Raw genomic sequence first — 57671 nt, forward strand, 5'->3', positions numbered from 1 at the left:
TTCCAGTCGCATTACTTGGTCCGTTATTTCCCACTTCAATCTGATAGCTGATCACGTTTCCGGCAACTGCATTTGAAGGACCGGTCTTTGTAATAACAACTCCCGAAGTACTCGTCACATTTGAATTTACCGTTGAGTTACTACCTGTGCCATTCGGCTCTGCAGGCGTAGCAGTTCCGGTATTGCTAATTGTTCCGGTTGCGCCTGGATTTACCGTTCCGGTGATGGTTACCGTTACTGTGTTTCCTGTCCCCGCAGGGATATTCGCTTTAAGGTTTACCGCATTACCGGTACCTGTTGCACCCGTAGTCACCAATGCAGCGCCTGCAACTGCAGTGCTCCAGCTTACATTGGTTAAAGCTGCAGGTACCGCGTCAGTAATATCTGCATTAACCGCATTACTGCTTCCGGTATTGGTAATTGTTAAGGTATAAGTAGCAACATTACCCGCTGTAACATTTGCAGCACCCAACTTCGTAATGAGCAATACCGGTTTGACCTGAGTCGCGTTGACATCAGTAGCGGTATTGTTTGCCGGTACCGGGTCCGTAATTCCGGCAGGAGCAGTTACCGTAACTGTATTCGTTAGAGGCGTCGTCACTGCAGCACCTACGGTACCTGCAATGGTCAGCGTTGTGCTTTGTCCGTTGGCAAGTGTAAGCCCGGTCCAGTTTCCATTGGCACTGGTATAGGTACCATTGGCCGCCGTATAGCTTGTCGCAGTGAAACCTGCAGGCAACACATCCACCACCTTAACGACATCCGTAGTCAATAAGCTACTTGGGCCATTATTTTTAAGTGTGACCGTATAAGTCAACGCGGCACCCGCAGTTAGCGGATTCGGCGTAGAAATTTTTGTCACCTCAAAATCGATCACCCGGTTCACATTGGTGATGACGTTTGCAGTATTGTTTCCGGGAACAAAATCAGTGATTCCCGGAGGATTAGTTACCGTTACGGTATTGGTCATTGCACTGGTTACATTTCCGGCCACCGTACCTGCTATAGTTAAGGTAGTACTTTGTCCGGTAGTCAGCGTTAAGCCTGTCCAGTCCCCTGTACCGCTGGTATAAGTGCCCTGTGCAGGGGTATAACTTGTCGCCGTGAATCCTGCAGGCAGGTTATCCACCACTTTAATGACATCAGCTGCCAACATCGGGCTTGGCCCATTGTTGGTTAGCGTAATGGTATAGGTTAATGCCTGACCGGCATTAACCGTAGTTGGATTCGAAGTTTTAAGTAGTCCCAGGTCATAGGAACGGTCGATCATTACGCTATAATCTTCGACTTCTCCATCAGTCATGGCTCCTCCCGTTGTTGCCGTAGAAATAGGATCCGTCGTCAGACGTAAACGTGCATAGGTCAGTCCGGCACTCAGATTTGCCAAACCGGTCCAGTTCAATACGACTGAAGTTGCATTGTTGGGTACACTGACCAGCAGCCCCTCTGAAGCTTCAAAGGTGCCGTTTTTATTAAAATCAACCCAGGCTGCCATTCTCGCGGCAATACCTGTAGTATTAATAACCGGAACAGTCATGCTGTAGCTCGTTGAAGCTGCCGTAAGTACCGGCAGTGTCGTAAAAGCATCTTCATCCAGCCCATCACCATTTGTGCCATTGGCATTCGCTCCGGCTGCAACAGACTGACCATCAAGCTCCCCATCTGTGGTTGCACCGATCCGGAGTCTGTTGTCCAGGGCATGTCTTGGCCCGTTGTCAATCAGCCGGGTTCCATAACTATTTGGCGCGTCGCCAAAATCAAGCGGTAAAATTTGTAAAGTATAATCTTCGACTTCTCCGTTACTGATGACAGATTCCGGAGTCGCGGTATTGAGTACCAATGCGATGGTATTGGAAATTCTGAAACGGGCATAGGTCTGCCCCGCCACCAGTCCGGATAAACCATTCCAGGTTAAAGTCGCCGTTGTCGCTCCGTTCGGCACACTCACCTGTACCCCTTCAGCAGCTTCAAAAGTCCCGTTTCTGTTGAAATCTATCCAGCCGACCAGGTTTACCGGAAGCCCTGTTGTGTTTCCTACAGCAACATTCAGACTATAGGTAGTTGCATTGACACGAAGTCTGGGGAAACTTGCCACTCCATCCTCATCATTTTCTCCGTTCAGGTTATCGGCATCTGCATTTGTACCTAAAGCAGTGAAAGCTGCCGGGTCAAAATCCCCCGCTATTGTTCCCAGTTTTGGGGTTGGAGGTTTGGTCACTGTTCCCGGAACAATCTGTTCAGGATTTGCAATGGATACGGTATTATTCAGAGCTGGTGTAGGATTACCTCCCCCTGTAATGGTAGGGGTAAGGGTATGAACAGGCGAACCATAAGTCAATGGTGCATCCGATTTCTCTGTATAGGTCATCAGTCCCAATGCCATAGCGGTAAGCCCGCCTGCCTGAATGGAACAATTGATGGTTAAAGGATTTAAAAGACTTGTTCCCGGCTTATCTGTGTATAAAAGCGCGGCATTCTCACTACAATTTAAGCGGACAGTTTTATCCAGATTACTGAAAATAATGGATCTTGGTGAATTGTTGTTGGTAACGATCCTTTCCAGTAATTTCCAGTCACTTCCATCAGTACTTCCCTGAGTAAACTCCACAGAGGAATCGTCCTCCGCATTCCCAAAAACCAGTCCGATGTCTGCCGGACTGGTACCTGTGGTCGCATAGGTACGGATCCGGAAGGTCGCATCTGCTCCATCGGGTATGGTGGTAATCGCATTTACCAATGTATTATTGGTAGAGGTCCCTCCAATATTGTACAAGCGATCCAGGCGGTCGCCTTGCCATGAACCGGACCGGTAAGGCCTTAACCTTGCCCCTGCTCCACCTGATGAAAAGACAACATTGTCGATAATTGCCGTAACCACCGTTCCGTTAACCGTAAATGTAAAGGTCTTAGTTTGTCCGGCAGCAAGATCCAGTCCTGTAAAGTTCAGCCAGTAAATATTGTTCTTATAGAGTCCTGTTCCACCTGTAGCCTGAACCTGAGCTGAGACCTGAGTTGAAAATGAAACCGTAAAAAACAAAATACATAAGGCATAAAATATCCGTCTCTGGCTTTTAGCAAACGAGCTTATTGTATCATATAAAGAAATAGCTGAATTCAGTATTTGCTTTGCGTAGAAGTTTTTTTTCATAAGCTACAGTTAGAGGGTAAAGGGTTGGAAAATGGCCATAGATCGGGTAGTGACCAGAAGATAAATCGGGAAAGTTTTCTCAAAAAAAGAAGATAAACGTGATCGGGCAGCAGAAACTGCTGAGAGAGGTATAGGTGTACTCATATTAGGTAGATATGGTATATAATAAATAAAGGTTTTCAGCGTTACCAAGGATAACTCTTTTATTGCCTTTACAATCCACGTTCCACCTTTACAGGAACTTCAACCCGCCAATTTAAGGCAATAGTTTCCTCATCATATTGTCAATATACAAATTTCTGTACATTTTGTTGTGCATTAACATCTACGTAATTAAATCAGAAAAAGTTTTCAATAAAATTTTACACCAAACACTTTAAGTTAATTATCAGCAAATTGCGACACAATGGCTCAATTTAATACTTTAAAGACGCATTTTGAATTTCTCCCATAAAAAAACAGGCAAGAAAATAAATTATTTTCTTGCCTGTTTTTAGGGATAAAAAAAATCTTAAACTCCTGGCTCAGCAGCAGGTTTAGGCTCCCTTGGTCCTCTTTTATAGATCACCAGTCCATTTAAAAAATTTCTTAAGATCTGGTCACCGCAAGGTTTAAAATTCGGATGGTCATCGCTCCTGAAAAAGGAACCAAGCTCGCTTTTGGTGATCTTAAAGTTCACCAATTCCATAATTTTAATGATGTCATCATTTGTCAATTCCAGCGCCACGCGCAGTTTTTTAAAAATATCGTTATTGCTCATTTTTTTGAACTTTATGTATTAAATTCAGATCAGTCATTAATTTCCAGCGACTTACATCGCGATCTCAATTTTAACCTTTTTATTTTTGATCTTTTCATTGGCTAAAGTACCAAGAACACGACCTACCATATTCCTTTTTATCGCCACATAAGAAGCCTGGTCTTTCACTTCGATCAAGCCTACATCTTCCTTTTGCAAGCCTCCTTTTTTCAATAGCAAACCGACAATATCAATTTTATTGACTTTATCCTTTTTGCCCGCAGCAATGTAAAGTGTCTGCCATGGACTGTCTTTAGGCAAAGCAAAATTTCCCTTTAGGTTTTCCGTTTCAATATCGCCCTTCAGGAAAGGATATTTTTCATCGTCAGCAATCACCAGATAAGCGGTTCCCTTTGCATTCATACGGGCTGTACGTCCGTTACGGTGCAGAAACGCATCTTCGGTATAAGGCAATTGGTAATGAATAATGTATTCTACTTCCGGAATGTCCAGTCCACGCGAAGCAAGATCTGTAGTGATCAGGATCCTGATGCTTCCATTTCTGAATTTCAGCAAAGCACGTTCCCGCTCGTCCTGCTCCATACCACCATGAAAAATGTCATGTGCCAGGTCTTTATCAATCAGCAGGTCACTGATCCTGTCTACTGTTTCCCGGTGGTTACAGAAAATAAGGGTTGTTTTATTGCCAATCTTGCAGATCAGTTGAAACAAGGTATCCAGTTTATCTTCCGCTGTAGTGAATACTTTTTTAAGTTTCAGATCCGGCGCTACTTTCACATCCTTCAAAAAGTCGATCTCCACTGCTTTCTTAACTCCGGTAAACGCGGGGATTTCTTCCATAGCTGTAGCTGAAGTCAGAATCCTTTGCTTTAAAGAGAGTAATTTAGAAATGATATAGGACATATCTTCCTGGAAACCAAATTCCAGTGCTTTATCAAACTCGTCCAGTACCAGAGTATGGATTGGTGATTCATCAAAGTTTTCATGACGCAAATGGTAAGCAATCCTTCCCGGTGTACCGATGAGTACTGCAGGTGGTTGCTCAAAGTTGTTTCGTTCCGTTCTCACAGGGTGACCTCCATAACAGCAGTTCACCTTAAAACCTGTCCCCATCTGTTTGAATACCTGTTCAATCTGTAAAGCAAGTTCACGCGAGGGAACAAGGATGAGGGCCTGAACGCCCTTAGTATCTGCATTGAGGTTCTTCAACAGCGGAAATAAAAACCCTAAAGTTTTTCCCGATCCTGTAGGTGCCAATAATACGACATCACTCCCTTTTCCGGTCGCTACAAGCGATGCCTGCTGCATCTCGTTCAAAGAAGTAATTTTTAATTTCTCCAGTATCTTTTCTACCATAATGGCACAAAGATAAGGCTTAAAATTTCAAATACTTCTTCCTCAAGTGTTTCATCGAGCTATTTAATTTCACATCCAGGTTCATCAGCATATTTCCACGTTTAGAAATCCAGCTGTTCATTTTACGGTTGACCTTCTTTATCGGCATATATACCTGCTCGTCCAATACCTCCCTGTAATCATAAGGAGCCCTGCTTTGTTGAAGTAAATAAAACTCATTTAATAATTCGCTCTTCATAATGCTTATATTTAGGTTAACAAACTGATCCTTATATTATTGAACGGAAATCCGAAAAGAATTAGTATAACAAAAGAAACCAGAAAAAGGTTTAACACTCAAAAAAGGCCTTTCCAACTCAAATTCGCAGGAACAGACATGCAATCTGTTGAAAATTAAGGATTTGTTAGCAATTAAACAATAAATAATTAACCGCTTTTTAATTTAATCAACTTATTTTTAGGAAACCTGAATACGGGTTGTTCACCATAACACCAATAACGTATGAACTGGAAGAAATTTAGCGGCGAGGTGATCCACTCGTCAATTTTAGAAGAAGTAGAACAAGCCATCATCAGGGAAACTGAAAAAGGGTTCCATCTCAAGGTCTGTATCGGTACAGACTCACAGGTAAAAGGTCCTGTAACTGATTTTGCCACTGTTATCGTTCTGTTAAGAGAACACCACGGCGGCTTCATGTACATTCATCAGGAAAAAACCCTTCAGAAGATGAGCATTAAGGAAAGAATGCTGGTAGAAGTACAGAAATCCATTGAGACCGCCTATTCTGTTTGCGACCTGCTGGACCTGTACGATGTAGATCTGGAGGTACATGCCGACATTAACACCAATCCGATGTTTAAATCTAACAAAGCTTTAAACGAGGCAATGGGTTATATCTTAAGCATGGGCTTTATTTTTAAAGCAAAACCTGAAGCTTTTGCCAGTTCTACCTGCGCGGATAAAATGGTACATTAACTACCATTTTTGATTTTTTGTATCAACGGAAGGAACAGCTTTAGCTGTAGGGGGATTTATTGCGCTCTCCAGCATCCCTTTCTTAAAACGCTCCGCAAAAAGCCTAGCCTCTCTGGCTGTCGCTTTTGAATAAGCAGTCCACTCTCCTGCATTTAATTTTCCCGGTTTGTTTTCCAATGGAATCGCAACCGTTGTTTCCGGCACAAAACTACCATACCGGTCTCTTTGATAAGAAATAAAACTAAAATCAGTCAGCCAAAAGCGGTATTTACCTTCTTTAAAATCCACATATAAGTGATATCCTACTTCTCCTGAAGGCCGGCTAAGTACAAAAGCTGTTTTATTAATCACCATCTTTCCCCTGGACATCCAAAGGCTGTCCTGAGGAGCGGTTTTCAGTTTTAATTCCTTTGAGCTGCTGAAAAATTTTGCAGCACGCTCCTTCAGCGTTACTGCAGGAACATCTTTCTGTACTACAACTTCATAATAAATAAACTTCCCTCTTTCATCAAAAGGCAATTCTGCATCCTGTGCAAATCCGGCAACGGTACAGAACATTAAAACAACAAACCATCCTCTTTTCATAGCAATACCTTTATGAAGGAAAACTGCCTGACGGGGGTATCAAAATACTCCTTCAGACAGCTCCTTTTTGTAAATTAACAGAGACTAAAAAGCATATACCACCGCCAATGCAAACTGAGATGCATTTTTTGAAGGGTTAAGGTTTTTTTTCTTAAACATATCCGAAGAAGAACCATTGTCAAACCTTACCTCCGGAATGAAGGTCAGGCCACCGGCTTTCACATTTCCCGAAAGAGTTACCGCAGCTACATGTTTATCCGACTCTTCTGCCACACCTTTCCAGTTGAAATATTCTCCTCTCAATCCCAAAGAGAAAGCGGAGGTAAAAGCATTTTGCACATAAAGTGCCGCTCCGCTATAACCGCCACCATCATTAGTAACAGAATAATCAGCCGCATTTAAGCCTAATTTCACCTTTTCCGTAACCTGGTAAGAAGTAGTCAGATCCAGAACCGTTCCGGTGCCTACCGCTCCCGCAGATTTTCCCGATAGTACATTCAGATAAGCAGTCCAGCCTTCCACAGGACTTACCGTCAGCTGGGCACCGATATGCGACACCCCATTCAAATCCTTGTACACATTCCAATCGTTAAACAAACCGACCATCAGGCTTACCTTATTGGAGAAAGCATAAGCTCCTTTAATCCCCGCATTCTGAAAAGGTCCGTTGGTAAACAAATAAGAAGTAGAATAATTGAAATTTCCTGTCGGCGCGATGACTTCATAACCGATAAAGGTCCCCATATATCCTGCAGTCACCGTAAATTTATCTGTAAAAGCATAGGAAGCATATAAGTTTTGAATATGAAAAGAGTTGTCGTCGGTACCATCTCCATTTAGCAATGATCCATACTGTCCGCGTGGTCCAAAAGACAGTTCTCCTACGAATGAAGCTTTACCTGTTGTTTTCTTTAAAGCCAGATCAATCATCCCCAGGGAGATGGAATTCTGGTCGTTGGCAAAACTGGTTCCGATATTAGGGACCTTGGCAAAATCGTATTTATAATAGGTATCTACAGAACCTGAGATCTGTAAAGGGGCAGCTTCCTGAGCATAAGAAAAAGAGGCAACAGATAAAGAGGCAGTGGTAAATATTGATTTTAATTTCATGGTCTGGTTGGTTTGGTTGGTTTAGGTTGTGATGAAAATCAAATAAATATGGTCGTAGGCATCCTCAGAACATTAAGTGGTCGGCTCATGTTCTATTTCCATTCCGGTACTGGCAACAATCAAAGTACCCTGGAAGTATTTTTCATTATGTTGACTGGCGTCAAGGCCTTCTTCCTCTTCTTCAGAAGTTACACGGATCGGCTGGATCAAATTGATGAACTTGAAGATCACAAATGAAACCACAAAACTAAAGGCGATTACGATTAATACTCCTTTTAATTGGGTAAAGAAAAATGCCGGATTGCCATAAAAAAGGCCATCTACACCAGCAGCATTCACTGTTTTAGTTGCGAATACCCCAGTCAGTAACATCCCTACAATACCACCTACACCATGACAAGGAAAAACATCCAAGGTATCATCCAGGCTGGTTTTAGACTTCCAAACCACGGCAAGGTTAGAAATCACTGCTGCAGCCGCTCCAATGAATATGCTGGAAGGGATACTGACAAAACCGGCACCAGGTGTAATGGCTACAAGACCTACAACTGCACCGATACAAAAACCAAGTACAGAAGGTTTTTTACCACGGGCAACATCAAAGAACATCCATGATAAACCCGCCGCACCTGCAGCAATATTAGTCGTTGCAAAAGCTGATACCGCCAGGCTGTTCGCTCCCAATGCAGAACCTGCATTAAAGCCAAACCATCCGAACCACAACAATCCTGTACCGATCAATACATAAGGAATATTGGCAGGAGGAATTTCCTGATGGTCCTGATGACTTCTCCTTCTTTTCAACACCAATGCACCCGCTAAGGCAGCCATACCTGCAGAGATGTGTACTACTGTACCTCCGGCAAAATCAAGCACGCCCATTTTAAACAGGATACCATCCGGATGCCATGTCCAGTGCGCCAAAGGCGAATACACAAACAAAGCAAACAATACGATAAATAAGATATAGGAAGTAAAACGGATCCGCTCTGCAACCGCACCAACTACCAGACCTGGCGTAATGATGGCAAACATCAATTGAAATAACGCAAATAAGGTCAATGGAATGGTAGGCGCCAGGCTCCATGAAGGACCTGAGTTTACGCCATGAAAGAACAAAAAGGTCAATGGATTTCCAATAAGTCCGTGAATACTTTCACCGAAAGCAAGACTGAAACTTACCGTTACCCATAAAACGCTGATCACTCCTGCAGCGACCACACTTTTTATCATGGTAGAGATCACATTTTTGCGATGAACCATGCCTCCGTAGAAAAAAGCGAGACCTGGAGTCATCAAAAATACAAGCGCAGTGGCAACAAGAATGAATGCGATGTCAGATGCGTTGTATTTACCCTCATCAAAGTTCGGAAGAAGGGGTGTAAATAGGGCTAAAATTGCAATTATTGATAAAACTACAAAAGGACCCACCTGTTTTAATAAAATTTTGGCCATAATTATTAGATTTTACTAGTTTATAACTGATTATCGTTGATTATTTATATAAAATTAGGAAATAAATCCATTTTCATCAAATAAAAACACAACAAAATCACGAAATCGTTATATTAATACCAATAAAACAACATTATAAATGAAAAATACCAAACAAAATATGCGTTTTTTATAAAAAAATCATAAAATACAGGGCTAAAAGGATATTTATAATGAAATATTAAAAATAAACAGGACTTAAAACTAAAAAAGAAACAAAAATCACCTGAAATTCAAAAAATGGAGAAGAAAAAATCTGAAAGCAGCAAATAACGTATCTTTACAAACATCATGAAGCCTTATCATTTAAATTTTAGTCAGCAACTGCCAATTTCCTTAACGGAAGCATGGGATTTCTTCTCTTCGCCATTAAACCTGGCTAAAATTACACCGGAAGACATGGCTTTTGAAGTCACTTCAGACCTGAGACAACTGGAAAAAATGTATGCCGGGATGATCATTACCTATAAGGTATCGCCGATCGCCGGCATTAAACTCAACTGGATGACAGAAATCACTCAGGTAAAGCCCCAGGAATATTTTATAGATGAACAACGCTTCGGTCCTTATCAGTTATGGCATCACCAGCATCATTTTAAAGCCATTGAAGGTGGGGTAGAAATGAATGACATTTTAACCTATGGCTTACCTATGGGCTTTTTTGGAAGAATAGCCAATAACCTATATGTAGCAAACAAGCTCCAGCAGATCTTTAACTACAGAAGAAAGAAAGTAATTGAGTTATTTGGTGATTATCCGGCAACAGGAACATAAGCCGATCCCTGAACTATTCCTCTTTTCTCGATTTCCTTATCGATATACGTCTGAATGGCAGATTTATTCAATCCCCAGTTAGGTGCGATCAATAAATCCCAATCTGAAATTCCGAATAAACGTTGAATCACAATATCAGGTCTCAACAATGGAATCAATTTACATAGTAAATCAGTATACTCTTCAAGAGAGAACAATTTGAAAGGTTCTTTTTTATACTTTACCCCCATGATTGATCCTTCCACAATGTGAAGGTGGTGGAATTTCACGAATTTAATCTTAGGGAATCTGTTGATTTCATGGATATACCCCAGCATCATTTCTTCTGTTTCCCATGGAAAACCAAAGATGGTGTGCACACATAAATCCAGTTTAGAATTGTCCAGTAATTTTACCGCCTCAACAAATTCTCCATGACTACAGCCACGGTTGATCTGATTGAGGGTATCATCATAGATAGATTCCATTCCCATCTCCAGGTCGACATCAAAACGGTCAGTATAACTTTCCAGTAAGGCTACTTTTTCCGCATCAATACAATCCGGACGGGTACCTACTGAAAAACCTACCACATCTTCCGTATTGATGGAAAGGGCTTCGTCGTACATCATCTTTAGATAATGTACCGGCGCATAGGTATTGGTATTGGGCTGAAAATAAACGATAAACTTATCGGCCTTATAAAAACCTTTTCCTCTCTCCATTCCCTGCTCCAATTGCTCGCGAATGGTCGGTAACTTCCGGGAAAGCTCGGGTGTAAAAGAATCTACGTTACAATAAGTACATCCCCCATAGCCTTTACTGCCATCACGGTTAGGACAAGTGAAGCCACCATCAACGATTACTTTGAATACACGCTGCCCCTTATACTTCTCCTTCAAGTGCGTTCCGTAATTATTATATCCTTTTATACCTAAGTCCAGTAGAGTTCCCAATTGCTTCTATTTTTTCACAAAAGTACAGCTTTTATTTTTGTTACACTTTATAGGTGATGAACTTCTCGTAGCTTTTCCCGTTTAAAAGGAAGATGAAAGTCACCTGATAACCTGCAAATCCATAGGTTCGCAGGTAAATAGAAATGGGCTCATTGAGCCTGTCTATAAATTTCTCGCAGTAATGCTCAAAATTATGATCAATAAATTTATACTGATATTGAGGGTTAAAATAATTCAGATTAATACGTAAAGTGGGGCCATTCATGACAATAAGCCGACTATAATCCGACATCGCACGCATAATGTGGCGATTCGCACGTACCCAGTTTGCCATATTTTTATTAAAATGCGGCTGATCAATTTCTACAAATTCCTGCACATCCATAACAGCGCAATATTAATAGTATTCTTTATAAGAAGAAAAATAATTTTACATTTCTTTATTTGTCGACACGCATCGCTTCTATCTCACTCATATACTGAGAGAAAGCCTGCAGGTAACTGAGGGATAAATGTTCCGGCCGACTAATAAAAGTCTTAAAATCCTCCAGATCATTGACCGTAAAACCCATTCTTACAAACAATTCCTTGTCCTGCTCCCAATCTTTAAGGTTCACTTTCTTCCCACCGATCTTCCGATACATCGACAATCCGTAGGAAAAGTCCTTATACTCTGCGGTTTTCCTGAAATCTGAGAAGAAGTTGACAATGGTGCGGTAAGTTGCCGGTTTTCCAGCTCTGACTTCCTGCAACATCAATACGCCCAGCATCGGTCCTTTTAAAAAGGCACTATCTACAGGATCGAAATTCCCGCAGCGTTTTAAGATCTCAATATCCCGCTTTAAAGCCAGATCCTGCTCTCCGGATTTATGTTTTACAAAATAGGGCTCCTGATCAAGGACCTTTTCACAGTCTTCCACTACCTGGGCGAAACCGGAGAAACCCATGAAAACCAATGCTAAAAATATCCCTGTTCTTTTCATCCCTTTTTTTTGCAAAGGTAATAAACAGTATCACAATATATTGAAATACAATACTAGCCTCCCTGCTTATGGAGCGCCAACATCTCGCTGTCTATCATATTTCCCAGTGATTCCAAAGGCAATTCCCTGCAATCGGGCAAACGGTACAACAACTTCCATTTTCCAGAGCTGGACTTATACACCTCATAAAGGCAACCACTCACTTCAATCTTAAACAAGTCTACTCCTTCCACCAATTGCTGGACATCATAAACTTTCGTATTCGTTTTTATACACAATCTTTTCATTAATATCCTTGCCTGATAAAGAACATTCATTAACACTCCACAGCCGCTAATTGCTTAACACTTTCAATCTTATTGAAAGTTTATTAACAATTACTACGAAAATGTAAATATAAGCAGTCAGTTATAAACCAACAATTAATAAATAAAATTAAATCCAGGTGCTTACTGAACATCATAGCAACTAAAAAACTGTTTAGTCGCTATCAAACCTTGTAAAAGAAAATTAAAAGAGATTTTCTCTGTTAGAAATATGATATATTTGTGCCATTAAAATCGCTTTATAAATCATCTATTCTGATAGTGACGCCCTTCATCACTACTCCCGCTATCATCTCTACATGATGGCTCATAAATCACTATGTATTTTTTTATAAAGCAAATATGATCGAAATATCCATACAGGATTTTTATACCCAAAGTTCGGAAGAAACCAGACTTCAAAGCGGACTTGGACCATTCGAATTCTTACGAAACAAAGACCTCATCAGCAGGCATCTCCCAAAAATTCAAGCAACTATCGCTGACATTGGAGGAGGAACAGGCCATTACGCCAGTTGGCTCTCTGCATTAGGACATCAGGTTATTCTTGTAGATCCTATAGAAAAACACCTGCAACAAGCTCAGAAAAGAGCGCAAAAATCCAAAAGAAGCTTCCGCTGTATCCATGGGGAAGCGCGAAGATTGCCTATAGAATCTAATTCTGTAGATGTGGTGATACTACACGGTCCACTCTATCACCTCCAGGAACAGCAGGAGCGCATCGCTGCGTTGAAAGAAGCAGGACGAATTTTAAGGCCTGGTGGTATTGTGATCGGCTTCGCCATTACTCATGCTGCCTTTACACTCGCCGCCCTTCAAAATGGAATAATCCATCAACCAGAGGTATTTAACATGTGTCAGCAGCAACTCAGCAGCGGAAACCATCACCCACCTGCTGAGTTTCCAGGGATGCTGGCACAAGCCTATTTTCATAAACCGGCAGCGCTTTCAATGGAATTTGAAAAGGCAGGATTTAAATCTTCCGGCATTACCGCGGTGGAGGGCATTGCCTGGCTGGACAATAATTTTTTTGAAGCCTGGGCGATGCCAGAAAAAAGAGAGCGGTTGCTAAAACTTACCCAGCTTATCGAATCAGATCCGGATTTACTCTCTCTTAGTCCTCATATCATGATTGTTGCTGAAATAGATTACGGTTTGTAAGACCCAGGCTGATCAAAATATCGCAAACAAAATGCTCATCAACAATGCATTTGTTTGCGATGATTATTGACACTACCTAAATGCTTCCGAAACCCATTGTAATTGCGCCTCCATTCTATTCATCAATAAGTGGGTTAATGGATCCTGATTGGTCCAGGAGACCTATTTACGGCTTAAGAAGGACCATTCGAAAGTCCAGGAATCTGATCGGAAAATGGAACTCCTTTCAAAAAGAACCAAAACACAAAACATCGCCTTTTTCCAGGCTTTATGTCCATTCAAAAGCATGATTTAAAATTATTTTCAAATAACTATTGCGCAATCAAATGATTGCACTTATATTTGCAACCATATAGTTGCATAATGAAAACAAGAAGAGACGTATTCCAGGCCATAGCAGATCCAACCCGCCGGCAAATTATCGAAAGAATTGCCCAGGGAGCGATGAACCTGAACACCATAGCAGAAACTTTTAACAGTAGTAGACAGGCAATTTCCAAACACATTCAGATCCTTACAGAATGCGGCCTGGTGGTCATCACTCAAAAAGGAAGGGAACGCTATTGTGAAGCCCAGCTTGGAAAGCTGAACGAAGTATCCGACTGGTTAGAACAGTCCAGAAAACAATGGATTAACAAGTTTGAAAAACTAGATCACTATTTAAATGAAATAAAAACCAAAGACCATGGAACAAAATAAGAAAGAGAAAGAATTGCTCATCAGCCACCTTTTCAACGCTTCTCCAGAATTGGTATTCAAAGCATGGACAGATCCTGAGCAATTGAAACATTGGTATGCCCCGGATGGATGTACCATTGAATTTAAATCAATAAACGTAAAAGAAGGGGGCAGTTTTCATTCCTGCATTCATGATCCCATTCATGGAGACTGCTGGATTATGGGAACCTACCAGGAAGTTATTGTTCCCGAAAAATTGGTCTTCTCTATGGTACTAACCAATGAAGAAGGTCATTCCCTCCGGTCTGTAGAAGCTGGAAAGCCGGAAGACTGGCCGGAAGAGATCCTGACCACCGTTACGTTTAAACCCGTTGGAAATCAAACGACCGTTTCTTTACATCAAACTGTTGCCGAAGCAACAGCCAAAGAAACCGGCGCTTACCAGAGCTGGATCAAAATGTTCCACAAGCTGGATGTTATTTTCAAAGGTTAACACCATTCACAAAAAACCGGGCTGGCTTTCGCCAGACCCGGTATAAGGAAAAAATCAAACGTATTTACTTATTTAAGAAAAACCTTTCTTATCGCATTATTGCTGGTGTCGATGAAATAGATATTTCCTTCTTTATCTACGATCACATCGCCCATATAACCAGCTGAAGCTTCCGAAAAGCTTCCATCTATTGCTTTTCCGCTTTTGAATTTGACAATCGTACTGACTTCTTTAGTTTTCAAATTCACCTTCCTGATTGCGACGTTCCCCGCATCTGCAATGATGAGATTGCCATTGCCATCAGCAGCCATACCATTGATGGCAGCAAAAGCGACTGCCCCGCCAGCACCATCTACATAGCCATAATTTCCGCCGAACACACGATTGGCATCCCTATTGGTAGTTAAATTAAAAGCATCGATGAAATAACCCTCATTATTTAACTTGTAAATCATATTGTCGGTGATCACAGGCCGGCATTGGTCAGCAAATGCATTGGTATTAATCGAAGTTCTCAAACCTTCAGTATTGATTCTCCAGGCACCGCTAAAGGAGCCAAGAACATATAATATACCACGATCATCAAATGCCAGCTTATTGATATTTCCAAAGCCTATGGCAAAATTACTAACCTCTCCCTGAGGGCTGACTTTTCTGACACTCAGGTTACCGTCACTGATGAAAAGGTTGTCATTTGCATCGATATCCATTCCCGGATTTGCACCGAAATTAAATAAGGCTTCAGCTCCTCTTCCATTCTTGTTTCCCCGCTCACCAGTAGAACTTCCGGCAAATAGAGTAACCACTCCCTCAGTACTGATTTTCTTGATTCTACTCTTTTCTACTTCCAATACAAAAATATTTCCATGACGGTCTATTGCCATACTACCTGTACGGAAAGAGGAAATATCCAGGTCTTTATTCCCTAATCCTCCTGCTATAGTGACTACTCCAGCTCTGCTAAAAGTTACCGGCGCAATGGCTTCAGCCCCATTATTAACCACTTTCAAAGGTCCTGTACTTAGACCTATCGGCGCCTTAACCACGATTTCAGTTTCTGTAGCACTGATCACCGATGCCGGCAATCCGTTAAACGTTACCATATTCTGAGCGGCATTGGCATTAAATCCGGTACCTGTAATCGTCACCTGGGTTCCGGCAAGACCGTTCTCAGGACTCAGTTTATTGATTCCCAACGACTGATCTTTAAATTCCGGTCCCTGCACCACCTGGTCATTCACACTTACGATCACTTTTCCGTTTCCGGTATTTCCTGGAAGTGTTAAAGTCAGCTTTGTTGCCGAAGCAGTAGTTACCGGAACAATTTGTCCGTTAATGCTTACTTTGTTCTCTTCCAGAATCGTACTGAAAGTATTTCCGGTTATCGTCATCACCGAACCTCCGGGACCGCTCAGGGGAGAAACGGTCTCGATCACTGGTGGGGGAACCACAGTGAAGACGGGTCCGGTAACTTTTTGCTTATTGATCGTTACCGACAATGGCCCTGTACCTACTTCCGCAGGAGCAACCACCAAAAGTGATGTTCCGCTGGCCTCTTTCACCAATGCAGGTTTACCATTAAAGTCCACATAATTACCCTCCGCAAGTTCTTCAAAACCCTCTCCGGTGATCCTCACCTGGGTACCTTTACCCCCGGTGAGCGGACTGATCTTTGCAATCGCCTGGTATTTAAAGATCTGTCCCGTAGCTTCCTTCCCGTCTACTTTCACTTTCACCGGACCGGTGCCTACTGCTACTGGAACTTCCACCACCAAAAGGGTATCTGAAGCACTGACTACAATACTTACTTTCCCGTTAATCAACACTTCAGCAGGGCCTTTTAAGCTGCTAAAACCGGCTCCCGAAATCCGGATATGCGCGCCGGCAGCACCATTTGAGGGACTGATGCGCTGCACACTTAATTCCTGATAAGTATAGCGGCCAATATTCAGCGTTTCTCCGGCCACTTTCATCACAATCTCTCCGGTACTTCCTTTTTGCGGCGCTCTTAACACCACCGCAGTCCCTGTCGCACTCACCACATCCGCAGGCGTACCCGAAAATGTAGCCGAAATATCCGAAGGATTATTACTGAATCCGGTACCTTCTATAGTCACCAGTGTTCCCTGGTTTCCACTATTGGGATAATAGTCGGTCACCTTTAAAGGTTCCTTAATGATTTCCGTTTTGTCCTTTTTACAGGCGGCCAGCATCAGCAGGAACAAGCCGACGCCAAACAGTCCTTTTTTCATCATATTCTTTACATGTAGATTCATCTTCATTGCTTAAAAAGTATATCTTAAACCAAATTGCACCTGGCTTCTTGAACCGTAATAATCCACGCTATAAGGCTTACCTGGCGCATTAAACTGGAAAGAAGGGTATCCACCTGCATTTTGTTGAGGCGGAAACAATACCGGAGTTAACCCGACACTGGAAGTGGAGTTAAAGGTATTGGGTGAGAAATATTGAATGCCCCAGCTTTTGCTGATCAGGTTGGTCAGGTTCATCACGTCTGCAGTCAGGGTGATGAATTGTTTCTTATCTCCTGAAACAAACAAATCATGGGAAAGGTGTAGATCGGCCTGCAGATTCCATGGTGTACGCCCCTTATTTCTTTCGGTAAACTGCCCTCTTCTGCTGCTCAGGTATTCATCTCCATCCACATAAGCATTAAATGCTTCGGCTTGTTGCTGAGCGGTAACCAATTGTCCTCCTGTATTGCGGTCCTGAAAATAGCGGATACTCTCCTCTTTATTAGGAATATAAGCCAAACTCACCTGTTGCGGCAAACCCTGAATACTATTATTTACAATACCATAAGTAAAGGGACTTCCCGATTGCGCACTGAAGAACAGGGAAACATTTGTTTTACCTTTGTTCCATATTTTATTGTAACTGATGGTACTCACTATACGGTGTCTGATGTCAAAATTACTATTGGCCAATACCGGATTATTAGGTACCAGCGACTGGTTCAATTGCCAGTTCGATTCCATAGAGTTACGTACACCGTTCGACAAATCTTTAGACTGTCCATAGGTATAAGCAACTGAGGCCTGCAATACCTCCGCTATATTTTTACTGATACTTCCGGTAAGGCTGTAACGGTATCCTTTACTCGTGTTGCTTAACAGGTAAGTGTTAGAAAAACGTTGGTCTACAGTCCCACTATAAACCGGTTGCTGGCGGGCTTTATCATATCCATAGTAAGTAGGATTATCCTGTACGTTCAGCTGTTGAAAAAGCACATCTTTAATGTTTTTAGTATAGATCGCTTCCAGACCAAATTTCCATTGTGTAGGTGTCGTATAGTCAATTCCCAGACTCGTTCTCAATACCTGAGGCATGACAAATCCATTGTCCACCAGGTCAATCTGCGTCTTTCCGCTGTTGCGGTTATTGGTCACCGCGCCATTTTCCTGAATGAAATCTGCGATTCCATTTGAACCTCCTTTTAATGGGTTGCTACCCGGAACAAAAGGTTTCTGATCTGCTTTCTGATCAAAACCGCCATAACTATCCCCGGTATTGTAAAAGGCATAAGCCAGCCATGCCATTGGAATTCTTCCGGTAAACAAACCCGCACCACCTCTCAGAATTAGACTCTGATCACCCATCCAATCGTACCTGAATCCTACTCTTGGAGAAAGCTGTACTTTGTTCAGGAAATTATTGGTGATTCTTTTGAGTGGCGTATAAGTATAAGTACCTCCAAAGAAGGGATCATCCATAGCCGTACACGTTTTATCGCTCAACTGTGGCATTTCCGGCAGGTGGGCCATATCCGCCCTAAGACCTGGGATGACTTTTAATTTATCGGAAATACGGATCTCATCCTGAAAATAAAGGCTATACAGGTTAACATTAAATTTTGCCCCCGGATGATTCAGGATATCATTCCTGTTATTGTTCTGATAGTTATAAGCCCCGCGAACACGGTACGGGTTGTTGTTCAGGTAATCCTCAATACTTAAATAATCTACCCTTCCGTTCCAGGCATTCACAAAACCATAGGTGATGTTATAAAACTCATTATGGGTACCCAGGGTGAGGGTATGTTTCCCGAGGTTCCAGTTCAGGTTGGCGGTCAGCTCCAGGGTTCTTTGTTTCATATCAAAGATGCTGGCCTCACGGTCTGTTCCCAAATAGATCGTCGTACCCGGGGTACGTCCGGCGATTTGCACCTGTGGCAGGCTTGGATCAGCCGATGGATCCCTGGAATCATTTACCATCGTATAACCTGCCAGTAAATTTCCAGACAAGTTATTGCTGAACCGGCTTTTCAACTCTGCTACCGTAGAACTTTGGTTATTTTTCTGTAGAAAGGCCATGCTGCTGAACCTGAAGTCCTGCTGATCACGGTCCATATGTGTGGCTTCAGAAATGATGGTATTGTTCCTGATGGCCAGCTGATGTTTATCATTGATGTTCCAGTCCAGGCGGTTAAAGAACTTATGCGATCTCGAATAGGTATTGAATTCGCCTGAAGTACCTGCATCGAGGAAATTAGCGGCACTGATTGCCTTTGCGTCATCTGCAGTCAGGATATGACTCGTTTCCGCTCTTCCAGCTAACAATTGTAAAGGATCCCTTCTGCGGGTAAACTCTTCATTGGTAAAAAAGAAAAGCTTGTTTTTAATGATCGGGAAACCGACACGGAAACCTGCCTGATAATCATAAAAATCATTGTTCATTTTACCAAGTGTTCCTACCCTGTCCTTACCTGTTAAGCTTGCATTACGGCCAAAACCATAGGCAGATCCACTAAAAGTATTCGTTCCACTTCTGGTTACCGCATTTACGGAACCGCCGGTAAAGTTTCCGATTTTCACATCATAAGGAGCAAGATAAACCTGCATGTCTTCGATGGCATCAAGGGATACCGGATTGGTACGGGTAGAACTTCCGGCCATACCTGAAGTTCCCGACTGTCCGCCTAAAGATGGACTAAAGCCAATTGCATCGTTATTGATGGCACCATCGATCGTGACGTTGTTGTAACGGAAATTTGTTCCGCCAAAACTATTGTCTTTACTCGCCTGTGGCACCTGACGGGTAATGTCGGTAATGCTTCTGGAAACCGTAGGCATATTCCGCACCTGATCAGCGCTGATGTTTTTACCTGTTCCATAAGTACTGGCCTGAGCCCCTCTTTTGGTGGCTTTGATCACCACTTCTCCCAACTGCTGGCTCTGATCGGCTAATCCAAAGTTTAATAATATAGCTGCCCCCAGACGAATGGTAATCCCTTCTTTCTTGTCCGTTTTCATACTGATCATCGCCGCTTCTACGGAATAAGGTCCGCCGATACGAAGATTAGGTAAATAATACCGGCCCCGACCATCAGCTGAGGTCGCATATTTAGTGCCGGATGGCTGATGAATGGCAGTCACGGAAGCACCAGGCAAAGGTTGTCCATTGGCATCATAAACCGTCCCATTCAGGGTACCACTGGTTTCCTGTGCGATTGCGGCAAAAGGCAGCATCAGCACCAGGAGTAGACTTATTTTTTTGAGTATTTTATTTAAAATCATCTCTGAAATCTTAATTTTTAATTACTGGGTGATTTTCAACATGCCTGTAATGGTATGCAGTACGCCATTTCCGGTAAGTACATCCTGTTTTTTTAAGGTGATAAATGCAGTATTTCCCGTTCCTTGTAATTGGATTCCTGTAAAAGCACCGGGAACATTCGCATTTGGAATGAGCTGAATCTGAATGGAATTCCCATCCATCATTGTCTGATCACTTTTTTCACTTGCGCCTGTACTGAGGATGTAATCATAGACAAAGCGACGGTCAGTAATGATGTGATAGCGCATTAAGGCAGCAAGTGCTGTTGGTTCTGCTGCATTGATATCAGCCAGACTGGCCAATCCATAAGCAGCCATAGCTGCATTTTCAGGTGCAAATACCGTAAAAGAACCTTTACCATTGAGTACCGTCATCAAACCTGAGCGCTGAATGGCCTGATAAAATAAACTCAGATTCCTGTCGGAGGCGATGGCTTCGCTTACCAGTTCATGCGAATATGGCTCCAGCATCTGGTCTACCACCTGAATCAATCCATTAGTAGCACGGATATTTTGTGATAAGACCCTGGAACCGTTGACAGTAAGCACGGTATCCGGCCCCTTTACCCAATGGGTAACAAATAGCTTTCCGCCGTTTGCCGAACGGATTTCCTGGTTAAACAGGAAGGGAAGCTTATTCAATTCATAGGTTCCATTTAAGATATGGTAATTCATAATTGCAGAAATCCGGGAAGGCTCTGCACTAAGAATCGCCACAGCATTTGCGAAGCCTGCCTTTAGAAAAGCATCATCCGAAGGAGCGATCACCGTAAAAGGTCCGGTTTCCTGCATCTTTGCTTTTAATCCGCTACGGTTAAGTCCTGTACTGAATACAGATAAATTAAAATTATCTGCAATTACAGCGCTGATTTTATTACTGTCTTTTCCGGACGACTGCTTTTCTTCTTTCTTACAAGCGGAAAGGCCCACACTAAATGCAAGTACAGGCATCAGGATATATTTAAAGTTATTCATTGCGTTCATGTTAAATCATTCGTGATATCCGGGAATTACAATTTGAAGCCTTTTGGCAGGAGCAATCGGTCTACGATATGAACCGGTCCCATAATCGTATTGATATCCGATTCGATGACGCTTGCTGCCGGGTAATCCGATCCTTTTACTTTTACCTTAATAACTCCAGCTTCATTATTGAAATCCAGTGGCATTTTGTAGGCAGGAAAAGCTACAGGATAGCCGCCGATAACCAGCGTATAGTCGCCCAATACGGTATTATTTAAATCATTGGAATAAAAGTTAGTGACATTGGTAACACCACGGCCGGCATTTGGTTCATCATGAGAAAAGTAGGTCCCCCATCGGTGATAACCAACCAAAGTATCGGTTGCCAGTCCTCCTTTTACGGCATAGGTATCCCAATCGACATAAGGTAAGGGATTGCGGTTATTCAATTCCATCATTTCATCTACCGTATTGTATCCCGCCTTACGGAAAGCATCATCGGTGACGGCAAAAATGGAATGAAAAGTGATGTTATAATCTCCATACTCTCTTACCTTCAAACCTTCCGTAAAATCATGTTGAAAATTCCCGTAAGTCAGTTCTGCAAATAAGGCATCCGTACGGGCAGTCAGGTCGAGGTACATTCCGAAACGACCATCCTCCCGCAGCACCTCCAAAATCGTCTTTGTTGGTTTGTGCAGAACACGGTTAACAGGCAAAAGCACGCCATTTTTTGCAGGAACAGCAGTGGCAGATCCTGCTTTTTTACCATTTACAAAAAGTTCGTTACCACTAACTTTCAGGTATTGAAGGTAAAAATAAGGAGCAGCTATAGCAGCGCCCGGAAGGGGTGCTTTTACCTTCAGATAGGGGTTTCCCAACAAGGTTTTTCCCGGATAATTGTCTACCCTGCCCTTCACCTCTTCAGGATTGAAAACTCCGGTTAGTGTGTGGTAAAGCAAAATACTGTCCAATAAAGCCGGCTCCGTACTGTTGATTTTCTCCATCGTTAGTCCATCAGCAATAAAAGCCTCATTTGTAGGCACGAGCAACGTATAAATTGCCCTATCGCCCTTTTCTTTCATGATCTTATCCATATTACTCCGCTGCCAGGCGGCTTTGAATATGGTATAAGGAGAAGTATTCAAGACCTCTTTCAGGCTGGCTGTAATTTCCGGATGTGGAACCGGTTGCCCCTCCACCTCGGGCATAAACTCTTTTTTTCTACAGGATGCCAGTGTAAAAAACAGCAGGCAAAAAGTAAGTATATGAATTGGTTTCATTTATTTTGTCTTTAGTTTTATCAATTTTTTAACGCCTGTTCAGGTCGCAATAACACCCCTTTTACTTCATGCAGCACTCCGTTATCAAACAGGTGATCTGATAAGGCCGGAACATCTGCTCCTGCACTTCCATAGACTTCATTGGGATAAGAAGGTGCAGTCCTCAGGTTTACACCTCCCGTAATCACTTTTGTAAAAAAGTTTTTCGTTATAGACACAAATGAGAACCAGGTATCATTGTCAATCTTTCTGGCCAGAAACTCCTGGCTGTTGTTGACCTTGAATACCTCAAAATCTGAAAGAAAGAAATGGGTTTTCGGCAGGATATAACTTCCAAACAGCCGTGTTCCACGATATTTCTGTACGTCCATCTCAGCAATTGAAGCTTCAGTAATCCCCTCTGCTTTCAGACCTTCATTCTCCGGCGCAAATACCGTGAACGGCCCGGCTGTGGCCAGCTGGTCCCAGAATCCGAATTTCTTCAAACCTGCTACAAAAATGCTGTATTTTGGACGGGCTGCCAACCAGGCCTGAATGGTCATTACAGGTGTATATTTCATCACCTTATTGAGCATATGCAGGGTTCCGTTCGCCAGTGGCACATCCTTTCGGGTTACCGGAGAACCATTGAAATAGAGATCATTCACTGCAAAAGCCTCTCCTCCGGGAGCATACCCTGCCATGGAAGCATAGACCTCGGTTCCTGCCAAAGTTGCATAACGTACGTCGACCCCATTGTGAGGCATATCGCTAAACAGCAGCCGTCTGGTTAGAATGTGTCTTTCCACAAGACTTTTAAGACTATCCTGATTGATTTTGCTGAAATCTGAGGGACGGTTGATACCCAATTCCCTAAAGGCAGCATCATTGGGCACCAATAAGGTAAAGGGTCCGTTTTCTTTCAGTTTATCAGTCAGTCCGACTTTTTCCACAGCAGCGTAAAAAAGGGTCATGTCATAATTGTTCTTTATAAAATCTGTCGCCAGCCTGAAATTTTCATTTTCCTTTTCAATTTCCAGATCATTGTGCTTGCAGGACTGGAGAACCAGCAGCAAGAATACGGGGATCAGGAGTAATGCCTGTGTTATTAATTTTCTAGTGTTCATTAGCATATTTTTAGAATCTGATCTGCATTGTTAATAGATAGGTGGGGCATACTTTCGCTGAATCGTAGTCAGGTAAACGTTACCGTTTACAATTTCTATCGTATTCACCGTTGCAAAAGAGCGGGGATTGTGTATCCCTGAATGAATGTTTATAATCATGTTTGGTAACTGCGCTCCATTGTCATTTCCCTGCAGTGCCGATTTGCCATCCAGCATACAATTGATCGGGGCCCAGTTTCCATCGGTGTTCATGAGAAAAGGTTCATAAGGATTATTTGCAGGATTCATACCGATCGACATGAGATCAAAACGTTGCCAGATATTGGTGTATATCCCATTTGATTTAGGATCGGCAAAGAGTGGAAAGCTATAGTATTTACTCACTTCCAGGACTTCAGAATTCCTTGTCAGCTGTCCCATAAACTTATAAGTACTGGAATAAACCGGACTCAGCATCGTTTTCTCACTGGTAAACAGCGATTGAAAAATGTTCATATTGTCTTTGATCCCATACCTCAGTGAGCCTGATTTTCTATTCGCCTCTTTCAGCTCGTTACTCGATTCCTGAAAACCTTTGGCACTCATGTTATAGAAATTCACATACACCAGTGAATCTGATAAAGAGAGTTTATGAAAATTTTCTTTTCTCAGGTAGATTCCGTTCTTCTTGGTCAGGAAATTTTTCTGCAGGATGTGCAGCGTATACACCTCTTTTGAGTCCAGCATAATGGTGGTATCAATCAGTACTTTTTGCTTCAAACGGGACTCCAGATTGAAGAAAGGCACATTATTTACCGGGCGGAACATAAATACAATCCGGTGTTTTCCGGAAGGAATCTGTGCCCAGCTGCTCAGATCGAATCCATTCAGTACAGGCCCTACCAGGACGTTTTCCTTTCCCGGATATTCCGGATTTTTGTAAGAAATACTGCTGCCTACATGAGAAGGATATGGAGGCGCATAAGGCTCCCGCTGATCGAGAAAATCACCTTTAATCCCTGCTTTGACCGGCATTCCGCTCTGATCCATTTCAGGATCAATGAGCATCGTCAGGAAAGGGACTTCTTCATCTTTATTCTCCAGTCCGACAACATAATTCAGGTTATTGAAGACCCTTAAATAAGCAGGATCATCTATTTTTGCATAATCAACTTTGCTACATCCACTGGCAAAAAGCAGGAGGACCGCAGCGCAGAACAATATATTTTGTAATCTTAATTGTGGCATAATGCTTCTATTTATTGTGTTTCACAATGATCATTTTTGCTTTTCCGGCATCAGTTGCGGAAGCCTTAGTACTTCCCACCAATGCGATGGTATAAAAACCAGGCTCATGATTGGGCAGCTCTCCCCTCACATACAATTCAGGTCTGGCGATGAGACTTCTGCCGGTCAGCACTGGTATGTCACTTGCCCAGGTTCCAGGAACTACTGAAGGTGAAGAGCGAAAAGCCATCATCTGATAAGGCTTGGCATCGAAGAAAGGCCTGATGTAAGGCGCTACCGTTGCCGGAATCCCTGGTCTCAGGTTATTCACCGCTACCGTATTAAATCCGTACAAGCTGGAAAATGCCTGCGCATTGTTTGTGGTCATGGTGAGGTAAGGAACATCCGGACAAAGGTTCAGGAAACGGATTCCGAAAGGATATTCCAGTGCAAATCTTGATGAAGAAGCATCATCTCCCGCTTCCCCAACAAATACTCCACTCAAATCATTGGCAACTGCACTGATCGTGGTTTTCCCGTTTGCATCCGGATGAACCCAGAAAGAGAAATTGGTATTGGCATCCAGCTGAAAGGCTTTTGTAGCCAGTACTGTACCTGAAGCATCAACAGCCTCGACGTTGTATGCACCAACGATGAGACTTTGGTATGCCGTATGTGCCGTATAATCCATAGGCGCATCCAAAACTTTACCGTTGACCAAGACTTTCATTCCCTTTGTACCTGGAACTGCATTTACAGCCTGAACCCTTCCATATGTCAGGTTCAAAGGTTCAGAGATGTCATTGATGATGCGGAACGAATTCTGATATCCTTTCACCGTCTCTCCCGGATTGCCGCTTCTATAGGGAATTTCAAATTCCTTCGCTGCCACTACAATGGTATAAACTCCTCCGGGTGCATAAGTTTTTACCGGGGAATAGGTCAGTGTGGTTCCAAATATCGTTGAGCTTGTTGCATCCAGGACATCCGGTCCTCCGCCAGAAATCTGAATGCCATTTTGCGTCAGTACTTTTAACTGGGCCGTTCCATAAGGAAGCTCTATATATTCAGAATATTGTCCCGGGAGGATGTTACTGGTTTTGCTGCTTACTGCTGTTCCATCCGCCCAGGTCAGGCTCATCGGGCCCAACAGGTCTTCCATTCCCTGATCGGGAAGAACCTTTGCAGCAAGGTTTAAGATTCTGACCTTAAAATTAGAAGGGTTGGCAGGGGAAGCGACCGATCTGGGTATTTTGACAAACGGAGGCTGTCCGGTTACCCTGAATGTCTCGGTAGGCAAAAGGTAGTAATCTGTTCCTTGCTGAAGTTCTTCTCTGACTTCAAATTCCAGCGGGTTTTTTAAAGGATTATAAATTTTGGTTTCCACCAATACCTTTGCAGTCCCATTATTCAGAAGACTTTGAGGGATATACCAGGTTGTCCCTAACCTGCCATTATCAGGAAAATAAAGTGTTCCCGGATACAGTCCTCCATTGGGATCATTTGGTGCCCTGACCACATAATTTGTCAGGGAGTCCCCATTCAGCTGGAGCTGATTGTAACCGCCAAGGTTGATCAGTCTTACTGTCGAATTTTTGCGGGCATCCGTTACTTTACGATTGTCAGATTGAAAATCTGTTTTATCCTTCTTACAGGCTACTATGGCCAGCAAAAGAACAAACAGCATATATTTTTTTAGTGCTTTCATCATTAAAACAAATTATAAGTGAAACCCATCATAAATTCGCTGCCACGTTTATAACCGCGGTTCAGGTATTCCTTTCCATACCAGGTACCACCGGTTCCGGGATTGGCATAAACTGTTTTGACAGATGGGTTCAGCAGGTTTTTCATGTAACCTTTAAAAATCACGTTCTTAAAAATCCGCTGACTGAATACAAAATCAAGGACCGGAACCGGACGGGTATATAAGTCTGGCTCGCCGGTCAGGTTGATCTGTACCAGACGTTCGCCTACCATGTTAAAAGTTCCGGTAAGACTTGTTCCCGAGCGTTTGTTGTTATAGTTCAGCCATCCGTTAAGGGAATATGGTGCCTGTTCAAACAGCGGGCTATTGCTTGGCGTATGTCTGTCGAGGGAACGGTTTGCTTCCAAGCGCTCCGGTGATTTTTTAATCTGACTTTGGGCAAGTAGTAAATTAGTTCCGATAAAGAAATTCTGAAGCGGGTCCCAGATTCTGCCCAGGTCTTTTACGATTTCCAGTTCCAGTCCCCATACTTTACCAATATTGGGATCATTTTCGAACCTGATGGTTGGATATTCCGGGTAAGTTGCAGCCAGACCACTCGTCTGCAGGCTGAATACTTTATACAATTGGTTTTGAATCCGTTTTCCGAACAATGATACCGCAATCACCTCTCCGTTGTTCGGGAAATACTCCCAACGGAAATCCAGGTTTTGTGTATACTGGTTGATCAGGTTTGGATTTCCGACTACCAATCCCATCTGGAAGGCATCAAATTCGAAAACGTTGGTGATCTCTCTGAGTTCAGGCCTGGCCAATGTGGTATTGTATCCTGCCCTGAAATTCATTTTATCTCTGAAGTTGTAAGTCGCGTTTAAGGAATAGTAAGGTTTGTATCCTGTTTTGTACACAGAGTTAGGGCTCGTTAAAGACAATGGAATCCTTGTTCCCCCTGTTCCCGGAGTAGTTAATGCAGGATCTAAAAACACACCTGCCGTATCTACTGCAGACTGGATATTCGTAGATTCAAAACGTAGCCCTCCGGTTAACCTCAGGTCTTTTGTAACTTTCAGGTCGACCATGGCGTAGGCCGCCTTGGTTTCAAAGAAACCGGTATAGTTGTTCGGGGATTTCTGACTATTGTATAAAAATCCTCCTACCGGGGCTGCACCTTCTCCGGTACCAGGAGCCATCGGGCGAATTCCGATCACTTCCGGTCCTACCAGTCGGTCCAGGTTTCCTTCTACTTTGTACAAAGGCAATGCGCCTAAAGAAGAGAAGTTAGATCCCGGAAGAAACAACACATTCTCCGTAAAATCACGGTCGCGGTTCAGGTAGTTTACCCCGGTTTTAAATTCCTGCTTGTCACCAAAAAGTTTAAAAGGAATACTGATGTCTGCTTTATAGTTATAATTCTTCTCATCCAGGTTTCTGTAACGCCGGCCGTTAGGCTCTGCCTGGATAATGCCATATGCACCAAATCCATTCACATAACCCGACGACAATGCATATAAATGATCTGAGCTCATCTGATCATTGATCCCGTTAGGACCGGTCGCTGGTCTGCCGTAATAAGCCTCCCCTTTTGGCATGTAATCAGCCAGGGTTACAAAGCGGTAATCCGGATCGTTTTGACCTGCCCTGGAAGAAGCGATGTTATAACTTAACCTCGGGGAATACTCACCCGTCAGGAATTTATGCTCTCCCTGAAGGTTAAAAGTATTGAGTTTGCGGTAGGACTGTTTAAGCGAATATATCGTACTGCGGACATCACCAGGCAGGCCGGTGTATTCATAGCCTCCGAACATATTGGTTGCCTGTGTTTCCCCACCCCAGCTGCCCAGGTATTGCATACTGATTTCATGCTGCGGGCTAAAGCGGTAAGTTAAACCTAATAAAGTTCCATAATTCAGGGTTTCTGTTCCTGTATTCTCTTTATAGGTTTGGTATTTACCCATATATAAGCTGTTTGGGGTAATGTAGTTAGGTATATTCCTTGGGCTGCTCACCTGAGGATTACCTGTTACCACTCCCTGATAAATGCTGTATTGCTGAATGTCACCACCAGCAATATCTGTAGTGCGGCGGTAATAGTTCCCGCCTGCAATGACGCCGAGTTTATGTTTTTTAAACAAAGTATAGCTGTTTCCGAAAGTCGCAGAGTACAATTGGTTCAGGGGACTTTGTTTGTAGCGAGTGGTCATGACCGGATCGAAGCCCTGCATGATTCCATTGATCCTTTTCACTTCCTGTTTCATTTCCGGGCTGTATCCGCTGTTGGCGATCATGCTCTGGATTTGCGGAAGTCCGCCTTTATATTGTGTGGCCAGATTTAAGAAATCAGCAGATAAGTTTTTCTTGTTGATTTTATCACCAAGGAAACCCATATCGCTATTAAAAAAGCTGTTGTGTTTTCCGCCGATTCCGATATTGGAATTGAAACCCGATTGAATGATCACATCAAAGACCATACTGTCTGGTACAGATTTCGTTTTCAGCTCTACAATTCCGGCAGCAGCATCTGCAGGTTTATCCGGGGTTACTGTTTTATAAATCGTGATGTTGTCTAAAAGTGAGGCTGGAACCAGGTCCAAAGGAATGGAACTGCGGTCCGGATCAGAAGAAGCCAGACGAACACCGTTTAGCTGCCCGATTACACTTCTATCGCCTAAACCACGGATGGCTACGTATTTATCATCGGTAATCGTTACGCCGGAAACCCTTTGCAAGGCCTGGGTCGTGGTGATACTTCCGGTACGTTCGATCTGAACTGCTGAGATGGCATCCTGTACAATGGCCGATTTTTTACGTTCGTCCAGAATGGCAACCTCAGTATTTGTTTTTCTTCTGGCCTGAACGGTCACCTCACTCAGCTGGGTGGAGGAAGCCGTTAAATTGATGTTCAGCTCTTTTGTCGCCGCATCCACCTTAATTTCCCTGCTTTGGTAACCCATATAAGAAACGACAAGAATACCTCCACCTTCGGGAACCGAGATTTTGAATTTACCGTTTACATCTGTAGATGCAGCGGTATTCGTTCCTTTCAGTTTCACACTTACGCCGATGAGGGTTTCCTTACTTTTTGCGTCGCTCACTGTTCCGGTAACGATGATTGGAACAGGTTTGCTGTCAATCACCACATAACCTTCTACCAGTTTATATTGTAAACCAGTATTGGCCAGCAGTTTACTGATCGCTTCCCTGACACTGATCTGTGCGGCAACGAGCGTAATATTCTTCTTTTCCCTTTGCATAGATTGCTCTCTCAGGGAAAACCGGATGTTTCCTACCTTCCCGATTGCAGACAATCCCTGTGCTATGGTCACATTTTCTAACCGCAGGCTTATTTTATGATCAAGATCCTGACTCTTTACATTACTGGCCATCAGGACACTTATAAAAGTAAGCTGGGCCGCAATGAGGATAAAAGAGCATTTCATAATAAATCGAATTGAAGGATATAGTTTTAATCCTTTTTGCATATTTTTGAACATTACTGGTTTATTCGCTGCGAGGCGATGATCTGTTAAAATTCCGTAGCTGTTTACAGGTACGGGTTGCTTTAAACCGTTAGGACGTCGAAATCATACGGTTTATGGACATTAAATTCGTTCCCTGCCCTTCCAGGCGGGGAATGTTTGTTTGTAGACAACCTTACATAGCTTTCCTTTCCTGATTTGTACGATTCATTATCTGATTTGTACTATTAATTAATTGAGACATTCCGAGCGCTGATATGGTATTTGAAATGGCCTGTTGCAGCCAGTATCTTCATGATTTTGTTGAGGGGAACATCGGCCTGCAGGACAACTGAAATCTTTTCTTTTGCTTTTTCTTTGTGATCAAAGCTGATTTCCACATTATACCAGCGTTCCAGTTCCGTCGTAATCTCTTTGAGGGATTGATTGTGAAAGACCAGGCGTGCGGCTTTCCATCCGCTGATCTCATCAATTTCCGCAGTTGCAGTTTTAACCACTCCCTGATCGTAGGTTACTTTTTGTCCTGGAGTCAGAACAGCGAGTGATTTACTTCGCTCTTTTATATATTCATCCACCCTTACTTTTCCCGTTGCCACTGCTACGGTTAGCGGGCGGTCTTTGAAAGCATCAATTTTAAAGGAAGTTCCCAGGACCCTGGTTTGTATCTTTCCGGTATGAACAATAAAAGGTTTCTTCGGATCTTTTGTAATTTCAAAAAAGGCTTCACCTTCCAGTTTTATTTCGCGGGACTTTGTTTCAAACTGCTCAGGAAAAGTGATCCTGCTTCCCGCGCCAAGATAAACAGCAGAGCTGTCCGGCAACACAATCCTTGAACGTTGTCCTCGGGCATTCTGAATCTCACGCATAGCGATCTGCTCCGCTACCGGAGTTTTTTTAAACTGGAGAATTCCATAAGTACCCAGTCCGAGGAAGATCACCGCTAAAACTGCAGCGTAACGTAAATAGGTCCTGCGTTTGATCACACGAACGTTATTTTCTTCTTCTTCCTCCTGATGAAAACGCTGCGCTTCCTCCCCTTCCAGTTTTTGGTAAAACTGTTGCAGTTTTTCCTGCAGGTGTGGCTGATCCGTATTTTCTTCTGCTTCCAGCCCTGTCCAGGTTTCCGACAGCAGCTCATCAAAAATTTGTTGTGTACCCGGAACCAACATCAATCTCTTTACTTCCTTCATCTCTTCAGACGTACAGTTGTGATTGAGGTATTTTCTAATCAGGGTTTTATCTTTATGCTCTGGCTCCATTCTTATTGTCCTTCACCTAACAAAACACAATTATTGGGGGACACCACCTATAGGAAATAAAAAAAAATCACATTTATTTTTATCTTAAAAACAGCCTTAACAAAACCTATGAAAATCAGCATCATTCCTGCTTTATGCTCACTGACTACATTTGTCGTCATCAGGCTTTTATTCAGAATTCAGGGCAAAGGCAGATGGGGCTGATCTGATTGGATTTCTCTGGCATTTCTATCACTATGCTCCGGGAGAAATCCCATCGATTCTAATATCAGCACATGGGACACTCTTCTTTTTACAAAGGTGATTTTGTACCTGGGTGATTTTGTACCGGAGCTCCTGATCTTCGACATACTCCTCTGTTGTTTTAAATACAGTTTCAAAAAATGGAGAGAAAGAAAAAAGGGCAATTAAACCTATAGAAAGAAAAAATTAGCCGAATGATAAGTCTAGCCCAATAGTAAGCTAATCAATAACACCAGCGTAAAGTCGGCATGTTCTTTCAATTGCTTGCGAAAAAAGCTCAAAGAAGCTACCATGTAATTTTCTACGGTATTGACCGACAAGTCCATATTCCGGGCAATCTCCGAATAGGTCATATTCTCTTCTCTGCTCATTTCATAAACCTTTCTCCGTTGCGGGCTCAACAGATTTAATTGCTGACGGTAAACCTGCTCCAGCTCTTTGCTGTCCAATTCATGATCAGCAGATCTTGAAGTATGGTTTAAATTTTCTGAGACCAATTCCAGAGACACCGTATTCAGGATCTTTTTGCGGTAATGGTTATAGATGGCATTCTTTACAGAACGATAGAGGTAAGCTTTGAGGTTGTCTTCTACCTTCACTTCTCCTTTTGTTTTCCAGAGACCGAGCATGACATCCATCGTGAGTTCTTCAGCGACGCCTGCTTCTTTTACATTTTTTAAGGCATAGCCATAAAGCGGGTCATAATAACGCTTAAAAAGAACATTATAGGCGGAAGTATTCCCCTGACTATACTTTTCCAATAAAATTTTATCCCCTAATGATGTAATTGATTTTGACATGTTTGTATCAAAGAAACTCTTTGACGCAAAAATAGGAGCTCAAATCCTTGGGTATATTAAGGGAACATTAACTTATAAAGAACTGCTCGTAACAACAATAGGAGAATGTTAATCCGTATCTTCCGGCTTTAAAACATCAACCAAATGTCGTCGGTTTTATCTGAGCTCTTATATATACATAGTATCTATATTCCAATTGTTGGCATATTAACCTATTCCGCTTACAAACGGAAGAACAATATGATTGCTTTCCTGATCATTAACACCATCTATATTTATATTTTAGGATCGCTGGTTATCGATTCGATTCAGAAACATGAGCCAGGATACGGAGTAGCCTGGAACGGCATTTACTCGCTGATCCTGCATGGCACTTTAACAGGCATAACCATCCTTATCTATATTTTCTTAAACTGGAAAATCGTTAAAAAAATAATCCTCCCTTAAAACTTCCGTCTTTACGATTGAATTGAAATATAGAAATGAATTAACCGGACGGCCCGATCCCATGATGAAAAACAACCGCCCGGCTGATCTGCTAAAGAAGAAAGCAAGACCATATGGAGGAACAAAATATCCAGCTAAAATCTAGTTCGTCACATTAACACCCATATTGGCAAAAATGGTAGGGCCAAAATCAGTTTCTCCAACAAGGTAAATAAACTGCTGACCTGTTGCTCCAAAATCCGCTCCGCTAAGGGTGATGGAGGTTTTACCATTCACAGGTGCAGAGGCATAAAACTCCAGTCGCGGGTTTCCCATGACCACCCATCTCAGGTCTGTTGCATTACCAAAGACTACGCTTGCAGTATACTCATAAGGACCACCGCTCAGACTAACATTACGTGGCCCGGTCATGTTAAGCAATACCTTACTTTTTTTAATTAAGCTCTTTTTGGATGATGTTTTTCTTTTTGAATCCGTAGCATTATTTGCATTAACACTTAATGAACCAATCAAAAGAAATAGCGAGAGGCATAAAATTACAGTCTTTTTCATTGTTTTTAATATTTAAGGGGTGATTAATAATTATCAACATACAATTTAGTTAAAATTATCATAATAAAACAAATAGATACACAAGCATTACCAATCGGAAAAATAAAAACGTTTCTTCTTATTAAATCATCGCTAACAGACGTCCTATCCGGGCTCATTACACGTATTTTGGCCGGAAAAAACAGTATTAGGCTCATCACCTTCATCTGCAGGCAAATAAATGAACTGACTTTCTTATAAAAGAACAGGAGTCAGGATAATAAAAACAAATCTATCTCATTAGTAATGAGCAACAAATAGCAGAATCCTCCAGCAAAATAAACCAGTCTATAAAAATCAGGCCCGAAATAACCTTTCAAAAGAGATCATGATATCAAAACATATTGACACCTAAACATCCAGACATCTATATGTAAATAAATCTAAAATAATCCATGCAAAAAGACATATTGACATCCAGACATCAATACACATTAGATGTACTGATATATTTATATATTGATATAGATACACCTGATTTAGACAGAAAACACTGCCCTAAAGCATCCATAACGCAATTTTAATTTGCTATATATTAATCACATATAGAATATATCCAGATATATTGAACCAAAGAAACATCCATATCAATATATCTTAGTATCATTGTGTTCTTGTATAAAGATATATTGATATGAAGATTATTGCTATAATAAACCATAAAGGTGGTACAGGGAAAACAACCTCCACCCTAAATATTGGCGCTGGATTAGCGCGTATAAAGAAGAAAACCTTACTGGTTGATATTGACCCTCAATCGAACCTAACGGAGGGCTTAGGATTCAGGGATGTGAAAGTTTCGATTTACGACAGTATAAAAGACGACGTCGCGCTTCCAATAGCATCCGTTTCAGAATACCTGGACATCATCCCCTCTTCTCTTGATTTACTGGGAGCAGAAATTGAACTGGTGTCCCGACTGGGAAGAGAAACCATACTTAAAAGATTGTTAAAAAGTGTGGAAGGGAAATATGACTATGTATTAATTGATTGTGCACCCGCACTGGGAATGCTAACAGTTAACGCACTGGTAGCAGCCGATACCGTAATGATTCCTTTAGAAGCTGAATACTTCGCTTACAGAGGGATTGACCGTTTGATCTCCATCATTTCAGATGTCAGAACTCATTATAATGAAAACCTGACGATTGGTGGCGTGTTCATTACCAAAATCAACCCAAGACGTGTCATCACGGAACAAATCACAGAGAGCATCAAGAAATATTTCAGTGATAAACTATTCGAGACTTCCATCAGGGTTAACGTTGCACTGGTAGAAGCACAGCTCAAAGGGGTGGATGTATTTGAATACGCTCCCCTATCAAATGCAGCAGTCGATTACGCAAATCTGACTGACGAAATTGTAGAAAAAATATAAAGATTATGGCAAAAAAGAACCTAGGTGATATAGAGGATAACAACAAGAATTTAGGAGGTGTATCTGCCCTGTTCAATTCTCCTTCAAAAGAGATCCCTGCCAAAGCCGGTAAGCCGGAACCAGCAGCTGAAGAGGAAACTGTGACTTACCCTTTGCGACTTAAAAAGAGCGCTTTAAAAGCTTTAAAAATACTCGCAGCACAAAGAGGCGTTACTGTAAAAGAATTGATTCTTTCTGTAGTAGACAAAGCCTACGACCTGTAAATCCAATAAGAAAAGTCCTGATGTATAGATATATTGATCTCTATACATCAGGACTTTCTTTAATAAAAAAACCTCGAGAACTGTGGGTTTCCGAGGCTTAGTATTGAGAGAGCATTAGGGATCGATTTTGTTATCAGAATCGTCTGGGGGGATATATAGATTGACTCTAATTTCTTGTTTATGGCAATGAAGGAATATTCTTTACTGACACTATATACTTGTATTTTTAATTAGTTGAACTTTCCATCCTTTGATTAACATCACAAATGTAAATAAGAAATGTCCGAATAAATATTTCAACCTATTTCAACGGCAGGATCAAAGCAGGAAAAATCTGACAAACAAATATAAAACCTAAAATAAACCCCCAAAAACGCAGTTTCCGGGGGTTCGGCACATTCCTGTGAAGAATAAAAATATTCCTGTAAAGAATAAAAAAGATTATGGGCAGGTTAAAGGATAAGCCGGACCTGTGCCATTATATCTCGATAATGCACGCACATCAGAATAGTTTTCAGGATCCGGTTTCGTTGGAAACTGAAGGAAAATATCATTTACTTCAAGTTTTTCCCAGGCGCCAAGTTCCGCATTCCAAACAGAATTTCCTTCTACTACTTTTTCAAAACGGATGTTAAATGCCCATGGATTTTTGAAAGAAACAAACTCGTCTCTAAGCACGGAATTTTCTGTTCCTACCGGAGTAATCGTCCTGTTTTTTTCTGTAAGGAACTCCAGGTATCCCGGATTAATCCAGCAAAAAGAAATCAGACCCATTACAATAGCACCAAACCCAAGGAAGGATTCATCACCACCGGCACCCAGATCATCCTCAATATTATTCTCCATCGCTGCATTGTATGCGGCCTTATTCAGACTGAAAGTTTTGTAATTTGTCGCCATAATCTCTTCCACATTTGCATGTGAACAAGGAGTAGCGCCACCAGTATCGGTTACCTCATATCCATTACCAAAAAGAGAAGTAAAAAGGGAATAATAAGCGGCCAGTGCAGCTGGTCTTTCACTCACAGCAGGTGCAGTCGGAACTTTGATCACAAAAAGATCAGAACCACCTAACCAGCCATTATTAGAATTGGGATCGTAAGGAGAATATACAGATACCGGTGTTGGAGGCAGGTGCTCATGTTTAACCACATTTTCAATGATAAACACTTCGGCTCTCCAATTGAGCTTCTGCTCTTTCGGAAGAAAACTTTTGAACACTTCATTTTTAAGAATGTTCGTCCATTTAACATTAGGTACACTGATGAATTCTTTCAAAAATTCATCATCTTTCCAGCCACGGGCGATACTTTGTAAGTAGGCTGTACGAAAAGCCATTAATTCGGAGGTTAAATTCATTGTTTTGTTTTTTTATGTTAAAGAAATAATTCTTGCTTATTTAATTCTGATTCTGACAATTTCTCCGTCTGCCAGCAGAGCTGTACCGGAAGATCGAACAAGCGCCTGTTACCCAATTCCGGCCAGATAAAAATTAAGCCAGGGATAATCACCTTGACAGTATGCAAAAGCGCGGCTGGCCTTGTGGTGTTCAGCACAAAAACATCGAAGCCCAATCCTGCTGTTTGCGCCGCACAATATTCCACATCTTCCTTAATGTCTGCACGGACTTCAAGCGGGTAATCCTTAAAAACCTTCTGACTAATGTTTGTTGCCGGATACAAAAACGGCTCATCTGCTATCTGACTAAACTTAAAAGCAGTCTTGTGTTGTTTGTTAATCACGATGATCTGATAAAGCTCGGTTAGTGCCCTCGTCACCGCAATTGAGATCTCCGGGTGAGCACCAAAGCCCAAACGGAATTCCTTACTGATCTTATGCTTTCCAACAGCCACCACAACAGGAATTCCAAAATCATGCGTCAGATCGAGGATCCAGTAGTCCCAGTTTTCGTCAAGGGCATTTTTGATTTTACCCAGCGCATCTACGTTCAGTTCGGTTAAGCTAACAGCTGGTCTGGAGACCCGGTTATACCACCATACCGCTACCGCATCCCTTTCTATCAGCTCTAGAAACCCCTGCAGAACAGCCTCTTCAATTGTATTCCCTGCCGCGCATCCGTTGGAATCAAAACGCACATATGTTTCATCCGGATAAGGTGTATTGCTATAACAAAACGTGAAGGGAAACCAGGCCTTCTCCCGATTCAATAAAGAATAAGCAGGTGTCCAGTGTAACTCAGTACCAACAGGCATTTCCTTTACCGCTTGCCGGCCATTCAGATTTTGAGCAAAGCGCAGCAGCTGATCCTGACTGTACCGCTTTAATGTTTCCGGGAAAAATGCTTTCGCATCCAACTGATCTCCTGCACCATAAACACATTCTTCTGTCCCGTCATACATTGCATTGTACCTTTCTATCGCTTCCGATAAGGCACTTATTTTTGACTGTTCTTTTGAAATTCCCTTTCCTAAAGAATACTGAATAAAATCTTCACTTTTCAGCAAGCCCTGCTTTTGGGGGACTTTAAAAAAAACGGTAGAATAAACACTAAGTGCATCCTCAGCCCCCGTCAGACAGTTCAGCGGATGTACAATCCCTGTCACAGGGCTGATGATAGATTCCAGATTTTTGATGGACTGTGCTGGGCTGATGGTACGATAGCCCCCATCATTTGTTTTTGTTTTAGGCCTTGAGCTGAATACAATAGCCGACTGCCTGTTTTCCGCCAGCTCATCACGCTGACTGCAGTAATGCTGAGGATTGACCGGATGCACAGCGATTTCAGCACTCAATGCATCAATGGTAGTCAGCACAGAAAGTTTTTCAGTCATGATCCCCTTTAACGTATCCACAAGAAGTGTCCGCTGGTTCAGGAAACGATCAATTGAAAAAACCACAGGAACTGACACTACCCCTGGCTTGTCTTTGCCAGCCCATTTACGGACAGGTTGATTTCTCCAAAGCTGTAGAGATAGGCAGTTATAACAGGTCTTTAATGAAGTAGAAGCCGGAAATAAAGGCCCCAGCATCCATTGTTCCCCACTTAATTTAAGCAGAACCCACTGCGCTATACCGTTTAAAAATTCAGTTTCCAACCCGTTTAAACGGGGATCCAAAGCATCATCCGTAAACACAAAAAGTGTAGGAATGGCTATCTGAATTTCTTTAACAAATTCCAGCAACAGCGATGTTTCAGGAATTTCCGTCAGCAACAACACTTTATGCTGCCCCACAGAAATTTCCTTTGGATCTGAAGCATAATCAGGTATCAGAACCAGCTCTTCCTGCTCTTGATCCAGTAATAGTCCGGCATCCTGAAACAAATTCACACAATACACCGCAAAAACTTCCTCTTGCAGACCATTACATAATTTATTTCCATTCAACAAGAAAGAAACCGCTGTATCATATTCCTGCTGAGTACAAATAAAATGATCAGCTTCTGCTAAAAAAAGATAATTGCCATTGCCTGCTGCCTGTCGGGCATACCTTTTATTCCAAAACAAAGGTCTCCCAAAATAATTAAGATCCTTTTTCCGTTCCTCCTCTTTTCTATCAAAAGCCAGCAATACGATTTCGTAAGGCAGTTCTCCGTTATTTTCAATTTTAAACTCCGCCTCAGCACTGGCATAGGCCGGAGAATTAGCTGCCAAAGTATTGTAATGACCGATGATTTCAATCCCCGGAACAACAGCGGCAATTGCACTGGCATTTTTAAACCCTGCCTGAAAATGCACTTTCTTAGCACTTCTGTTATTGATGATTGTCCCGTCGTAGGAATAATCCGGATGGCAATAATCAAATAAGATGCTCACTTTTGCAGTTTGCGATCTTACCTTCCTGCCTATATTATAAAGTAATTTTTCAAGTTTTTCCTGTGTTAAATAGGGAGATACCCCCTCCATAACCAGCAATACCGGCAAAGCATCAGGATTCCACAATTCGTCCAGCCAATTTGCATTTTCTATGTCATCACAAGCTTTGTTGCTGATATTCGCCTGTTCCTCATAAAGCACATTTCTAACCTCAATAACATTCTTCAGATCAACATTAATCCATTTGCTTCCTCTTGCAATTTCCTGCAGTCTGTTGGCACGGGAACAAAGGCCGCAGCCTAGACTCAGTACAATTGCCTCCGGGTTTTGCAATAAAAATGCGCTGGTTCCCTGATCAAATATCTTTGCCCTCTCGGTAATGGAGAAGATAAAATCTTTATCTGTGCGATCAATAGGAATGGCTGCCTTAACTTCATTCTTTATGGCTACCGCGTAAGGATCGGAAAACTGAAATTCCGGATAATACAAGGTAGCCAGAGCCCTTGCTTCCAACGTATACATCATCGAATAAGATATCGATTCCAACAATTCAATTTTATTGGAAAGGACATGAGCGCCAGTCTTAGTCAACTTGTTTTGATTTTATAAATATTGATTTTGTATGTAATAATTCTTCTTTATAGAAGTATTCTTTATTTTCTTCACAAAGTGCGAGACACTTATCCACGCGTTCCATGGCCTGCTCCTGTAATCCGTTTTCAAACTCCCAAACCGCAGGTAATGCCTGGTAATAGGTTAGCCCAAGTTTACAACCCATACCATCGAGCTGTGCGATGATCTGATCGATCGAATGCACATCATCAACCGCCCAGCAGTTTAAGGCTGCTGCGTACGCGGAGAAGGCAACGAGGCCATACTCTTTTGCCAGGGTCAAAATCTCGGTTGTCAGTGTTACGGTCTTTTCTTTTTCTCCCTCAAACTGGTGTATTGCACTGCGGTACATCAATGTAAGGCAAAGAGAAGGAACATGACTGATCTTCCTGGCCCGTTCGATTGCCCAGTCTGCGCGCTCTTTTCCTTCTTCCTTCTGACCATTTAACCACATCACCTGTCCCAGCATGGAAGAAGCATAACAAAGATTATCTATCCCGATCGTCAATTCGTTTGGCTGGTCAGCATCGTCAGTTAGCGCATTCATTATCGTTTCCAGAATGAGAATAGAGGCATCAAATTCCCCATCAACATAAAGGTGGATTCCCTTTAAGATCCCGGCAGAGGTCTCTAATGTCGGATCGTTCAACTCCTTGGCAAGCTGGATCAGATGCCCCGTGATCTCTTTTACTTTCTCACGCTCGCTCGCCACATGGTAATAAGTGATCAGTGCCCAGTAAGAAGACACAGAATTCATTAACGAAACATTGCTTTCTCCGGGATTTCGCACCAGCTTAAAAGCCGTTTGCACGCTGTCCTTCACTTCTTTGGCAGACCAGCCGTACTTTGCCATCAGCGCATTGGTTTGAATGCAGTAAATCGTCAGTTCATCATCCTTACTCTTCAGTTCTTCCTCCTGACAATCAAGCCAGCCAATTACCTGTTTTGCATAAGCCAGTGCCTCACTGTTTAAGGACCTGTCCAAAGATTGTTTAGCCGCCCGGATTCCATAATGTACGGCTTTCGGATGCAAGGCCGCTTCCGCAAGATGCCTTGCAATTTCAAAAGGATTTTCCTCAACGATGGCAGGGAAATCAGCCTCTAAGACCTCTGCAATTCTTTCATGCGTTTCTCTGCGCTGTGAGCTGAGCATTCCGTCATAAGCTGCATCCCGGATCAGCGCATGGCGGAAAATATAACTCTCGCCCTGTACATTTCGTTGCAGATAAATCAGGTCTTTCTTCAGCAGCTGCTCTATATCGGCCTGTACCACCGCCTCCTCTGACAAGGAAGATTTAACCAGCAGGTCATAACTGAACTCCCTTCCGATAACAGCCGCAAGCTGCGCTGTTTCTTTCGAAAACTTCAATTTATCCAGGCGCGCGTTGAGCAGGTCCTGAAGTGTAGTCGGAATGCTTTCTGCTGAAATTGTTTCTGTCAGCTGATAGGTCTCTTCCTCTAAAATCAAATGCCCCTGGTCAACCAGCATCAGGGTAAACTCCTCGATAAACAGCGGAACCCCGTCTGTTTTCCGGATCATATATTCAAGCGCAACTTCTGAGATAAATTTCCCGCCCAGAACACCTTCTATCAGTGCCCGGGTTGAATTTACAGCAAAAGGTTGCAGTGTAATTTCTATTGGCTGTATTTGCGACCAGCGATGTGCGTACTCCAGACGCGCAGTCAGCAGGATCATCAGCTTTCCTTGTCCGGACTGGCTTATAAATTCAATAAATTCCTCGCTGGTTGGATCAGCCCAATGCAAATCCTCCACCAGGAGCAGAAAAGAGCTGCCTTTATCAATTGCAAAAAAACACTTCACTAAAGTGTCAAACAATATTTTCTTTTGTTCTTCCGGAGATATCTGCCTGATGCTCAAATCATCCGGCACAGGAATTGCCAGCCAGGAACAAAGTATAGGAAAGCTGCGTTCCAGATCACATCCTGCTTCGGTTAAAGCACGCTTCAACCTTGCCGCTTTTTCTTTATTATCGGTTGAGCTGTTGATTCCCCACTGACTATAAAACATGGTAAGGAAAGGATAAAGTGCATTATTCTGATGTTCAGGAAGGCACTGGGCTACTTTGACCAGCCCTGCTCTTGTACGGATGTCCTTTACCACCTCATAGCTGAGCTTGGACTTTCCGATACCAGCCTGACCAGTCAGCAGGACTACCTTGTTCTCCGGCGATTCCTCGAACCTCCATTCGTTTAAAATCTGCGCCAGCTCCGCTGCTCTGCCGATCATTTTACGGCCCGTACTCCATGGCCTTAAAAATGAAAGCGCTTCTGCCTCACATTCGCCCTTCAATAAAAAGGCGGTTTTATGGGCATCAGGATCTGTGGGAAGAGCATCAAATTCAAGAAAAGGCTGCAACAATTTACGGGAACTTTCGCTCGCCAGAATTTGTCCCGGTTTCGCCTGATACATCAGGTCAAAAGCCGTATTGGCAACCAGTCCTTCTGGAAGCTGATGGTCAAATACCGTCACGTTCCCCGTATTTATGCCCATTTGAATTTCCAGTTTCACGCCATGCTGTTTATAAAGCGCAGTACTCCTTCGACGCACTTCGCTCAGCAATTCCAGCGCAGTTCTGCCTGCCCTTCTCGCATCCGTGTCGTTCACTTCAGGGAAACCAAAATAAACAACGATATGATTGGTGATGCTTCCTGCAATCGTACCCCCAAATTGTATGGCCGTATTCCGGCACAGGTTAAGCTGATCTTTTTGAAGTGCTTCCCTGATTTCCAAATCTGACTTTGTCTTTTCTGTGATCTCTAAATTCAGTTTGAGGCACAATACGGTCATCTGTTTTTTCTCGGTGAACGCATTTTTCTTCAAGATGAAGTTAGCAACGGTTAATGCATCGTCCTGTTCATCCGAATCTTCCGCATCCAGGCCGCTAAGGTCACCTACAATCGTATTAAAGTTGATGCCAGCATATTCTTCAAACACTGCCTTTGCATCTCCCATACGCTTATGGTGACTTTTATCCAAAACACGTCTCAGCAAATCTGCCAGTGGGTGTCCTGCGATAAAAGATGGCAGAGGAACATTCAAAGCGTTGAGCTGGTTATGAAATACTTCAGCAACAGATCCGCCTTCAATGGCAGGCCGTCCCTTTAAACATTCGATCAGAATCAGGCCCCAGGCGTATAAGTCTGATTTCAGCGTTGGATATTCTCCACGCAATTGCTCAGGGGCGCTATAGGTTGGTGTTCCCAAAGCCTCTGTAACCAGGGTCAGATCCCTGGTATCATTGGTTTGATTATTTTTAGTAAAGGCACCGATTCCAAAATCCAGGATCTTGGCATGAGGCTTCGATCCTGTTTGTGTGACCATAATATTGGCCGGCTTTAAATCCCGGTGCACAATCCCCAGAGAATGGGCGCATGCCAGTGCATCCAGAACCTGTCCCATCAGCTCTTTTGTAGCGACGGCCGACAAGCCACGGTTGGTATGTATGAGCTCTTTCAGGGAACATCCCGAGATGTATTCAAATACAGCAAAGGGTTCTCCTTCGGCACCGTAACCCCTGTCCAGCAATTTGACAATATTAGGATGGTTCATTTCAGCACAGAGCTGGGTTTCCCGTTCAAAACGCAAAATCTGGCGTTTCAGATACTGCTCTCCTTTTTCTTTCTGGAGTTTCAGCATTTTTATGGCGACCGTCTGTCCAGTACTTACCTGCTTCGCTTTGTAAACTAACCCGTAGCCTCCTTCTCCTATTTTTTCATCAAGGGTATAGTTATCGTGAAGTAGAAAATCCTTTTCTTTATTGTCCATTGTATATGACATGAGATTTGTTTTTTGTATATGGTGTTTTTTCGGAACGAACTTTATTTAATTGAAACTACCAATGGCATTTTCTTTATTTATCCGAAAGTTATTGTGCTCAAACCGCAGCTCTCCGTTTCGTCTTTCGATAACATTTGAAAGGAGATGACCGAAAGGATTCAACTCCATTAAGCGCTTCCTCAACCGGTGAATCTGTAAATTCACATAATAGTTGTCAATTTCTTTCAGCAATTCTTTGCCCAGAAGGAAGGTGAGTTTTTCCATTGAAATCCATCCCAGTTCTGTTTCCTGACAACCCTCTTCCAAATCTGCCTGTCTCTTTCTTGCCAACGCAAGTAAGACCTGATTGTAAGTGTGTTGCCCCAGGTCCAGTTCAAGATTGTTGATCTTAATCTTTATCGCCACCTCTTCTTCATCTACACTCAGGGAGAATAAAAAGCAGGTTTCAACTGAAATATCTGGAATACAAAGGGTTTGGTCGAGTACCTCGTTTTCATAAAAGTACCATTCTTTATCCGCAAAAAAATGACTCTGACCATGCATTAAGGCAATGGTTTGAAGGCCGTTATCTGCGTGCCACCTGGTATCTGCAGTCCTGTAGAAAGAGACCTCGGGCGCCTCTTCATTTGGATAGGCACTATAGGTAGAAAGCTCAATAATTTCTTTATTTTCAGATAATGATTCCAGAAAGCAGATTGGGGGATTGACATTCAATACCAGCCAAATGGTATCCTGCTCCTGTCCGAACTGGATTTGGTTACCGGCAGCCAGCTTTGTACTTAAATGATTGATCCGTTTCCCTTTAACCAGGGTGCCATTGCTGCTTTGATCTGCAAGATACCAGTCGTTGTTGACAAAACTAACAACAGCATGTGATTTTGAAATGTCGTTTCCCGGAATAATGGTCCGGTTGTGTTTGCCTCTTCCAAAATTATGCTCAGAAAAAAGAACTACTATTTCTTCCGTTTGCAAATTCTTAATTATTGCCATATCGTATCTGTGTAAGTAAGCGCTAATGTTGGTTCAGCATTTATACTTAGAACTTATGTGCTTTAACCGTACAAAAACGGCTAAAAATACCATTTTTTTAACACATATATGCCTGAATATTGACTATTTATAAAATCAAAAAAGACACTTTATAGTTTATAAAATGTCTTCCTTTGCAATTTAAAATTATCTCAACGAATTCCTTCCTTATTCCTGAAGAATAAAACGCAGGCCGTCAATCAGTGTCAAAATCATACTTATTTAGCAAGGTTTCTGCTGGAAATATATGGAACAATCGGATAAATGTAATCCTCGGCCTTTACACCTAATTTTTCGGGAGAAGAGCCCACAAAAACAGTTTTCTTACCCTGAATGGTAATTCTGCCCTTATGATCAATTTCAATCATTGCCCAGAGCGGGTCCTGATAAGGAACCGTGTATTTGATATTCGGACGTGCTTTATCCACTGCTTCAGAATAACGTATTTCTTTAAAATCATCCCCTAACCATTGATAAGAGGCACTATTGATCTGTACATAATGAATGTCGTTGATGCGGTTATAATAATCCTGATGGTGATGGCCACTTAAAACCAGGATCACTTTCTTCCAGCCAGCCTTTTGATTGGCCTGCTCCAGCGTATACCTCAGTAAAGTACCATTTTCAAGCCCTCCCGAATCATTGTCAAGCCCCTGATGGCAGCAAATCACCGAAGGTAGGGAACTCGCTTCCAGGTCCTTCCTCAGCCAGTCCAGTTGTGTGGCAGAAATGAACCTGGCATATCCTCCGGGTCTTGACTTGCTTTCATTATGCTCATTTCCATTGAGTACCACAAAATGAAAGCCATTGCGGTCAAAAGAATAATATTTTCCCTCCGCTTTCCAGAAATCAACCACTTCATCCGGCTTAAAGCCTCCATCGGTATCATGATTTCCGATCACATGGTATTTAGGCCCTTTAAATTGATTCCAAACCTCCATTAGCGGGGCATTCGTTTTCTTTGGCATACAGAAATCCCCCATCTGGATGATAAAATCCGGAGTTTTCTGATTCATGTCCTTGATAAATGCCGATAAGCGTTCGATGCCGTCATGCATAATGTCATGGTGCAAATCTGCGATCACGCCAAAGCGGACCTTTTTATCCGCAGGCTGAAGTTCAGGATAACGTGCCAGGAGGAGTGTACCTCCTGCAAGTCCTGTCTTTGTGAGAAACTCTTTTCTGTTCATTTTGTGTTGACGATTAACCTTAATTTTTAAGCTTCATATTTGATGTATTCATGATCAAAACTTCCATCATTGTAAAGATTGAGCAGTGTATATCCCGGTACGGTCTGCTTATAAGCACTTTTCCCGTCATCTCCAGGCTCCCACCAGAAACCGCTTGTTGCACCGTTGCACAGATAGGTGACATCGTTATACCAAACCTTATCCAGCAAATGAATGTGTCCGCTTAGACAAAGCTTCACATTTTTATTCCGGTTGAACACCTCAATGAACTTCATCACATCAAGGTGGTTATAGCTTCCGCTTATTTTAAAAGGCCCGCTTGCATCCGGCTTACTGTCCGTAATTCCGGTACAGCTGAGCAGCGGATAATGAGACATGATCAGAACCGGTTTACCCTGGCTATTCTTTTCCACATCGTCTACAAACCAGTTCCATTGTGTTTCATCAAGCATTCCGGGACTTGCAGGATGGTTGCTGTCCAGCATAATAAAATGCCAGCCGTTACGGTCAAAGCTGTAATAATTGTGCGGCATTTCCAGCATTTTCAATACCCCTGGTTTGCCATACATTTCGTCGCCTTTACCCTGCCACCACATGTCGTGATTTCCCAGTACATGATGCATCGGAATCCCGGCTACCACTTTAACACTGTCCTTCCAACAGGCCCACTGCTCCAGCACCCGTTCCTTTTTGATGTGCTCATAATCTGCGGCATAGATAGAATCCCCACCGTTCAGGATCAGGTCTACCCTATCTTTTTTTATTCTTTCCAGACAATTCTTAAACCGGTTTACGGCATTATGCTCTGGTCTGATGTGCACATCGGTGATGTGTGCGATCTTTAAAACTCTTTTCTTTTTTGGAGCCGAGGCAAGCGCAGGACTACCTGCCATGCCACTTAGCGCAAGCGTTCCGCCGGCAAGCCCCAGATTTTTAAGTAAATCTCTTCTTTTCATAATTAACATCAGGCAAGCACGCTCGGATATGGAGACGAATTACCTCATTAAACGAAGGTTATATATTGGTTCTGTTTCCTTTAATTTAGCCCATTTGCCTTACCCTGATTACCGGAATAATTAATTCTCAGCAACACAACTGATTACAAATACTAAACAAAATTCGATTTAAATGTACTGGTTTTTATTAAAAAAATGAAAAAAGAATAAAAAGACAAAGCGCATCTTATTCGAAAAAAAAAGTTCAAAATCAAGATAAAAATGGAGAAAATTGATAAAAACAAGGAGAAAAGCCAAATATATTTCTATTTAAAATTCTTTTTCAGCTTATCAAAAAATCAAAATTAAAAAAAACCACAAAAAGCACAAATACTAAACAAATGTAAATTTAGCTCCCAACAAAATCAACCCTGATTGTCTTGTTCCACAGCGCAAGATAACCAGGGTTGACATGGATAAAATATTTATGATCAGTTACAGGCTCAGTTTTACGCCTACTTGTCCGCGAACTCCATATCGCTCCACTTGCGAAGGACGTTCCGGTACGCCGAAATAATATCTGTATTCGGTATTCAGCAAATTATTCGCTTCTGCAAACAACATGAGCTTCGGACTGATGCGATAAGAAAGATTGGCGTCCATTGAGGTATTTTTACCAAAGTATTCATCAGCATTTGCAGTGATGCCATGAGCAACAATATTGCTTCCTTTATGATTTAAAGCAACCCTTGCCTGCAGCGTTTTGTTTTCATAAAATAAGGCCAGGTTAAACAGGTTATTCGCCTGTCCGGGGATACGTACCTTCTCTGTTCTATCGGGAATAGACATCCTCGAACGGATAAAAGTATAATTGGCATTGACGCCCAGGCCGCCAAGCAGCCCGGGAAGGAAATCCAGCTTTTTGCTCAGGCCCAATTCAAATCCTGCAACCCTTGCATCTGCCCCATTCTGATCCTGAACCACTCTTGCATCTTGTTTACCATTAAATTCGGTATAAAACTTAGAATCAGAGAAGATCGGATCCTTCACACTTTTATAAAAAGCACCTGCAGTGATTGCACCTACATTTCCGAAATAGTACTCCGTCATCAGGTCCAGATTATATGATTTAACCGGCTTAATCATCGGGTTTCCGTAAATGAATTTGTTATCCTGCGGAGTATAAGTACCTCCGGCAACCAATGAACCAAAATCCGGTCTCGCAAAAGTCTTCGTTGCCGCAATCCGAACATTTACATGATCGTTTGGCGAGTATTTCAGATGAAGCATCGGCAAGAGCACTGTATAGTTATTCCTTTTCGTTTGCGGGGTAAGTTTACCTCTGTAATTCGGCTGCCCCTCTACCGCTTCATACAACCATCCATCCACTCTGAGATCTGTATTTTCTACTCTTAATCCACCGATTACCGTCAGCTCTTCGGAGGCTTTCCATGTCCCCATGGCATAACCTGCGCTCTGTTTTTCATACACATCAAAATTAGATCCGGTTTGCACTCCGTTTGCCAGCAAAGCAGAACCCGTTGAATCGACTTTCAGGTTAGCCCTATATTTGTTAAAGAAGTTATCCGTCTCTGCGACCGACATGAACTTAGGGAAAATCCCTGAAAACTGGGCACCAAATTCCTTCGCATAATCATTGGCATAAGGTTTATTCACCAGGTTAAAATCGGTGTAGGCCGGCGGAGGCATGCTGCCTCCTTTATTGTCCCAGACCCAGGTTGGTAACTCATACCTTTCGGTACGTAATTTATCCCTGTATTTCAATCCTGCTTTGAATTCAAAAGCCGGGCTGATTTTATTTTTAAAGTTTACCTGAGCCACTACACGGTCTGTTTCATTGATGTGATGCAGTTCCATCTGTACAGAGCTAAAAGTATATTTACCGGCATCATTAACCGCATTCTGACCTGGCAGGTGCGTTTGCGGAGAATTTGGATCAATATCACCACCGTCTACCTGATAAGCGGCATACTTACCGCCGATCAGATTGGTATAGCCTACTTTATTCTGATCATATTGCACGATATAATAAGAAGGAAAATCTTTATTCGGGATGTCTCCGTAATTAAAATCATTGTTATAATGGGAGATTTTAAAATCCAGTGTTGAGTTCGTTCCCAGGCTGAAATCACCACCCACATCACCACCAAATAAGCGTGTTTTTAGGATGTTATGGATATTCTGCGCTTCCGCACGGTCTTTTTCATAGCGCAAACGCAGCTTATAGTGTTTTTCGTTGTCATTTAAGGAACCATACATTCCTCTCACATAGATTTTAGAGTTTTTAGCTACTTTATAATCCGCAGCGCCGTTAAAACCCATGGTACGACGACGGCCGTAATAATCCCTCAATTCCATACGCGCGATGTTCTGACCAGCAAAACGGGGTTCATAATTGTCTGTTGCCCATTGTCTGTTCCAGATGGAACCGTTCAGCAGGAAGCCAAATTTATCATCTTTACTGCGGTTGCCATAAAGCACATTTCCGCTAAAAGCCCCTCCATTTGCTTTTGCGTTGTAGCCGCCGCCCAGCGAAATGTCGAAAGTTTCTTTATCCGGAGAAGTCCGGGTGATAAAATTGACATTTCCGCCCAGTGCATCACCTTCCATATCAGGGGTCAGCGCTTTAGAGATCTCTACATATTGAATCAGTTCTGTAGGAAAAAAATCGAAGGCAGTAGAGCGTGAGTTCGTTTGTTCCTCCGCCGTTGGAATCCTGTCGCCGTTAATGCTCGAAGAGCTCCATTCTGCAGGCAAACCTCTCAGGGAGATGAACCTTCCTTCGCCCTGATCTCTTTCCAGCACTACACCGGCAACCCTTTGAACGGCCTCCCCCGCATTGCGGTCCGGTAATTTTCCAATCCCGTCGGCCGCAATCACATTCACGATTCTCGGGCTTTCTTTCTGCATATTTAATGCCCTGGCTTCGCTTCCTCTTCTGGAAGATGAGCCGTTTACCCTAACTTCAGTCAGGGTATTTTCATTCGAGCTGAGCGACATTGCACCGAGATTGGTAATTTCTCCTGCCTTGACCGTCACTTCTTTTTCCAATGGCTTATAGCCAATAAATTTCACGAGTAAAATATAATTTCCGGCAGCTACATTCGACATCCGGAATTCTCCTTTCACATCAGAGCTGCTTCCCGCACCATTCCCTTTCAGGAAGATGGAAGCACCGGGAAGTGGTCCTGTGTTGTCGGTAATTTTGCCAGTCAATGCTCCTTTTTGAGCAAATCCGATACTGCTCAGCAACAGCAGCGTAAAAGAGAGTAAAAGTTTTAGTTTCATCAGGCTTTTTTTTCGTTGTTAATCGATGGTACAAACCTAAGTTGATGTTTAGCATTAATTACTATTGTATACAAATAGTAAACAAACGATAACAATCTCTTAACACAAAAAAGCGCCGGACATGGACTGAAAACGAGCCGGTTATCATTTAAGAAAACGACTCAAAAACCGGTAATAGCCAGGAAAAAAGAAAGATTGGACTAAAAAATATTTAATGCCATAACCCGGAGATCTGACGGAATAGGTGCTCAGGCAAAAGAAGGGTATTTACACAGCTGCAAGCCGGGAATCTGAGCGGAATTTGATAAAAAGCAACCTCTAAAGAATTGAATCAGACGCTCCAGAAGCCACTAAAATCATCCGTTTTTTTTCTTTCGTATGCCTTATGGTTCACCAAAAATTCGCATTCCGGCGGTAAAGCTGCTTCGATTTTTGCCAGGAATTCTTCCTCTCCTTCCGAAGCCGAAATCAAGAGTAATTTTAAATTCTTCAGGCAGCCGATTTTCTCTAATCCATCAGGGGTGATTTCCGTTCCCCCTAAATGAAGCAGCTCTAAACTTTGTATTTCACACAGGAAATCAATACAGCCATTGTCTATCGCCCTGCATTCCTTAAGCCTCAGTTCTTTCAGGCTCTCCAATTGGGTTAAATAGCGAATCCCTTCGTTAGTGATATCCGTTCCATCCAGGTCCAGCTGTACAATAGACCGCACATACCCCACCATTCTCAACAGCCCTTCATCGTCTACATTATAAAGTCTGAAATTAACGCGTTTAAAAAAAGTAGGAATTTCATTGACACCATCAGGAAGATTGAAATAACAGAAATCAGCCCAGAATTTTTCTTCCTTTACCCTTTGTAGTTTTTTCCTTCTCATTAGATACCGATTTGAGGATCAACAGCATTACCGCCTATCTTGGAAATCAGGTTGGCCACATTTTTAGTACCCAGCTTTTTTCCTATGTTTTTTCGATGTGTTTTAATGGTCAACTCGGCCACAAACAGCGCTTCTGCAATTTCCTTACTGGTTTTGCCGATTGCGATGAGCGAGATGATCTCTTTTTCCCGTTTTGTTAACCTCAGCTGCTGTGTGAAAGCATCTTCAAAAGTATGGGCCACAATGATGTTCGGATCAAGGTATAAAACTCCCTTTTTCATTCCCTCAAGGGCTTCTTCCAGGATGTTCTTTCCAGATATTTTCAGGACATAGGCATCTCCTTTAAAACTGGCCAGATTCAAACCAATATCCGAGGGCTGATACATGGACAAAATCATGATTTTAAGGCCTCTGTACTCTTCCTTTATCTTGGTCAGCAGCTCCAGTCCGTTATAAGGGGGCAGGTTGATGTCAAGCAACAAAAAATCGATCGGATGCTGTCTCAGTAAACTAAACATTTCCGGAACAGAAGCCGCCACAAAGCTCAGCTGCAGATCAGAACTGCCGGAGATGATATTACTCAGGCCTTCTGCAAACAACACGTGATCGTCGGTGATGCCAATATTATATGTGCTCATTATTGTGCTGATTAAATTCAATGGAAATACTAAAACCTTTACCCTCACCGCTGTCAATGCTGAAATTACCCTTTAACAATTTGACGAGATCTTCCAGACTTTTTAACCCCACACCATCACTCACTTTATGCTGGTCCAGGCCAACGCCATTGTCTTCCGCGTAGATCGAGACCAGGTCCTGCTCCACCATCACCTGTAAAAATCCCGAGCTTGCTTTGGAATGTTTCAGCAGGTTTTGAAGTATTTCCTGTACCATTCTATAAATGATAATCTCATACTGTACGGAGATCCGGTCTTTGTTTCCCAGCCATTCAAACTGTAAGTCAATCTTTCCGTTATTGATAATTAACTTTACCATTTCGGCAATGGACAGATATAGTCCTTTATCCTGTAAGACCAGGGGAGAGAACTCATGACTCATTGTCCTCACTTCCTGCCCCAACTTCGTAATCGCCCCGGCGATCTTATCCCGTCCCTCTTCTGTTAGCGGCATATTATCCGTTTCCAATCTTAAAAAACCGAGGTTTGCCCCTACTGTATCGTGCAAGAGTGACGACATGCGCTGCATTTCTTTTTGCTGATAGATCGCGGTTTCGTTAAAGAGGTTTTCCTGTTGAAGCTGCGTTTCTTTCAACAGCCTTTCGGAATCATCTTTATAAGACTTGAAACGCAGGGCGAGGGCAAATGCCATCACCATACCTTCGAAAAACAGGCCCCAATAGACCGCGGAAGAAGTAAAATTATTCCTTGGCAAAACTTCATTTTGCTGAAGCACATAAATCAACGATGAAGCAAAAATAATCAGCAGGGAGATCACGGAATATCCCGCGTAGCGGATCCCCTTTTTAAGGCAATAAATACCTTCCACAAGAATCACCATCAACACCAAAGGATACACTACCCTATTCGTATGCACCCAATATCCCTGGATCTTATAATTTCCGGATGCAGAAGTAGAAACTGCCAGGATAAACAAAATACCAAAGACCAGCAACAACCGCTTATTGAAAAGGTACATCCTGGGCATTTTCTCCGGAAGGTTCATCAGGTTATTGAAAAAATTTACCTGAGGTATAAAACTAAGTGCAAAAACAGCAGGCCTGATAATGTCGTTCATAAAGGGATAATCAGGATAAACATACATAAACAGATGCCCCATGCTGGTCCCCAGGTAAAAGGCAATCATCAAAATGTAAATGCTGTACCACAAATACATGTTCTGCCTCATATTCACGAACAGATAAAAATTAAAAACAAACAGAAACAGGGTGATTCCAAGAAATATACCGAAGAGCAGATTTTTAGACTGACTCGCATGCAGGTAATGCGATTCCGTATAAAAGTTAACCGGAAGATCGAGCTTGGTATACCTTTTATCTGTGGCAATTACAAAATCACAGTCTTTATAATCCTGGCCATCAATATGATAAATAAAGGAGGCCGTAGGTAAAGGCCGGGTAGAAAATTTAACGTTATCCCCGCTGCGTTCAAAGGCCTTTACAATGCTGTCTTTTCTGATGATCCAGCACCTTAAAAAATTGATATGAGGATTGTTGATGTCAATAAAATTAAAATCCCCATACTGCAGCAAAGTCCGGATCGGAATTTTAAGCCAGACACAATGCGGAGAATTGCTAATGGGTATTTTACCGGTACTGAGCCTTTTCCAGTCCTTCATTTTTAAAAAGCTGGAATCGCTAAAATCATTGTCCGGACTGAATGCATACTGAATACCGGCACCTGCATATTCAATCTGGCGGCCATTACTCGTGATTTCCAGTTGTGCCCATGCAGCTGGAGCTGTAAAAAGCAGCAAAATATAAATCAGCAGTTTCCGTAGCATCTCATAAAAGTAAACAATACAATTTCGAAATGAATACAATGACTTTAAAATACCACTTTGTAGGTATTGTTTTAAATTGGCCCCTTTTTCATTTTTGAGTAACAAACGGAAACTCCGCTGGACAATAGGGAAATCAATTCATGCGCTCAGAGACCTGATCAGACGATCGGGTCTTTTTTTCTTTCAGATATGCAAGTAGCAATGCCTTTAAATCCTTTGGCCTGAGGTAACCGGAAAAACTATATTGCAGCTTATAGTGCTCATCCAGAATGAACCACATCGGATAAGCGAAGTCTTTATTGTCTTTTCCCAGGGCCAATACCAGTTCATGAATCCCCGTAGAGGGACCATTGGGCTGAAAATGATACTGTTCATGATTAAAAGAGATGCTTTCCTTATTTTCTGCATTCAGCCTGAGGTAATACATCTCTTTACCAAACAAAGCAGAGAATTCTCCCGACTTCTTTATTCCATTTTCCTGCATCATACAATAGCTACACCAATCGGTAAACACATTGATGATGATGGGCTTTGGATCTTTAGCCAGGCTGTCTGGCAAGGCCTCAAAAGAGATGGCCATATCGTTTTTTTGAGCAAAGCCCATAAAAGGCAATAAGCCCAGGAGCAGACAGCAGTAAAATTTAGTCGAAATCATAAGCCCCTTTTCTTTGGTGGTGGTCTTTTACAACTTTTAACGCCTGCTTCAGTTTTGAAATTTCTTTCAGCAGTTCAGTCGCCTTTTTCCGATCCTTAAACATCAGGTTATCCCTGCTGATCAACACTTTTCTATTCGATATTTCTGTTTGAAGTACTTTTATTGCAATTTCCATGATACATGATTTAAGTAAATAAGCGCCTGCAAATGCAGGCGCTTAAAAGGAAACCTATGGCTTTTACCTGCGTTACAGATCAGTTTCCTAAACCTTATTTAGACAAATCTAAATAAAATACCAATACAACTAACAACAAAAGTTAGGCAAATCTAAATATTGACATAATATTGCTTTTTATGTACTTTACGAAACATTAAAAAACATCAGCACTATGGGATATGACATCAGCTATCACCCGATAAAAGAAACAGAGATCAAAGCTTGGTATTTTGACGTACTGAACGATCCGGAGTTAATTTCCGGCATTGCGGCACAACACCAGGTAGACGATTTCTATAAAGAGAAATATCAGCAGGTAATTAACATTGGATCAGGAACAAAACCTGATGATTCATTTGAACGTTCACACGGTTATTACATCGCAGTTGTACAAGGTTTTCTCCGTAAATATTACTATACCCGGGGTTCCGCATTCTCATTTTTACTGGAAGAAAGCCCCTACTTTGAAAGGTATACAAGGGATTTTAAAACGATAGTCCCTGAAAGCATCAGCAACCCAATCAGCAACAGAATTGTTCAGAATTACAGTTCAGGTGTATTTATTCCGGTCGAACAGGTAAGTCAGTTGCTGGAAGATTATGCAAATGACCCGGACGTAAAAGCAGATCTTGAGCGCTTCTTTTCTGATGGCAGAATAGGGGTTTTCCTAAGGGCACTGGAAGATGCCAGACAACAGGAACTGGGTTTACTGGAAGCGACAGAAGTTATAGAGCCCAACCCATTAAACCTCAATGATTCCGCCTGCTATTCCAATTTGTTTAACTGTGATCAGGAAGGTGCCTATCTTTTCAAACAGGCAGCAATGGCGCAAATGAAAGCGATGGAAGAACAGAACAACCTTCAGCCCGGAGAAATAACGAATAATGCTGAGCGCGTTGTGATGAATACAGAAGAGGTCGAAGAAAAGGAAAAGAAAGGATTCTGGAAGAAGCTACTTGGATAGTTTGTCTTTCTGATCATTTCTCTAAAGTCATATCTTTCTGTTTACGCATGATCCCTGCTGAGGTCTTACAGATTAACCCGATATTTGTCTTTTCGATGAAAACCTGTTTATCCTATGCAAAATCTAAGTTCCAATACATTCGTCAATAATTTTACCGAAAGCTTCGAAGGAGATCAAAGCGGCAGTCTGCAGCCCAGACAAACTCCGGGCGTTTTATACAGCAAAGTGATGCCAAGTCCGGTCAGGGCACCTCAGTTACTGGCCTGGACAGAAGACCTCGCTGCAGCATTGGGAATAAGTATACCGAATGAAAAGGACATCGCATTACTTGGGGGAAACTTTGTTAATCCTACGATGCAGCCTTATGCCGCCTGTTATGCCGGACATCAGTTTGGCAACTGGGCAGGACAACTGGGCGACGGCAGGGCAATCACCCTGGGAGAATGGCCGCTGTCATCAGGTAATTCATGGGAGCTCCAGCTGAAAGGTGCAGGAATGACCCCTTACTCCCGCAGGGCTGATGGAAGGGCCGTACTCCGTTCTTCTGTCAGAGAATACCTGATGAGTGAGGCAATGCATCACCTGGGGGTTCCAACCACAAGAGCCTTGAGTTTGGTCGCTACAGGCGATCAGGTGAGGCGTGATATGTTTTATGATGGAAGACCTGCAAATGAACCAGGCGCAATAGTGATGCGCGCAGCGCCCAGCTTCCTGCGTTTCGGGAATTTCGAAATGCTGGCAGCAAGAAAAGAATATGATCATTTAAGGCAACTGGCAGACTGGACAATTGAGCACTTTTACCCTCATATCAAAGGTGAAGACAAGATTTTAACCTGGTTCAAAGAAGTCCTGGAAAAGACGGCAACAATGGTCGTGGAATGGCTCCGTGTGGGTTTTGTCCACGGTGTGATGAATACAGACAACATGTCGATCCTTGGCTTGACCATAGATTACGGGCCTTTTTCATTCCTGGATGCCTATGATCCGAACTTTAGTCCGAATACCACTGACCATCCGGGACTCCGTTATGCTTTTGGCAAGCAACATTCCATTGCTTACTGGAACCTGGGTTGCCTGGCCAATGCCATCGCCCCGCTCTTTGAAGATACTACTGAACTCGTCAAGACACTGGAGAACTTCGCTCCTGTTTTCTATGAAAAATATTATGCCATGAAGGCTGGAAAAATGGGTCTGGATGAGGTCAAAGGATATGATATTGAACTGATTGACCAATTCGAAAATCTATTGGCAACGCTGCAACCGGATATGACCATTTTTTATCAGTTACTCATTGAATTACCGGAAGATTTACGGGATGAACAGGCAATTACAGCTTATTTTATGCCTGCATTATATGATCAGCTGAGCAGCAGCGAACGCGAACTTCTAAGCAAAAATATCAAAGATTATCAGACCAGGATGGCGTTGAACAAAACCTCAAAAGCAGCGGCTCAATCACAGATGAGGACCAATAACCCAAGGTTTATTCTGAGGAATTTCCTGCTGTATCAGGCCATACAGGAACTGGAAAAAGGAGAAGATGCGCTTTTCAAAAGACTACAGGCAGCATTACAGGATCCTTATTCCAGGGATCATGATGAGTTCTTTGGATTGAGGCCGGCATGGGCAAATGAACAACCGGGCAGTGCCACGTTATCCTGCAGTTCATAATACGATAAAAATCAACCACTTAAATCGTAAATATTTTAATTTACGGAAGTAATTATGATCAATATAAATGAGTTTTGGCGTGATATACAAACCTATATTACGCCAAAACCCTATAAAAAATGTAGTTTTGGCGTGATATAAGAAGTTATATTACGCCAAAACTCGCAAATTATACTTAAATTTGTTTCAATAGAAACAAGCTTATGGAACCAGTTATAGGAAGAACCGATGAAAAAGTAATCCTTAAAAAAATAGAAAAATCAGGAGAAGCAGAGTTGGTGGCAGTATATGGTCGCAGACGTGTTGGTAAAACTTACCTGATTAGAAATGGCTTTAGCCAGGGATTAGCATTCGAATTTTCAGGTATCCATCACGCATCACTTAATCAACAGTTGGAAAGCTTCAGCCTGGCACTAACAAAGGCAAATCAGGGAATGCAGCTGGCAACACCAAAAAGCTGGTTAAAAGCCTTTCAAATGCTGATCCAATACCTCAGCCCTATCATAAAAAAAGACAGAGCAATTCTTTTTTTTGACGAATTCCCCTGGATCAATACACCCCGATCAGGTTTTTTATCTGCATTTGAAAATTTTTGGAATAGCTGGGCATCAAAAGAAAAAAACCTGGTAGTAGTCATCTGTGGCTCTGCAGCTTCATGGATGATCAAAAAGGTAATTAACAATCGGGGAGGTTTGCATAACCGGGTAACCAAGCGAATAAGACTTCTTCCATTTACCATTGGAGAAACAGCAGCTTACCTGAAATACCGAAAAATAAAGCTGGACAAACATCAATTACTACAGCTCTACATGGCTATAGGTGGAATTCCCCAATACCTAAAAGAAATTGAAGCTGGTGAAAGTACCGCTCAAATTGTAGATCGGCTGTGCTTTACCAAGGACGGCCTTTTACAAGATGAATTTAAAAACCTATATCATTCCTTATTTGATAGCGCTGAAAACCACATAGACATTGTGCGGGCCCTCGCAAAAAAAGGAAAAGGTATGACGCGCGCAGAGCTCATTGAAACCTGCAAATTGAGCACAGGAGGCTACGCTACACAGCTATTAGAAGAGCT

The 57671-nt window shown here is 42.4% G+C and carries 45 protein-coding genes (2 of these 45 cut by a window edge); 11 read left to right on the forward strand and 34 right to left on the reverse strand.

Going from position 1 to position 57671, the window contains the following annotated elements; genetic code table 11:
- The 4 genes from DBR43_RS10390 to DBR43_RS10405 all read right to left on the reverse strand — a co-directional run.
- Positions 1-3148, reverse strand: the beginning of a protein-coding gene (locus DBR43_RS10390; RefSeq protein ID WP_124580620.1) for a gliding motility-associated C-terminal domain-containing protein. It extends 14210 nt beyond the left edge of the window; 3148 of the gene's 17358 nt are visible here — the first part of the coding sequence; it begins with the start codon at positions 3146-3148; its stop codon lies beyond the left edge, outside the window.
- A 511-nt stretch (positions 3149-3659) separates the two neighbouring features.
- Positions 3660-3908: a DUF1456 family protein gene (locus tag DBR43_RS10395; RefSeq protein WP_074612368.1), complete on the reverse strand. Its 249-nt coding sequence runs from the start codon at positions 3906-3908 to the stop codon at positions 3660-3662.
- A 51-nt stretch (positions 3909-3959) separates the two neighbouring features.
- The gene (locus DBR43_RS10400; protein ID WP_124580622.1) at positions 3960-5267 is read right to left on the reverse strand and encodes a DEAD/DEAH box helicase; all 1308 of its coding nucleotides are present in this window, start codon (positions 5265-5267) and stop codon (positions 3960-3962) included.
- A 16-nt stretch (positions 5268-5283) separates the two neighbouring features.
- Positions 5284-5502: a hypothetical protein gene (locus DBR43_RS10405; RefSeq protein ID WP_124580624.1), complete on the reverse strand. Its 219-nt coding sequence runs from the start codon at positions 5500-5502 to the stop codon at positions 5284-5286.
- Positions 5503-5766: 264 nt separating this feature from the next.
- On the opposite strand from DBR43_RS10405, the gene DBR43_RS10410 reads away from it, so the two are divergent.
- Entirely contained in the window at positions 5767-6240 is a 474-nt protein-coding gene (locus DBR43_RS10410; RefSeq protein ID WP_074612365.1) for a ribonuclease H-like YkuK family protein, read from the forward strand.
- Here the strand turns inward: DBR43_RS10410 and DBR43_RS10415 are convergent, their stop codons facing one another.
- The 3 genes from DBR43_RS10415 to DBR43_RS10425 form a co-directional block, all read right to left on the reverse strand.
- Complete coding sequence (locus DBR43_RS10415; RefSeq protein WP_124580626.1) at positions 6241-6825, reverse strand: hypothetical protein; 585 nt, start codon at positions 6823-6825, stop codon at positions 6241-6243. It lies immediately after the preceding gene.
- Between the two features lie 84 nt (positions 6826-6909).
- Positions 6910-7935 carry an outer membrane beta-barrel protein gene (locus DBR43_RS10420; protein WP_124580628.1) on the reverse strand — a complete coding sequence of 342 codons (1026 nt, stop codon included), beginning with the start codon at positions 7933-7935 and terminating at the stop codon, positions 6910-6912.
- A 72-nt stretch (positions 7936-8007) separates the two neighbouring features.
- Positions 8008-9390, reverse strand: coding sequence for an ammonium transporter (locus DBR43_RS10425; RefSeq protein WP_124580630.1), 1383 nt, complete (start codon positions 9388-9390; stop codon positions 8008-8010).
- Between the two features lie 330 nt (positions 9391-9720).
- Between DBR43_RS10425 and DBR43_RS10430 the strand changes: the two genes are divergently transcribed.
- Entirely contained in the window at positions 9721-10203 is a 483-nt protein-coding gene (locus DBR43_RS10430) for an SRPBCC family protein (protein ID WP_124580632.1), read from the forward strand.
- On the opposite strand, the gene DBR43_RS10435 is transcribed toward DBR43_RS10430, so the two are convergent.
- From DBR43_RS10435 to DBR43_RS10450, 4 genes are read right to left on the reverse strand one after another with little or no spacing between them, the layout of a single operon-like run.
- The gene (locus DBR43_RS10435) at positions 10182-11138 is read right to left on the reverse strand and encodes a TIGR01212 family radical SAM protein (RefSeq protein ID WP_124580634.1); all 957 of its coding nucleotides are present in this window, start codon (positions 11136-11138) and stop codon (positions 10182-10184) included. The genes DBR43_RS10430 and DBR43_RS10435 overlap by 22 nt on opposite strands.
- Positions 11139-11178: 40 nt before the next feature.
- Complete coding sequence (locus tag DBR43_RS10440) at positions 11179-11523, reverse strand: hypothetical protein (RefSeq protein WP_124580636.1); 345 nt, start codon at positions 11521-11523, stop codon at positions 11179-11181.
- A 55-nt stretch (positions 11524-11578) separates the two neighbouring features.
- A complete protein-coding gene (locus DBR43_RS10445) occupies positions 11579-12121 on the reverse strand; it encodes a hypothetical protein (protein ID WP_124580638.1) in 543 nt (180 codons plus the stop codon).
- 53 nt (positions 12122-12174) lie between these two features.
- Positions 12175-12408 (reverse strand): hypothetical protein, encoded by a 234-nt coding sequence (locus tag DBR43_RS10450; protein WP_124580640.1) that lies wholly within the window; start codon positions 12406-12408, stop codon positions 12175-12177.
- A 381-nt stretch (positions 12409-12789) separates the two neighbouring features.
- Between DBR43_RS10450 and DBR43_RS10455 the strand changes: the two genes are divergently transcribed.
- The 3 genes from DBR43_RS10455 to DBR43_RS10465 all read left to right on the forward strand — a co-directional run bounded on the left by DBR43_RS10455 (position 12790) and on the right by DBR43_RS10465 (position 14779).
- Entirely contained in the window at positions 12790-13608 is an 819-nt protein-coding gene (locus DBR43_RS10455) for a class I SAM-dependent methyltransferase (RefSeq protein WP_124580642.1), read from the forward strand.
- Between the two features lie 363 nt (positions 13609-13971).
- On the forward strand, positions 13972-14307 hold the full coding sequence (locus tag DBR43_RS10460; RefSeq protein ID WP_124580644.1) for an ArsR/SmtB family transcription factor: 336 nt from the start codon (positions 13972-13974) through the stop codon (positions 14305-14307).
- Positions 14294-14779: an SRPBCC family protein gene (locus tag DBR43_RS10465; RefSeq protein ID WP_124580646.1), complete on the forward strand. Its 486-nt coding sequence runs from the start codon at positions 14294-14296 to the stop codon at positions 14777-14779. Before DBR43_RS10460 ends, DBR43_RS10465 begins: the two co-directional genes overlap by 14 nt.
- A 68-nt stretch (positions 14780-14847) precedes the next feature.
- On the opposite strand, the gene DBR43_RS10470 is transcribed toward DBR43_RS10465, so the two are convergent.
- The 10 genes from DBR43_RS10470 to DBR43_RS10515 form a co-directional block, all read right to left on the reverse strand.
- The gene (locus tag DBR43_RS10470) at positions 14848-17061 is read right to left on the reverse strand and encodes an IPT/TIG domain-containing protein (RefSeq protein ID WP_124580648.1); all 2214 of its coding nucleotides are present in this window, start codon (positions 17059-17061) and stop codon (positions 14848-14850) included.
- A gap of 3 nt (positions 17062-17064) precedes the next feature.
- Positions 17065-20316: a TonB-dependent receptor gene (locus tag DBR43_RS10475; RefSeq protein ID WP_124580650.1), complete on the reverse strand. Its 3252-nt coding sequence runs from the start codon at positions 20314-20316 to the stop codon at positions 17065-17067.
- 21 nt (positions 20317-20337) lie between these two features.
- On the reverse strand, positions 20338-21330 hold the full coding sequence (locus DBR43_RS10480) for a fasciclin domain-containing protein (RefSeq protein ID WP_124580653.1): 993 nt from the start codon (positions 21328-21330) through the stop codon (positions 20338-20340).
- Positions 21331-21365: 35 nt separating this feature from the next.
- A complete protein-coding gene (locus DBR43_RS10485) occupies positions 21366-22601 on the reverse strand; it encodes a fasciclin domain-containing protein (protein WP_124580655.1) in 1236 nt (411 codons plus the stop codon).
- Positions 22602-22621: 20 nt separating this feature from the next.
- A complete protein-coding gene (locus DBR43_RS10490; RefSeq protein ID WP_158622478.1) occupies positions 22622-23707 on the reverse strand; it encodes a fasciclin domain-containing protein in 1086 nt (361 codons plus the stop codon).
- A 30-nt stretch (positions 23708-23737) separates the two neighbouring features.
- A complete protein-coding gene (locus DBR43_RS10495) occupies positions 23738-24934 on the reverse strand; it encodes a hypothetical protein (RefSeq protein ID WP_124580659.1) in 1197 nt (398 codons plus the stop codon).
- Between the two features lie 7 nt (positions 24935-24941).
- The gene (locus tag DBR43_RS10500) at positions 24942-26624 is read right to left on the reverse strand and encodes a DUF4397 domain-containing protein (RefSeq protein ID WP_124580661.1); all 1683 of its coding nucleotides are present in this window, start codon (positions 26622-26624) and stop codon (positions 24942-24944) included.
- Complete coding sequence (locus DBR43_RS10505; RefSeq protein ID WP_233602937.1) at positions 26624-30058, reverse strand: TonB-dependent receptor domain-containing protein; 3435 nt, start codon at positions 30056-30058, stop codon at positions 26624-26626. The genes DBR43_RS10500 and DBR43_RS10505 overlap by 1 nt, the downstream gene beginning before the upstream one ends.
- A gap of 266 nt (positions 30059-30324) precedes the next feature.
- Entirely contained in the window at positions 30325-31356 is a 1032-nt protein-coding gene (locus DBR43_RS10510) for a FecR family protein (protein ID WP_124580665.1), read from the reverse strand.
- Between the two features lie 446 nt (positions 31357-31802).
- Positions 31803-32399 carry an RNA polymerase sigma-70 factor gene (locus DBR43_RS10515; RefSeq protein ID WP_124580666.1) on the reverse strand — a complete coding sequence of 199 codons (597 nt, stop codon included), beginning with the start codon at positions 32397-32399 and terminating at the stop codon, positions 31803-31805.
- 144 nt (positions 32400-32543) lie between these two features.
- Between DBR43_RS10515 and DBR43_RS10520 the strand changes: the two genes are divergently transcribed.
- Positions 32544-32846, forward strand: a complete 303-nt coding sequence (locus tag DBR43_RS10520) for a hypothetical protein (RefSeq protein WP_124580668.1) — start codon at positions 32544-32546, stop codon at positions 32844-32846.
- A 141-nt stretch (positions 32847-32987) separates the two neighbouring features.
- Here DBR43_RS10520 and DBR43_RS10525 read toward each other — a convergent pair whose 3' ends face one another.
- Positions 32988-33398 carry a hypothetical protein gene (locus DBR43_RS10525; RefSeq protein ID WP_124580670.1) on the reverse strand — a complete coding sequence of 137 codons (411 nt, stop codon included), beginning with the start codon at positions 33396-33398 and terminating at the stop codon, positions 32988-32990.
- Between the two features lie 673 nt (positions 33399-34071).
- Here DBR43_RS10525 and DBR43_RS10530 point away from each other — a divergent pair.
- A complete protein-coding gene (locus tag DBR43_RS10530; protein ID WP_124580672.1) occupies positions 34072-34815 on the forward strand; it encodes a ParA family protein in 744 nt (247 codons plus the stop codon).
- A 5-nt stretch (positions 34816-34820) separates the two neighbouring features.
- Positions 34821-35078: a hypothetical protein gene (locus DBR43_RS10535; RefSeq protein WP_124580674.1), complete on the forward strand. Its 258-nt coding sequence runs from the start codon at positions 34821-34823 to the stop codon at positions 35076-35078.
- Positions 35079-35519: 441 nt separating this feature from the next.
- On the opposite strand, the gene DBR43_RS10540 is transcribed toward DBR43_RS10535, so the two are convergent.
- The 12 genes from DBR43_RS10540 to DBR43_RS10595 form a co-directional block, all read right to left on the reverse strand.
- Entirely contained in the window at positions 35520-36437 is a 918-nt protein-coding gene (locus DBR43_RS10540; protein WP_124580675.1) for a hypothetical protein, read from the reverse strand.
- A gap of 17 nt (positions 36438-36454) precedes the next feature.
- Positions 36455-39445: a TOMM precursor leader peptide-binding protein gene (locus DBR43_RS10545; RefSeq protein ID WP_124580678.1), complete on the reverse strand. Its 2991-nt coding sequence runs from the start codon at positions 39443-39445 to the stop codon at positions 36455-36457.
- Entirely contained in the window at positions 39438-43265 is a 3828-nt protein-coding gene (locus tag DBR43_RS10550) for a TOMM system kinase/cyclase fusion protein (RefSeq protein ID WP_124580680.1), read from the reverse strand. Before DBR43_RS10550 ends, DBR43_RS10545 begins: the two co-directional genes overlap by 8 nt.
- A gap of 45 nt (positions 43266-43310) precedes the next feature.
- Positions 43311-44255: an FHA domain-containing protein gene (locus DBR43_RS10555; RefSeq protein WP_124580682.1), complete on the reverse strand. Its 945-nt coding sequence runs from the start codon at positions 44253-44255 to the stop codon at positions 43311-43313.
- 257 nt (positions 44256-44512) lie between these two features.
- Entirely contained in the window at positions 44513-45484 is a 972-nt protein-coding gene (locus DBR43_RS10560) for a metallophosphoesterase family protein (RefSeq protein ID WP_124580684.1), read from the reverse strand.
- Positions 45485-45510: 26 nt separating this feature from the next.
- Positions 45511-46440: a metallophosphoesterase gene (locus tag DBR43_RS10565; protein WP_158622479.1), complete on the reverse strand. Its 930-nt coding sequence runs from the start codon at positions 46438-46440 to the stop codon at positions 45511-45513.
- A 474-nt stretch (positions 46441-46914) separates the two neighbouring features.
- The gene (locus DBR43_RS10570) at positions 46915-49728 is read right to left on the reverse strand and encodes a TonB-dependent receptor (protein ID WP_124580688.1); all 2814 of its coding nucleotides are present in this window, start codon (positions 49726-49728) and stop codon (positions 46915-46917) included.
- Between the two features lie 331 nt (positions 49729-50059).
- Positions 50060-50605, reverse strand: coding sequence for a hypothetical protein (locus DBR43_RS10575; protein WP_124580690.1), 546 nt, complete (start codon positions 50603-50605; stop codon positions 50060-50062).
- Positions 50605-51243 carry a LuxR C-terminal-related transcriptional regulator gene (locus tag DBR43_RS33490; protein ID WP_124580692.1) on the reverse strand — a complete coding sequence of 213 codons (639 nt, stop codon included), beginning with the start codon at positions 51241-51243 and terminating at the stop codon, positions 50605-50607. Before DBR43_RS33490 ends, DBR43_RS10575 begins: the two co-directional genes overlap by 1 nt.
- Complete coding sequence (locus DBR43_RS10585; RefSeq protein ID WP_124580694.1) at positions 51230-53086, reverse strand: 7TM diverse intracellular signaling domain-containing protein; 1857 nt, start codon at positions 53084-53086, stop codon at positions 51230-51232. Before DBR43_RS10585 ends, DBR43_RS33490 begins: the two co-directional genes overlap by 14 nt.
- A gap of 133 nt (positions 53087-53219) precedes the next feature.
- Positions 53220-53741 carry a thioredoxin family protein gene (locus DBR43_RS10590; protein ID WP_124580695.1) on the reverse strand — a complete coding sequence of 174 codons (522 nt, stop codon included), beginning with the start codon at positions 53739-53741 and terminating at the stop codon, positions 53220-53222.
- Positions 53728-53916, reverse strand: coding sequence for a hypothetical protein (locus tag DBR43_RS10595; RefSeq protein ID WP_124580697.1), 189 nt, complete (start codon positions 53914-53916; stop codon positions 53728-53730). Before DBR43_RS10595 ends, DBR43_RS10590 begins: the two co-directional genes overlap by 14 nt.
- Positions 53917-54130: 214 nt before the next feature.
- Here DBR43_RS10595 and DBR43_RS10600 point away from each other — a divergent pair, with 214 nt between their 5' ends.
- The 3 genes from DBR43_RS10600 to DBR43_RS10610 form a co-directional block, all read left to right on the forward strand.
- On the forward strand, positions 54131-54922 hold the full coding sequence (locus tag DBR43_RS10600) for a hypothetical protein (protein ID WP_124580699.1): 792 nt from the start codon (positions 54131-54133) through the stop codon (positions 54920-54922).
- Positions 54923-55036: 114 nt separating this feature from the next.
- On the forward strand, positions 55037-56593 hold the full coding sequence (locus DBR43_RS10605; RefSeq protein WP_124580701.1) for a protein adenylyltransferase SelO: 1557 nt from the start codon (positions 55037-55039) through the stop codon (positions 56591-56593).
- 203 nt (positions 56594-56796) lie between these two features.
- Positions 56797-57671, forward strand: partial view of an AAA family ATPase gene (locus DBR43_RS10610; protein WP_124580703.1) — the 5' portion only. It continues 562 nt past the right edge of the window; only the first 875 of its 1437 coding nucleotides appear in the window; it begins with the start codon at positions 56797-56799; the stop codon falls past the right edge of the window.

This window comes from Pedobacter sp. KBW06 (genome assembly GCF_003852525.1).
GTDB lineage: Bacteria > Bacteroidota > Bacteroidia > Sphingobacteriales > Sphingobacteriaceae > Pedobacter.

Coding starts and splice junctions, on each gene's coding strand:
- DBR43_RS10590 (WP_124580695.1), bottom strand. CDS start 53,741: ATGATTTCGACTAAATTTTACTGCTGTCTGCTCCTGGGCTTATTGCCT.
- DBR43_RS10575 (WP_124580690.1), bottom strand. CDS start 50,605: ATGAGAAGGAAAAAACTACAAAGGGTAAAGGAAGAAAAATTCTGGGCT.
- DBR43_RS10445 (WP_124580638.1), bottom strand. CDS start 12,121: ATGAAAAGAACAGGGATATTTTTAGCATTGGTTTTCATGGGTTTCTCC.
- DBR43_RS10490 (WP_158622478.1), bottom strand. CDS start 23,707: ATGAACACTAGAAAATTAATAACACAGGCATTACTCCTGATCCCCGTA.
- DBR43_RS10535 (WP_124580674.1), top strand. CDS start 34,821: ATGGCAAAAAAGAACCTAGGTGATATAGAGGATAACAACAAGAATTTA.
- DBR43_RS10430 (WP_124580632.1), top strand. CDS start 9,721: ATGAAGCCTTATCATTTAAATTTTAGTCAGCAACTGCCAATTTCCTTA.
- DBR43_RS10595 (WP_124580697.1), bottom strand. CDS start 53,916: ATGGAAATTGCAATAAAAGTACTTCAAACAGAAATATCGAATAGAAAA.
- DBR43_RS10470 (WP_124580648.1), bottom strand. CDS start 17,061: ATGAAGATGAATCTACATGTAAAGAATATGATGAAAAAAGGACTGTTT.
- DBR43_RS10455 (WP_124580642.1), top strand. CDS start 12,790: ATGATCGAAATATCCATACAGGATTTTTATACCCAAAGTTCGGAAGAA.
- DBR43_RS10585 (WP_124580694.1), bottom strand. CDS start 53,086: ATGCTACGGAAACTGCTGATTTATATTTTGCTGCTTTTTACAGCTCCA.
- DBR43_RS10515 (WP_124580666.1), bottom strand. CDS start 32,399: ATGTCAAAATCAATTACATCATTAGGGGATAAAATTTTATTGGAAAAG.
- DBR43_RS10605 (WP_124580701.1), top strand. CDS start 55,037: ATGCAAAATCTAAGTTCCAATACATTCGTCAATAATTTTACCGAAAGC.
- DBR43_RS10410 (WP_074612365.1), top strand. CDS start 5,767: ATGAACTGGAAGAAATTTAGCGGCGAGGTGATCCACTCGTCAATTTTA.
- DBR43_RS10600 (WP_124580699.1), top strand. CDS start 54,131: ATGGGATATGACATCAGCTATCACCCGATAAAAGAAACAGAGATCAAA.
- DBR43_RS10405 (WP_124580624.1), bottom strand. CDS start 5,502: ATGAAGAGCGAATTATTAAATGAGTTTTATTTACTTCAACAAAGCAGG.
- DBR43_RS10540 (WP_124580675.1), bottom strand. CDS start 36,437: ATGAATTTAACCTCCGAATTAATGGCTTTTCGTACAGCCTACTTACAA.
- DBR43_RS10415 (WP_124580626.1), bottom strand. CDS start 6,825: ATGAAAAGAGGATGGTTTGTTGTTTTAATGTTCTGTACCGTTGCCGGA.
- DBR43_RS10395 (WP_074612368.1), bottom strand. CDS start 3,908: ATGAGCAATAACGATATTTTTAAAAAACTGCGCGTGGCGCTGGAATTG.
- DBR43_RS10565 (WP_158622479.1), bottom strand. CDS start 46,440: ATGAAAAGAAGAGATTTACTTAAAAATCTGGGGCTTGCCGGCGGAACG.
- DBR43_RS10525 (WP_124580670.1), bottom strand. CDS start 33,398: ATGAAAAAGACTGTAATTTTATGCCTCTCGCTATTTCTTTTGATTGGT.
- DBR43_RS10480 (WP_124580653.1), bottom strand. CDS start 21,330: ATGAATAACTTTAAATATATCCTGATGCCTGTACTTGCATTTAGTGTG.
- DBR43_RS10555 (WP_124580682.1), bottom strand. CDS start 44,255: ATGGCAATAATTAAGAATTTGCAAACGGAAGAAATAGTAGTTCTTTTT.
- DBR43_RS10520 (WP_124580668.1), top strand. CDS start 32,544: ATGTCGTCGGTTTTATCTGAGCTCTTATATATACATAGTATCTATATT.
- DBR43_RS10505 (WP_233602937.1), bottom strand. CDS start 30,058: ATGAAATGCTCTTTTATCCTCATTGCGGCCCAGCTTACTTTTATAAGT.
- DBR43_RS10550 (WP_124580680.1), bottom strand. CDS start 43,265: ATGTCATATACAATGGACAATAAAGAAAAGGATTTTCTACTTCACGAT.
- DBR43_RS10420 (WP_124580628.1), bottom strand. CDS start 7,935: ATGAAATTAAAATCAATATTTACCACTGCCTCTTTATCTGTTGCCTCT.
- DBR43_RS10495 (WP_124580659.1), bottom strand. CDS start 24,934: ATGCCACAATTAAGATTACAAAATATATTGTTCTGCGCTGCGGTCCTC.
- DBR43_RS10485 (WP_124580655.1), bottom strand. CDS start 22,601: ATGAAACCAATTCATATACTTACTTTTTGCCTGCTGTTTTTTACACTG.
- DBR43_RS10440 (WP_124580636.1), bottom strand. CDS start 11,523: ATGGATGTGCAGGAATTTGTAGAAATTGATCAGCCGCATTTTAATAAA.
- DBR43_RS33490 (WP_124580692.1), bottom strand. CDS start 51,243: ATGAGCACATATAATATTGGCATCACCGACGATCACGTGTTGTTTGCA.
- DBR43_RS10500 (WP_124580661.1), bottom strand. CDS start 26,624: ATGATGAAAGCACTAAAAAAATATATGCTGTTTGTTCTTTTGCTGGCC.
- DBR43_RS10510 (WP_124580665.1), bottom strand. CDS start 31,356: ATGGAGCCAGAGCATAAAGATAAAACCCTGATTAGAAAATACCTCAAT.
- DBR43_RS10530 (WP_124580672.1), top strand. CDS start 34,072: ATGAAGATTATTGCTATAATAAACCATAAAGGTGGTACAGGGAAAACA.
- DBR43_RS10560 (WP_124580684.1), bottom strand. CDS start 45,484: ATGAACAGAAAAGAGTTTCTCACAAAGACAGGACTTGCAGGAGGTACA.
- DBR43_RS10460 (WP_124580644.1), top strand. CDS start 13,972: ATGAAAACAAGAAGAGACGTATTCCAGGCCATAGCAGATCCAACCCGC.
- DBR43_RS10425 (WP_124580630.1), bottom strand. CDS start 9,390: ATGGCCAAAATTTTATTAAAACAGGTGGGTCCTTTTGTAGTTTTATCA.
- DBR43_RS10570 (WP_124580688.1), bottom strand. CDS start 49,728: ATGAAACTAAAACTTTTACTCTCTTTTACGCTGCTGTTGCTGAGCAGT.
- DBR43_RS10475 (WP_124580650.1), bottom strand. CDS start 20,316: ATGATTTTAAATAAAATACTCAAAAAAATAAGTCTACTCCTGGTGCTG.
- DBR43_RS10465 (WP_124580646.1), top strand. CDS start 14,294: ATGGAACAAAATAAGAAAGAGAAAGAATTGCTCATCAGCCACCTTTTC.
- DBR43_RS10450 (WP_124580640.1), bottom strand. CDS start 12,408: ATGAAAAGATTGTGTATAAAAACGAATACGAAAGTTTATGATGTCCAG.